Annotated in this window: 36 protein-coding genes (2 of these 36 running past the window's edge); all 36 read left to right on the forward strand. The window is 42.9% G+C overall.

Annotated elements, in window-relative coordinates; genetic code table 11:
- A protein-coding gene (locus tag L0M98_RS07330; RefSeq protein WP_227215378.1) for an ATP-binding protein crosses the window boundary here: on the forward strand, positions 1-1,669 show its 3' portion. 1,388 nt of this gene lie to the left of the window's left edge; 1,669 of the gene's 3,057 nt are visible here — the last part of the coding sequence; the start codon falls outside the window, past its left edge; the stop codon is at positions 1,667-1,669.
- A gap of 7 nt (positions 1,670-1,676) precedes the next feature.
- Positions 1,677-2,684 carry an endonuclease/exonuclease/phosphatase family protein gene (locus L0M98_RS07335; protein WP_227215377.1) on the forward strand — a complete coding sequence of 336 codons (1,008 nt, stop codon included), beginning with the start codon at positions 1,677-1,679 and terminating at the stop codon, positions 2,682-2,684.
- Positions 2,685-2,834: 150 nt separating this feature from the next.
- Complete coding sequence (locus L0M98_RS07340; RefSeq protein ID WP_227215376.1) at positions 2,835-3,761, forward strand: magnesium transporter CorA family protein; 927 nt, start codon at positions 2,835-2,837, stop codon at positions 3,759-3,761.
- Between the two features lie 146 nt (positions 3,762-3,907).
- Complete coding sequence (locus L0M98_RS07345) at positions 3,908-4,993, forward strand: efflux RND transporter periplasmic adaptor subunit (protein ID WP_227215375.1); 1,086 nt, start codon at positions 3,908-3,910, stop codon at positions 4,991-4,993.
- A 108-nt stretch (positions 4,994-5,101) separates the two neighbouring features.
- Complete coding sequence (locus tag L0M98_RS07350; RefSeq protein WP_099290168.1) at positions 5,102-8,152, forward strand: efflux RND transporter permease subunit; 3,051 nt, start codon at positions 5,102-5,104, stop codon at positions 8,150-8,152.
- A gap of 161 nt (positions 8,153-8,313) precedes the next feature.
- A complete protein-coding gene (locus tag L0M98_RS07355; protein ID WP_237961678.1) occupies positions 8,314-9,564 on the forward strand; it encodes a TolC family protein in 1,251 nt (416 codons plus the stop codon).
- 95 nt (positions 9,565-9,659) lie between these two features.
- Positions 9,660-10,190, forward strand: coding sequence for an RNA polymerase sigma-70 factor (locus L0M98_RS07360; protein ID WP_099290169.1), 531 nt, complete (start codon positions 9,660-9,662; stop codon positions 10,188-10,190).
- Positions 10,191-10,510: 320 nt separating this feature from the next.
- A complete protein-coding gene (locus L0M98_RS07365; protein ID WP_227215373.1) occupies positions 10,511-11,689 on the forward strand; it encodes a FecR family protein in 1,179 nt (392 codons plus the stop codon).
- A 100-nt stretch (positions 11,690-11,789) separates the two neighbouring features.
- Entirely contained in the window at positions 11,790-15,224 is a 3,435-nt protein-coding gene (locus L0M98_RS07370) for a SusC/RagA family TonB-linked outer membrane protein (protein WP_227215372.1), read from the forward strand.
- Between the two features lie 11 nt (positions 15,225-15,235).
- Positions 15,236-16,627: a RagB/SusD family nutrient uptake outer membrane protein gene (locus L0M98_RS07375; protein ID WP_227215371.1), complete on the forward strand. Its 1,392-nt coding sequence runs from the start codon at positions 15,236-15,238 to the stop codon at positions 16,625-16,627.
- A gap of 17 nt (positions 16,628-16,644) precedes the next feature.
- The gene (locus L0M98_RS07380) at positions 16,645-17,433 is read left to right on the forward strand and encodes a DUF4843 domain-containing protein (protein WP_227215370.1); all 789 of its coding nucleotides are present in this window, start codon (positions 16,645-16,647) and stop codon (positions 17,431-17,433) included.
- Positions 17,434-17,452: 19 nt separating this feature from the next.
- Positions 17,453-19,111, forward strand: a complete 1,659-nt coding sequence (locus L0M98_RS07385) for a PKD-like family lipoprotein (protein ID WP_227215369.1) — start codon at positions 17,453-17,455, stop codon at positions 19,109-19,111.
- Between the two features lie 99 nt (positions 19,112-19,210).
- Positions 19,211-20,377 carry a TlpA disulfide reductase family protein gene (locus L0M98_RS07390; RefSeq protein ID WP_227215368.1) on the forward strand — a complete coding sequence of 389 codons (1,167 nt, stop codon included), beginning with the start codon at positions 19,211-19,213 and terminating at the stop codon, positions 20,375-20,377.
- 160 nt (positions 20,378-20,537) lie between these two features.
- Positions 20,538-21,068, forward strand: coding sequence for an RNA polymerase sigma-70 factor (locus tag L0M98_RS07395; RefSeq protein WP_099290176.1), 531 nt, complete (start codon positions 20,538-20,540; stop codon positions 21,066-21,068).
- 360 nt (positions 21,069-21,428) lie between these two features.
- Positions 21,429-22,595 (forward strand): FecR family protein, encoded by a 1,167-nt coding sequence (locus L0M98_RS07400; RefSeq protein ID WP_227215367.1) that lies wholly within the window; start codon positions 21,429-21,431, stop codon positions 22,593-22,595.
- 86 nt (positions 22,596-22,681) lie between these two features.
- Positions 22,682-26,251, forward strand: a complete 3,570-nt coding sequence (locus L0M98_RS07405) for a SusC/RagA family TonB-linked outer membrane protein (protein WP_227215366.1) — start codon at positions 22,682-22,684, stop codon at positions 26,249-26,251.
- A gap of 11 nt (positions 26,252-26,262) precedes the next feature.
- Positions 26,263-27,711 carry a RagB/SusD family nutrient uptake outer membrane protein gene (locus L0M98_RS07410; protein WP_227215365.1) on the forward strand — a complete coding sequence of 483 codons (1,449 nt, stop codon included), beginning with the start codon at positions 26,263-26,265 and terminating at the stop codon, positions 27,709-27,711.
- A gap of 31 nt (positions 27,712-27,742) precedes the next feature.
- Positions 27,743-28,738, forward strand: a complete 996-nt coding sequence (locus tag L0M98_RS07415) for a hypothetical protein (RefSeq protein ID WP_227215364.1) — start codon at positions 27,743-27,745, stop codon at positions 28,736-28,738.
- A gap of 168 nt (positions 28,739-28,906) precedes the next feature.
- Positions 28,907-30,001 carry a thioredoxin family protein gene (locus L0M98_RS07420; RefSeq protein WP_227215363.1) on the forward strand — a complete coding sequence of 365 codons (1,095 nt, stop codon included), beginning with the start codon at positions 28,907-28,909 and terminating at the stop codon, positions 29,999-30,001.
- A gap of 355 nt (positions 30,002-30,356) precedes the next feature.
- Positions 30,357-30,890: an RNA polymerase sigma-70 factor gene (locus L0M98_RS07425; protein ID WP_255723096.1), complete on the forward strand. Its 534-nt coding sequence runs from the start codon at positions 30,357-30,359 to the stop codon at positions 30,888-30,890.
- 170 nt (positions 30,891-31,060) lie between these two features.
- Complete coding sequence (locus tag L0M98_RS07430) at positions 31,061-34,408, forward strand: golvesin C-terminal-like domain-containing protein (RefSeq protein WP_227215361.1); 3,348 nt, start codon at positions 31,061-31,063, stop codon at positions 34,406-34,408.
- A gap of 100 nt (positions 34,409-34,508) precedes the next feature.
- On the forward strand, positions 34,509-35,681 hold the full coding sequence (locus L0M98_RS07435) for a FecR family protein (protein WP_227215360.1): 1,173 nt from the start codon (positions 34,509-34,511) through the stop codon (positions 35,679-35,681).
- A 91-nt stretch (positions 35,682-35,772) separates the two neighbouring features.
- Entirely contained in the window at positions 35,773-39,177 is a 3,405-nt protein-coding gene (locus tag L0M98_RS07440) for a SusC/RagA family TonB-linked outer membrane protein (RefSeq protein ID WP_227215359.1), read from the forward strand.
- 11 nt (positions 39,178-39,188) lie between these two features.
- Positions 39,189-40,766, forward strand: a complete 1,578-nt coding sequence (locus L0M98_RS07445; protein WP_227215358.1) for a RagB/SusD family nutrient uptake outer membrane protein — start codon at positions 39,189-39,191, stop codon at positions 40,764-40,766.
- A gap of 19 nt (positions 40,767-40,785) precedes the next feature.
- Entirely contained in the window at positions 40,786-41,541 is a 756-nt protein-coding gene (locus L0M98_RS07450; RefSeq protein WP_227215357.1) for a DUF4843 domain-containing protein, read from the forward strand.
- A gap of 18 nt (positions 41,542-41,559) precedes the next feature.
- Complete coding sequence (locus tag L0M98_RS07455; protein ID WP_227215356.1) at positions 41,560-43,146, forward strand: PKD-like family lipoprotein; 1,587 nt, start codon at positions 41,560-41,562, stop codon at positions 43,144-43,146.
- 36 nt (positions 43,147-43,182) lie between these two features.
- Entirely contained in the window at positions 43,183-44,118 is a 936-nt protein-coding gene (locus L0M98_RS07460; RefSeq protein ID WP_227215355.1) for an ABC transporter ATP-binding protein, read from the forward strand.
- Position 44,119: 1 nt separating this feature from the next.
- Positions 44,120-46,432 (forward strand): Gldg family protein, encoded by a 2,313-nt coding sequence (locus tag L0M98_RS07465; RefSeq protein WP_227215354.1) that lies wholly within the window; start codon positions 44,120-44,122, stop codon positions 46,430-46,432.
- Between the two features lie 7 nt (positions 46,433-46,439).
- On the forward strand, positions 46,440-47,372 hold the full coding sequence (locus tag L0M98_RS07470) for an ABC transporter ATP-binding protein (RefSeq protein ID WP_227215353.1): 933 nt from the start codon (positions 46,440-46,442) through the stop codon (positions 47,370-47,372).
- 14 nt (positions 47,373-47,386) lie between these two features.
- On the forward strand, positions 47,387-49,687 hold the full coding sequence (locus L0M98_RS07475) for a Gldg family protein (RefSeq protein WP_227215352.1): 2,301 nt from the start codon (positions 47,387-47,389) through the stop codon (positions 49,685-49,687).
- A 123-nt stretch (positions 49,688-49,810) separates the two neighbouring features.
- Positions 49,811-50,389: an RNA polymerase sigma factor gene (locus tag L0M98_RS07480; RefSeq protein ID WP_222621209.1), complete on the forward strand. Its 579-nt coding sequence runs from the start codon at positions 49,811-49,813 to the stop codon at positions 50,387-50,389.
- Between the two features lie 49 nt (positions 50,390-50,438).
- A complete protein-coding gene (locus tag L0M98_RS07485; RefSeq protein WP_227215351.1) occupies positions 50,439-51,596 on the forward strand; it encodes a FecR family protein in 1,158 nt (385 codons plus the stop codon).
- Positions 51,597-51,739: 143 nt separating this feature from the next.
- Complete coding sequence (locus tag L0M98_RS07490; protein ID WP_227215350.1) at positions 51,740-55,108, forward strand: SusC/RagA family TonB-linked outer membrane protein; 3,369 nt, start codon at positions 51,740-51,742, stop codon at positions 55,106-55,108.
- Between the two features lie 17 nt (positions 55,109-55,125).
- On the forward strand, positions 55,126-56,592 hold the full coding sequence (locus L0M98_RS07495) for a RagB/SusD family nutrient uptake outer membrane protein (protein ID WP_227215349.1): 1,467 nt from the start codon (positions 55,126-55,128) through the stop codon (positions 56,590-56,592).
- Positions 56,593-56,602: 10 nt separating this feature from the next.
- Positions 56,603-57,289 carry a DUF4843 domain-containing protein gene (locus L0M98_RS07500; RefSeq protein ID WP_186977719.1) on the forward strand — a complete coding sequence of 229 codons (687 nt, stop codon included), beginning with the start codon at positions 56,603-56,605 and terminating at the stop codon, positions 57,287-57,289.
- Positions 57,290-57,306: 17 nt separating this feature from the next.
- Positions 57,307-57,671 carry the beginning of a PKD-like family lipoprotein gene (locus tag L0M98_RS07505; protein WP_227215348.1) on the forward strand. It continues 1,126 nt past the right edge of the window, so the window shows 365 of its 1,491 coding nt (coding positions 1-365); it begins with the start codon at positions 57,307-57,309; the stop codon falls past the right edge of the window.

The raw sequence follows: 57,671 nt of genomic DNA on the forward strand, positions 1-57,671 counted from the left end.
GATAGAGTATTATCACAAGGCTATCGAGAAATATTTCGAGGTGTTGCTTGTCGCTTCGGAACAAGTCGGGATGATCGATGTTTTTTGCGTGGATATTACCGATTTACGGAACACGAGAGCGCTGTTGGAGTCCGTGAATTATAAGTTGGCAATGGCTTTAGATGTTGCCAATATTATCCCGTGGCGTTGGAATTTGGAGGACGGGACTATGTTGTGTGATGTGAATCGTCCGATAGAGTTGCAACATTACCAAGGAAGTGAAGATACTTTGTCTGTACCTCAAGATCAATACTTCTCCAAGATTCACAAGGATGACAGGGAACGTGTACGTGCGGCTTATTCTGCCTTGATCGAGGGAAAGGTGGAAAAGATAAAAGAGGAGTACCGGGTTCTGGACAGGAATAATCACCATTATTCATTCGAGTGGGTGGAAGCGCAGGCTGCCGTGGAGAAAAAGGATAAGAACGGAAAGGCTTTATCATTGGTCGGTTCTTCTTTGGTTATCACGGGACGTAAGAAGATGGAACTGGATTTACGGGAGGCGAAGGAACATGCCGAAGAATCCAATCGTCTGAAGTCGGCTTTCCTCGCGAATATGAGCCACGAGATCAGAACGCCGTTGAATGCTATTGTCGGTTTTTCCAATATATTGGCTTCCGCGGAAGAGGAGCGTGAAAAGCAGGAGTACGTGAATATCATCGAGAATAATAACAAGTTGCTCTTGCAGTTGATTAATGATATTCTCGATCTCTCGAAAATCGAATCCGGTTCGATGGAGTTTGTTTATTCGGATTTTGATTTGAACGCTTTGTTGCATGAACTGGAGCAAACCTCCGCGTTGCGATTGACAACTTCCGCGGTGGAAATTGTTTTCGAGGAAGGATTGCCGGAATGTTGTATCCATATGGAGAAGAACCGATTGACTCAAGTTATAGCGAATTTGATTAATAACGCGACGAAATTCACGGAAAAGGGAAGTATTCGCTTCGGGTATCATTTGCTGGAAAAGAATACCTTGTATTTTTACGTGACGGATACCGGTTGCGGAATTAGTGCCGATAAGAAAGAGGCTATCTTTGAACGTTTTGTGAAATTAAATTCTTTCGCCCAAGGAACGGGGTTAGGATTGCCAATTTGTAAAACTATCGTGGAACGAATGGGTGGAAAAATAGGGGTAGAGTCGGAAATCGGTAATGGCTCTACATTTTGGTTTACAGTACCTTATAATCCCGTGAAATTGCATCACGAGGAGAACAAAAAAGACGAGTTTATCATACAGGAGGCGGTGGAAAAGGACAAATTGAAAATTCTGATTGCCGAGGACAACCCGAGTAATTACATGCTTTTCGAGTCTATTCTGAAGAAAGATTATAAGCTGCTACACGCGTGGAACGGGATAGAAGCGGTGAATTTGTTCGAGGAACATCGCCCGCATCTGGTGTTGATGGATATTAATATGCCGGAATTGAACGGATACGAGGCGGTTCAAAAGATACGTAAAATATCTTCAACCGTACCCGTTATTGCCGTTACGGCGTATGCTTATGCCTCGGATGAAGAGAAAATCATGGCGAGTGGTTTCGATGCTTATGCCGCCAAGCCGATTAACGCGAATGCGTTGAAAAGTAAAATTATTCATTTGCTGGAAAAAAGGATTATTTTATTGTAATATGTTGATGAGAAGGACTATCGGATGTTTCGTTCTTCTCTTTTGCCTGCTTCACGGAAGGGTGTCAGGACAGACGGATTCTTGTCGAGTGGTGTTTTATAATGTTGAGAATCTGTTTGATACTCGTAAAGATTCTTTGAGAGCGGACGGAGATTTTACCCCGAGGGGAAAAATGTATTGGACGAAAGAACGTTATTACCGGAAAATATTGAATGTGTCAAGGGCGCTGCTTGCGAGCGAAAGATTGCCGACGATTATCGGTCTCGCGGAAGTGGAGAATCGACAGGTTTTATTTGACCTGATTCGAAAAACCGGATTGGCTGACGGGAATTACGGGATTGTACACGAGGATTCGCCTGACGCGAGAGGGATTGATGCGGCTCTTTTGTATAATACAACGGTGTTTCGGGAATTGAGAAGTCAATTTTTCCCAGTGGAATTGAGGAAAGGGGAAACCACCCGGGATATCCTTTATTGCAAAGGGGTATTGAGGGAAGTCGATACGTTGCATTTTTTTGTCTGTCACTTTCCTTCCATGCGGGGCGGGGAGGCTAAAAGTGAATGGAAACGGGTGAAAGCGGCTTCTGTTGTAAGGGAGAAAGTTGATTCAATACAATCGTGTCAGCCGGAAGCGATGATCGTGATTATGGGGGATATGAACGGACGGGCAAATACTCGTGCACAACAGGCGTTGGGAACGAAAAATCCGGAGGGACAAGAAATAAACTCCCGCGATCTTTATAATACCGGTTATTATTTGTTGGGAAAGACTCGGGGAAGTTATCGTTTCAAGGGAGAGTGGCAGACGCTGGATCACGTGATTGTTTCCGGGACTTTGTTGGACGGAAAGCATGGTTTGCGTTCTTCCGGGCGAATGGAAATAGTGGCTTCCGATTTTTTGATGGAGGAAGAAAAGGGAAGTTTTGGAAAACGTCCGAAACCGACTTACAGGGGGCCAAAGTATATCGGTGGGTATAGCGATCATCTTCCCGTGTTTATTGATCTGAAAAAATAAAACCAGTTGTAAAGCAACTATCTTAAAAATAAAAGATTACTTTTGTGGCAAAATTCATAGAACAAGATATGGACGACTATCATCAACGGTATTAATCTGAGTAGGGGTTCCGAATAAAGCCTCTATTCATAAATTGAAGGAGGAATTATTATGAGAACTTTCCTAATGGGTAAAGTAGGGTTCGTTGAGAAAAAAATATGGGAACCCAATTGCTGGATTAATGTTGTTTCACCAACTCAAGAAGATATTCGATATTTAATCGACGAAAAGGGTGTTCCCGAGGCTTTTATTGATGACATCGAGGACGTTGACGAGCGTTCCCGTCTGGAAGTGGAAGAGGGATGGACGCTGATGATTATGCGTATTCCTTTCAAATCGGTAGATAACAGTATTCCTTTTATCACGGTGCCTCTGGGTATTATCGTGAAGGGGGATGTGTTCGTGACCGTGTGTTATCACCAGACGGCAATGATACCGGATTTTATCAATTATGTGATCCGGAAGAATCTGGAGATCGAGAATAACTGGGACTTGGTGTTCCGCCTTTTCCTGTCTTCTTCGGTTTGGTATTTGAAATACTTGAAGCAAATCAATGCGCAGATGCACATGGCGGAGGTGGAACTGGAGAAGTCCATTCGTAACGAGGAGTTGCAGCGATTGTTGAAGATCGAAAAGTCTTTGGTCTTTTTTATCACTTCGTTGCGAGGAAATGATAATTTGCTGATCAAGATGAAGACGTTGAAGGTACAGCGGCAATTTTTTGACGAGGATCTGGTGGAAGACGTGGAGATCGAGTTGCGGCAGGCACAGGATTCCGCTCGAATATACAGCGATATATTGAGCGGGACGATGGATGCTTACGCTTCGGTGATATCCAATAATTTGAATATAGTGATGAAACGATTGACTTCTATCTCTATTATCTTGATGTTGCCGACGTTGATAGCCAGTTTGTACGGGATGAACGTGCCCAATTCACTGGAGGAAAACCCGTATGGTTTTTTGATCGTGATCGTGATATCCATTCTTTTTTCCGTGTTCGGGTTCGTGGTGTTCAAGTGGAGGCATTGGTTCTGAAATTAAATTTAAAATCCTTGGTATTTTAACAAAGTCTTAACGGTTTGCCAATAAACTTTTGAAGATATTTGATGTCTTAACAATAGTGTCGTGAATGCCTGTGAAGTAAGCGAACACTAAGGTAATTGTATGTAATGTTTTTAATTATGAACAAAGGATTAAAAAGAGTTTTACAGATAGGTATACCGATTGTTGTTGTGGGTATTATATTGATTCCTCGTTTGGATTTTTTTTCAAGTGATAGTGCTGACGATAGCCCGAAAACGGCTGCATCACCCCGTGCCGCATCGAGGGGAGCGCTACCGGTAACCGGTATTGTGGCCTCTCTTGCAACTTCTTCAACCGGTATTCCGGTGACGGGATCGTTGGTGGCTAACGAGGAGGTGGAGTTGGTTTCGGAGACTGCCGGGAAAATTGTTGAGATCGCGTTTAAGGAGGGGGCTCGTGTAAAGAAGGGGGATTTGTTGGTGAAGGTGGACGATTCCGATTTGAAGGCTCAGTTGGAGCGGTTGGAGTTTCAAAAGAAATTGCAGGAAGCGAAGTTGGAGCGTTTGCGGGTGTTGTTGAAGCGGGAGTCGATAAGCGTGGAAGAATTTCAGCAGTTGGAAACGGAGTATAATATGAATCTGGCGGATATCGAACTTCTGAAGGTGAAGATTATCCGTACCGAGATTCGGGCTCCCTTTGACGGGCAAATGGGTTTTCGATACGTGAGCGTGGGGAGTTACCTGCAACCCAGCACGAAAGTATCTACAATCGTGGATAATTCTTTTCTGAAAGTAGAATTTGTGATACCCGAGAAATATATCGTGGGAGTTCCTATCGTGGGCAGGAAGATTGATTTTGAAGTGGCGGGATTGGAGCATGATATTAGCGCGGAAGTGTATGCCGTAGACCCGCAGATCAATGATAAGCATGCAGCTATATTGCGTGCCCGTTATCGAAACACGGATAACCTGATGGCGGGAATGTTCGTGAAGGGACAATGGAACACGGCGGAAGGATTGAAATTTATTTTGATTCCCACGGAAGCCGTGGTGCCCGAAATGAACGGTAAGCGTTTGTGGGTACTGAAAAACGGTAAAGCAACCAGTGTCGCCGTGCAGACGGAAAGCCGCGATAATAAATTTGTTGAGGTAACGGCAGGAATCCAAATCGGGGATACCGTGTTGACCGGCGGATTGATGCAGTTGCGTGAAGGGATGGCGGTGAATGTAAGCCTTAATAATTGAAAGTTGAAAATTGAAAATGAAAAGGCGCGGGGCTTATGGAGGTGAAATCCTAAGCGTCGGTCTTGTGCGGTAGGAATCTAAAATCTAAAATTTAAAATCTAAAATTAGATGAGTTTATCTTCGACATGTATAAAACGTCCCGTGTTGGCTACCGTGTTGAACCTGCTTTTGGTGATTGTCGGTTCAATCGGGTTGTTGTATTTGGGAGTACGCGATTACCCGAGTGTTGATCCCCCGGTGATTTCGGTTTCCACGTCTTTCGTGGGGGCGAATGCCGACGTGATCGAAACGCAGATTACCGAGCCGTTGGAGTCGGCGATTAACGGTATTCAAGGAATCCGTTCGCTAAGTAGTACCAGCCGTGACGGGCAGAGTCGAATTACGATAGAATTTGAGTTGGACGTGGATTTGGAAACTGCCGCTAATGACGTGCGTGATAAGGTTTCCGGTTCTTTGCGGCGTTTGCCGAAAGATATAGACCCGCCTACCGTTTACAAGGCGGATGCGGATGCCCAACCTATATTTGCTATTTCTTTGCGAAGTGGACAACGTTCTCTGATTGACTTGAGCGGTTATGCCGAACGTTATTACAAGGAACGGTTGCAGACGATTCCCGGGGTTAGTAGCGTGGATATTTGGGGAGAGAAGCGTTATTCGGTGCGCTTGCGGATGGACCCGGCGTTACTGGCAGCTTACGGGCTGACGCCGATGGACGTGCAGAGTGCCGTGGAAAAAGAAAATATCGAGTTGCCTTCCGGTCGTATCGAGGGGGATAACACGGAATTGACGATTAGGACGTTGGGGCGTTTGATGTCGATAGATGATTTCAATAATCTGGTGATAGCCCGTAATGGTGCACAGATTATCCGGTTTAGCGATATCGGTGTCGCGGAAGTTGATGCCGAGAATACCCGAAGTATAGCCAAGCGTAACGGGATTCCGATGGTGATGTGTGCCTTGATACCGCAGCCGGGTGCAAACTATATCGATATCGCAGATAGGGCATACGTGGTGATGAAGGATTTGGAGAAGGATTTGCCAGATGATATTGACGCGACAATCGCTTTCGATAACACGGTATTTATCCGTAGTTCTATCAACGAGGTGCAGGATACCATATTCGAGGCGTTTATCATGGTGGTATTGATTATATTCTTGTTCCTGAGGAGCTGGCGGACGACATTGATTCCCGTGCTGGCAATCCCGATATCATTGATAGCCTCTTTCTTTATCATGTATATTGCCGGTTTCACGATCAATATTCTGACCTTGCTTGCCGTCGTGCTGTCGATCGGGTTGGTGGTGGACGATGCTATCGTGGTGATGGAGAATATTTTTACGAAGATAGAGCAGGGAATGTCGCCTTTGCAAGCGGGATTCAAGGGGGCTAACGAGATTTTCTTTGCCGTAATCGCTACCACGGTGGTGCTGGTGGCGGTGTTCTTCCCAATTGTATTTTTGGAAGGGACGACAGGACGGTTGTTCCGTGAGTTTAGTATTGTTATTGCCGGGGCGGTTTGCGTGTCGTCATTCGTGGCGTTGACGTTTACCCCGATGATTTCCACTAAATTATTGACCCGGGATGCTGCCAAGAATTGGTTTTACCGGAAAACGGAACCTTTCTTCGTGGGGATGACCGATATGTACAGGCGTTGGTTGCAGATGTTCTTGAAAGTGCGTTATGTATCCATTATTATCCTTTGCGCTTCCGGGGTGGCTATTTATTTTCTTTGGTTGTTGATACCGTCAGAGATGGCTCCTTTGGAAGACCGTTCCAATATTCGCTTGAATTCGGTGGCGCCGGAGGGTGCGACATACGAATACATGAGCCGGTACGCGGATGAGATTTCAACTTTTGTTGAGGATTTTGTGCCGGAGCAGGAGAAAGTCATCGAGTTTATCGGGGGCGGACAGACGAATCGGGCGAGCTTGCAGTTGTGGTTGGTTGATGCGGATGACAGGAAACGTACACAACAGGAGATTGCCGATGAACTTGCTTTGAAGGTAAGACAATTTACAGGGGCTCGTACTTTGGTTTCACAACAACAGACGTTCGGAGGACGTCGCGGTGGATTGCCCGTGGAATACGTGATTCAGGCGAAGAATCTGGAAGATCTGAAAGAGATGCTGCCCGTGTTTATGGATGAGGTGAATAAAAGTCCGATGTTCTCGGCTTCCGATTTGAACTTGAAATTCACGAAACCGGAGTTGACCGTGAACATTGACCGCGATAAGGCGGCAGCCATGGGGGTTTCCGTGCAGGATATCGCTCAAACGTTGCAGTTGACGATGAGCGAGCAACGTGTCGGGTATTATATTATGGACGGGAAGCAGTACCAGATATTGAGCCAGTTGGAACGTAAAGACCGGAATAAACCGAGTGACCTGCAAGGTATATACGTGAGAAATGCCAATAAAGAGTTGGTGCATCTGGATAACTTGATTTCTATTAGCGAGAGTTCGATGCCGCCGCAGTTGTATCGTTACGATCGTTTCGTGTCGGCAACCGTATCGGCAGGATTGGCGAAAGGGGTAACGCTTTCACAAGGATTGGAGGAGATGGACCGGATTGCTGACCGGGTGCTGAATGACGATTTTAAGACTACTTTGTCCGGTACTTCGAAAGATTTCGTGGAAAGTTCTTCCAGTCTGATGTTTGCTTTCATGTTGGCATTGGTATTTATTTATCTGGTATTGGCGGCACAGTTCGAAAGTTTCCGGGATCCGTTGATTATCATGTTTACCGTGCCTTTGGCTTTGATCGGAGCAATGGTGACCTTGTGGTACTTCGGGCAGACGATGAATATTTTCAGCCAGATCGGTATTATCATGTTAGTCGGATTGGTATCTAAAAACGGTATTCTGATCGTGGAATTTGCGAATCAACGTAAGGCGGCAGGCTTATCCATGAGGGAAGCAATCGAGGATTCTGCCGTGGCACGTTTGCGCCCGATTCTGATGACCAGTTTATCCACGATATTAGGTATTTTGCCGATGGCAATGGCGACGGGAGCCGGGGCAGAAAGCCGTGTCGCAATGGGTATAGCCGTGGTGGGCGGTATGGTCTGTTCCACGTTATTGACTCTTTTTGTGATTCCGGCTATTTACACGTATTTGTCAGCAAAGAAAGTGCGGATCATAGAAGAAATTGAAAATTGAAAATGGATATATTCATGAGTTTTTTGAAAGGAATAAAACAAGTTGATATGATAAAATGTGGGTTACAATATAAGAGAATTGCATTGAAGGCAATATTTTTATTGCTCATTTTCAATTTTCAATTTTCAATTTTCAATTGTTTCGCCCAAGAGCGAAAGACTTTGCCGGAATGTATAGCGCAGGCGTTGGAGTCGAATTATTCTATTAAGATTATCCGGAATGAAGCCCGTATGGCAAAGAATGATTTGAATTACTCTACTTTTTTACCTACCGTGGATGCGAATGCAAAACAGACACAAATGCGTAATGATTCCAAAACGGAAAATAGTGCGGGAGAGGTGAATAAGATGTCCGATATAAAGACGGATAATTATTCTGCCGGGGTTGCACTGAACTGGCGTTTGTTCGACGGGTTGGAGATGTTTACCACGCACGAGAAGCAGAAAGAGTTGCTGGCGATGGGAGAACTTGCCGTTCAGCAGGCGGTGGAGAATCTGATCGTGAATGTAAGCGCTGCCTATTATAACGTGCTGGTGCAACAGCATAAGTTGAAAGCGGCTTTTCGTTCGTTGGAGGTTTCTAACGAACGCTACGAGGAAGCACAGACCCGCTACGAGGTGGGTAATCGTTCCGGTTTGGAAGCCCAACAGGCAAAGATAGATTTAAACGCGGACAGTTCTGTTTACGTGAAACAGAAAGAAGCGTTAAAAGGAGCCTACATCACGTTGAACAAGTTGATGAATACTGACTTGCAGTTGGTGGAATACGTGCGGGATACGATTTTATTGGGACCTCTTTTGTCTTTAGGTGTATTGGAACAAAGGACGTTACAAAGTAACACGACTTTGTTGCTGGCAAAAAAGGATCAGAAAATCTCGGCTTTGGATTTGAAAAATACCCGGGCTGTGTTGTTCCCCACGTTGGATTTTACTTCCGGGTATAACTATAATAAAACGGATACACCGTCTTCCGCGACCACGTTAAACAGGACGAACGGATTTTACTGGGGCTTCTCGCTGAACGTACCTATTTTTAGTCGTTTACAGAATCGTACGAAGATTAAAAACGCGAAGATCGAGTTGGAGAATACCGAGCTTTCATACCAAGAGGCAGAAAAAGAGATGCTCGGGGATTTGGCGTTGTTGTATAACACGTACGAGAATAACTTGTTAATGGTGAATTTCGAAAACGAGAGTGCTGATGTCGCGGCTGCAAATCTGGATGCGGCTTTGGAAAAATACAAGATCGGTTCTCTCTCGGGAATCGAGTTCCGGGAATTTCAACGTAGTTATATTGATGCCGTAGACCGGAAATTGTCGGCTATATATCAGGCAAAGGTTTCGGAATTGTCGTTATTGCTGGTGAGCGGGGAAATCCGTGATTCTATCGTGATGGAGAATGTCGAGGAATAGCGGTTGTTCGCGTGAAATATAAAAATGTTTGTTTGTCGTATCCGAAAAAAGTTTACTTTTGTGGTGACGTGTGATTGTTACTGAGACATACAAACATGGGGAATATTGATTTTAATGATAGCACTTTTGAAGATTTATTCAAATCTTATTTCCAAGATTTGATGCGATTTGTATGTAGCTACGTGAATGACGAGGAGGTGGCGAAAGATATCGTTCATGATGTATTTTTTGCCCTGTTGAGAAACAAGAAGCGTCTGGATGTTTCCTACTCCATGAAATCGTATTTATTTACTTTAGCCCGGAATTACGCGTTGAATTATCTGAAGCATTTACGGGTGGTGGCAATGAACGAGAGGGAGGTTTCGGATTTGTTGGAGAATGCAGGTGAAGAACTGGGAGTTTACGAGGAACGACTAAACCGGTTGAATGAAAAATTGGCGGAATTGCCGGAGAAGCAGCGGGAAGTATTGATGAAGTGTTTTGTCGAGGGACGGAAATATAAAGACGTGGCGGACGAGATGGAGATCAGTGTAAATTCCTTGAAAACTCATATATCCCGCGGATTGAAATTCTTGAGAAACGAGTTGCGGGAAGATGTGGTGTTGCTGATGTTCACTTTAAAATAATCATTGGAGAAGTATAAGAAATGAGTTGAGAACATCAAATGTTCAAAATCGAGAGTGCTTTAAGGAGCACTCTTTTTTGTGCCATTCCGAAAAAGTTGAAGAATTTTTGGAATTGATTCCGAAAAAGTTGTGATTTTTGGGGATTTGATTCCGAAAAAGTTGTATTTCTGAAAGAAGTGAATTGAGAAGTATTGGGTATTTTGATGAATAACAGATTGTTATAGTCGGTTGGTCGGAATGAAAGAAAAATATAAAATAATTGTAGCTGTTTGTCACCCATTTCACGGGTGTTGTTGTGTTATTGTAAAATTTAAATAATCATGAGATATTGTGATGAAGATATAGAGTTTGCCGGACAGATATTGACGAATCGGGAAGAATTGGATGATACTGCCGTTGAATTGTGGATGAAAGATAAGGAACACGTGCGGTTGCTGGATGAGTTGGCTACCGTGAGGGAGAGGTTGGCAGTTGAAGAGTTCGGGCATTTGGAAATGGAGGAGTTGACTCGTTTGAAACAATCCGTGGCTGACCGGAGAAGCCGGAGGATGACATTGCGTTGGTCCGTGGCGGCTTCAATCGTGTTGATTGCTGCTCTTTTCATCGGGCGGATGGTAGATGAATGGCGCAATTTGGATGAAGAGAGATTAATTGCACGAGTGGAAAGAGCGGTGCCGGGTGTAAAAGCCGAACTGATTTTAGGAACGGGTGAACGGGTGGTTCTGACGCGACAAGGTGCATTAATTGAAGGGATGCAGGAAACGGGTATTCTAAATGATTCTTTGAACGGGTTGAATTACGCTAACGCGAGAGTGCAGGAAAAAGATGAAAAGATTGAGCCTGTTTTTAATATCTTGCGGATTCCTGTGGGGGGATATTACCGGTTGACGTTAGCTGATGGTACGAAAGTCTGGTTAAATTCCAAGACGGAACTTCGTTACCCGGTTACTTTTAACGGGGAAGAGAGAAAGGTTTTCTTGACGGGAGAGGCTTATTTTGAAGTTACTCATGATGAAGGACATCCTTTTATCGTGTCGACTGACAATATGAACGTGAAAGTATACGGAACGGAGTTTAACGTGAATACTTATCAAAAGGGTGTGATACAAACAACACTGGTGAATGGTAAAGTGGGTATCCGGGTAAATTCGACGGGCAAGGAGGTGATACTGAAACCGAATCAAATGGCGGAATTTGAGGAACAGAGCGGAACGGTGCAGGTGAAGGATGTGGATCCGTATGCTTATATCGCGTGGAGAAACGGTGAGTTTGTTTTTGAGCGTGAAACGATTGAGGAGATTATGGAGCGGCTGAGTCGCTGGTATGACGTGAAGGTATTTTACACGAATGAAAGCGTGAAACAAAAACGATTTACGGGAGTGATCGACCGTTATGATGATATAGAGCAGGTACTTCGTTTGATAGAGGGACCTGCCACATTGCGTTTTGAAGTGAAGGGTAACACGGTTACGGTGCAAGCGGCTGGAAATATAAAATAAGAGTTAGAGATAAATAAAAACCGTAAGGTGCGTCAACAGCTTACGGTTTTGTAAAGGATGTTGTAGCATCCGTTAGTTCAAATCGTTAATTTACAAATGTATGAAAAAAAACAAGATTCGATTTGTTTTTTCTGATTTTTTTGAACGAAAAAGGTCAGAGCTTTCACGAGGGAATTGGGTAATCCTGCTGGTCGTGTTTCTGTGTTTGCCTTTTTTGGGAATGGCACAGCAGCAGAGAGTTACGATTAAAGTAAAACAAGTGGACGTTTCGGTTGTATTCCGGCAAATCAAGGAACAGACGAAATTGAATTTCGTTTACGATCCGGATCAATTGTCTTCGATGTCGAAGGTTACTTTAGACCTGCAAAACGTGACGGTGGATTCCGTTTTGATCAAACTATTCGCGGGTACTCCTTTTGAATACCGCTTCGAGATGGGATCTATATTGATAAAAAAGAAAGTGGAGAAAGCAAAGCTACAGGAGGTGACCGTTTCGGGAGTGGTAAAAGACACGCGAGGGGAGTTATTGCCGGGAGTGACGGTTGTGGTCAAGGGCACGAGTCTTGGTACAGCCACGGATATTGATGGTGCCTATAAACTGGCTTTCGCTAAAGGAGGGGATATTGTACTGGTATTTTCTTTTATCGGTATGGAGACGATGGAAGTGAAATTCACGGGACAGGAAACGATTAACGTGATGATGAAAGAAGCCGTGGAAACAATGGAAGAAGTGGTAGTAACCGGTATTTTTACTCGTAAGAAAGAAGGTTTTACGGGGTCTTCTACGAGAGTGACGGGCGAAGAACTGAAGCGCATGACTTCGGGAAACGTGTTGAAGGCCTTGGGAATGTTGGACCCGGGGTTTAAAATGAATACCAGTAATCTGGCAGGTTCGAACCCGAACGCTATTCCCGATTTTCAGATGCGCGGGCAGGCGAGTATCGGTAATTATGAAAGTAATGATGTCGTGGTGTTGCGCGGTGATGTAAATTCCCGCCCGAACCAGCCGTTGTTTGTTTTGGACGGGGTGATCGGGGTGGATGCCACGACGATTATGGACCTTGATCCGGAACAGGTGGAATCAATCACGCTATTGAAAGATGCGGCAGCGACGGTGATTTACGGTTCGGAAGCGGCTAACGGGGTGGTTGTGGTGGAAACCAAAGCCCCGGAACCCGGGAAATTACGGTTTACTTATAATGGTAATTACGAACTGCAATGGCCGGATTTGAGCGTGTACGATTTGATGAACGCGGAAGAAAAGTTACGGGCGGAGGAATTGTCCGGGTTCTACAGCAATAAAAATGATGTGGCGTTGCAGGCATATTACAATAGAATCCAGCAGGATGTGTTGAGAGGGGTGAATACTTATTGGTTATCAGAACCGGTACAGACAGCTTTCGCTCATCGTCACGGTTTGACGGCGGAAGGTGGAGATAAGTCTTTGCGTTATAAAATTTATCTGGGAGCCAAATGGTCGCCGGGTGTTATGAAAAAATCGGACCTGAACACGAAGACCGGAAAGATTGATTTGAATTACCGTTTTGGTAAATTATTGATTAATAATTCTTTGTCGGTAGATTATTCTGATGGGGCTCGTACCTCACCTTACGGGAGTTTTCAAGATTATGCAAAAATCAATCCTTATTACCGCAAGACGGACGATAACGGGAATATCAAGCAGGTGCTGGATGATCATCGGGTAGGGGACACGTATATAGCCGATTATAAAACCCCGACTTTGAATCCTCTCTGGAATGCACAATTTGATTCGAAAGACGATAGCCGTAGTTTCACGTTGCGGGAAGCGTTGAAGGTGGAATATTTACCGATAGATGCTTTGCGTTTGAGTCTGGACTTCACGTTGACGCGGAAAGACGGAACAGTGGAAACTTTCAAATCGGCACAGCATAATGATTTTTACGCGGTAACAGATCCCGCGGAGAAGGGGTCTTATTATTGGTCGAAGTCGGAGGGAAGTAGTTACCGGTTGAGTTTACAGGCTTCTTATAATAAGAATTTCGGGGAAGACCATTTGTTCTCGGCTTTCGCCCGTTACAGTATAAAGGAGAATACCAACAAAGTAACTTCTATCACCATGAAAGGTTTTCCCAATGATAAATTGAGTGAAGTGTACATGGGAACGGAATACCAGACGACGGGTGGTAGCGAGAGCGTGTCCCGGGGACTGGATTTTATGATGACATTGAATTATTCGTATAAACAACGGTATGCTGTCGATTATAGTATGAGTATCAATGCTTCTTCCGAGTTTGGTGAGAATAATCGTTACGCGCCGTTCTGGTCAGTGGGGGCACGTTGGAATGCCAATAAAGAGGAGTTTATCGGTAATCTGGGTATTTTTGACGAGTTGGTGTTGAGGGGTACCTACGGGATTACCGGTTCACAGGGGTTTACGCCTTACCAGTCGTTGCAGATGTATACTTACGCCAAGTTGTTGAAGACGTATAAAAGTTCGGACGTGATCGGTACGGAAATATACGGTTTGGGAAATCCAGATTTGAAATGGCAACAGACTCAAAACTATAATGCATCCGTGGATTTTACCATGTTTCACAATATTTTTAGTGCGAAGTTTGAATATTATGAGAAATACACGAAAAATACCCTGCTGGATTTTACCATGGCTCCTTCGGTCGGTTTTTCAACGATGAAAGAGAATTTGGGTAAGATCTCGAACAAAGGGTACGAGGTGACACTGCGTTTGATGCCTTACAGCAACCCGTCGAATCAGGCTTATTGGAATGTCGTTTTTACCGGATCGAGGAATAAGTCACGGATCGAGGAAATATCCAACGCCTTGAAGGTGATGAACGAGAAGCAAATGGCATTGGCTGACCAATACGAGAGTACGTCGAATTTGGATGAAAAGCGTGAGAAATACCCGTTACCCCGTTATGAAAACGGTTACTCGCAAACCACCATTTGGGTAGTACGCTCCTTGGGTATCGACCCGGCTTCCGGTAAGGAAGTATTTCTGACTCGTGACGGGAAACGAACAAGTGAATACTCGTCTTTCGATCAGGTACCCTACGGGGATAGTGAACCCAAATTCTCGGGGTCGGTTTCTACCACTTTTACTTACCGGGGTTTCAGTCTGACTCTGGCGGGGCAATACCATTGGGGTGGACAGACTTTCAACAAGACATTGATTAACAAGGTGGAAAATGCCAATCTTCGATTGAATGCCGATCGTCGTGCTTTGTACGATCGTTGGCAGGAACCGGGAGATCATACTTTCTTTAAAGCGATTAATAAATCGATTTACGCGACAGATACCAAAGAGAGTTCCCGTTTTGTGATGGATGATAATGAGTTCTATTTTTCCACGATAAATTTGTCCTACCGGGCAAATGCGCAGAAATTCGGTTGGCTGAGGCGTGTGGGCATCAGCTCTGCCACTATCGGTTTGTACATGGAGGATATTTGCCGTTTCTCGACGATTAAGATGGAGCGAGGGGTTGATTACCCGTTCTCCCGTCAAGTATCCATGTCCTTAAATTTAGTCTTTTAAATTTATAGCGTATGAAAAAATATATTATAGGAATTTGCCTTTGCACAATATTCTTTTCTTCCTGCTCGAATTGGTTGAACGTGGATCCCAAAACGACAGTGAAGGAAGAGGAAGTCTTCAGCCGTGAATTAGGATTCAAAGAGGCTCTGACCGGTGTTTACATTAAAATGGCTTCCACCGGATTGTACGGAAGAGATATGACTTACGGTTTTATAGATATTCTGGGTAGACGTTATACTCCCGGAAGTGATGATTATTTATATTACGTGTATCCGTCGGATAAGAATGAAAACCGGGTGGGGAGTATCTGGGGAGAGATGTACAATATTATTGCCAACTTGAATAATATATTGTATTACTGTGACAAGAATCGCCACGTGTTCACGACAGAGAATTATTACGAGATTATTAAAGGAGAGGCTTTGGGGTTACGGGCTTTCCTGCATTTTGACCTGCTGCGGATGTACGGACCGATTTACTCGGAACATCCGACCTTGAAACGGATAGCTTATCGTACGGAATTTAACAAGGATGTGCAGGCGATGGATCCGTCCAGTGCGGTTGTCGATAGTGTTATTGCCGATTTGAAAAGGGCGGAAGCGTTGTTGGCGGATACCGACCCGTTGTATTTTGACTTTCCCACGACTACCTTGGAAGAGAGTAATATGGCCGGTGACCGTTTTCTTGTCTATCGTCACAAGCGTATGAATCTGTTTGCCGTGAAAGCGATGCTTGCCCGCGTATACCTGTATGCCGGAGACAAAACGGAAGCCGGGAATTATGCCAAGCAGGTCATTAATAGCGAACAGTTCGAATTATTGAATAAAGACAATGACGTGTTGCGCTCAAAAGAAATTATCTTTTCTATCTATATCGATGATTTTGATCAACAGGTGGCGAAATGGATGACAACGACTTCTTACACGGTTAACGAGGAACATCTGAAATTGATATTTGACGTGACTCATGACGGAATGAATGATTTTCGCTTAAAGGAAGGTGTCAGCTTCGAGAGTACAAATTCGGGAATGAGAATGTTGAAGTACAATCAGGATAACAAGTGGCCTTCTACCGAGAACACGATTGTATTGATCCGGTTGGCGGAGATGTATTATATTCTGGCAGAATGTGCCGCGACTGCTGAAGAGGCAGCCGGGTATCTGGATGTCGTGAGAGGCGTGCGGGGAATTGACCCGGTAAGCGACCGTTCGGAATTGAATCGGTTGAACGAGATTGAAAAAGAGTACCGGAAGGAGTTTTATGGGGAGGGACAATTGTTTTTCTTCTATAAACGTCACGCGTACAAGAGCTTTCTGGACCAACCGATGACAAATATGACGGAAGATAATTATATGTTCAGTTGGCCGGATAATGAAGTGTTGTTTGGACAAACAGGAAAATAAATTTTAGATTCGAGTTTATGAAAAAGATAATATACAGTTTGTTGTTTGCCTTGTTGCTTTTAAGTAGTTGCAACGAATACGAGATGGTGCAATACGAGGAGGGAGGACAAATCAATTTCCTCGCGGATGCAGCATGGGCAACCGACTACACGGGGAAAGGTCCGGTATGGTCGGAAAGTGCTACTTTGTTGTATAAATTTAATTTCGGTATTAATGAACAGGGTGAAAATCTGATGTACGATACGGTCAGGTTGGCAGTGAAGATCATGGGAGATGTCGTTGCTCACTCGCGTCGGGTGGCGTTGGCTGTTAAACCTTCATCGACAGATACATTCGGAATTATTTTCCCGGAGGAAGAAGGGTATGTCGTAAAGGCTGATACGTTTGCAGCGACCTTCGCGATCGTGATCAAACGCCCTGCTTTGCAGGTTAGCGATACGGCTGTTTTGACTTTTGATTACGCTAATTCCGATTTTACCAGAGGGTTCGAGGAACGACAAGAGGTGAAGTTGATTATCGAGGATATCGTGACTGAAAAGTTGTGGCAATATGATGAAGCTTTGTGGAATAATTACGAGAAGTATTTGGGTGGTTTCGGTGAAGTGAAAGCCAGATACCTGATGACACAATACGGTTGTGTATCTTTCGAGAAGTGGGTTAGTAAAATAACGGCACTTGGTAAAGCAAACCGGTTTTATCTGGATTTGGAAGAGTACAAGGCGAAGTGCGCGGAGGACGATTCGATGCCGAAGTTCATCGACAAGGACACGGGAGAGTGGATCGCGTTTCCCGAGCAAGCAAGTTAGTACATAAAAATGAAAAGCTATGAAACAGTACATTTATATATTGATCATTTTACTTTTGGCTTCTTGTTACGACGACAAGGGTAATTACGACTATACCGACGTTAATACAGTGGAGTCCGGGTTGGCGGAAGTGTACTATCGTTTCACGGATGAAACGATAGTGACGATAGACCCGAAATTATCTCAATCTCTCGAGCAGAACAAAGAGAATCTGAAGTTTTTGTGGTTGCATTCCACGACAGGCACTAATTTTTACGTGGGTTCTTCGGTGCAATCAAAAGTGGATACGGTTTGCGAGACGGAAGAATTGCGATTCACGATAGATTTGGAAGACCCGGACTTGAAATACGAGCATTATTTCCGGCTTACGGTGTACGATACTTCAACAGGGATCGAGTACCAGTATAATACAAAATTGAAATTGGGTAAACCGTATGACGGGGCATGGATGATATTGCACAGTAAAGACGGGCAGACGGAGTTAGGTGCAGTGGAGTATGTCGGCGAGGAAATGATAGTAAAAGAAGATGTTTATTACGATGCGACGGGTAAACGCTTTCAAGGGAAGCCGTTATGTTTGGGACGTGTTAAACAGGGATGTAGTTATTATAATTCCAGTTCGATTAATATGTTTTCTGTCATCACGGATATTCCCGATGAAGCCGGCGTGTATAATCAACTGTACAAATTCGAGAAAAAAGACAGTCTGAGCCGTATGGTTTACGAGAATGCCCAAATTAACTTTGATTTCAGCAAGGTGGAAAATATTGACGGGCAGGGTACACGGCAAGGGTTGCTGCTTTCAAACGGACGTTTTTACCAGACCCCGGCAGCCATGAAGATATATGAACCGAAGATTGATGAAAAGCTCACCGGGGATGTATATATCTCACATGCAGCAAAAATCGGACAAATTACCTTGATGTATGATCAAGCGGGGCATCGTTTTGCCCAGTGGTATAATTTTGGTAGTGGGGGAAATCCGAATCCGGAAGTTTGGGCGGATAATGACAATCCGTCGGCTCGTACATTGGCTTCGATACCTGTTCGGAGTGATAATAACACGGATGCCGATCCGAATAGTCTTGATCCCGAACACAAAGTGCTGTTTATCGGTCCGGGGTATTTTTATAAGTCGTCGAATGACATATACATGTATGCCAATGCTTTGGCAATAGACGGCAAGGGCGGTTGTTTTGTTTACGAGTTCGACGCCTACGGTATCGGTTATAATAAAAAAGGTTCGCCTGCATTTCGGGCATACTACCGGTTGAATCAGCCCGAGGGGTTGGATGAAAATAGTTGTTTCGCATCGACATCGGATTATAGCGGTATTCTTTTCTATTCATCGGGTAATACTCTATATCGTTTTGATTTCCAGCAAACAGGAGGTAAGGCAACTCCGGTGTACACTCATCCGGGCAGTAAGAGAATCCGCCACATGGAATTTGCCCGTACAGAGCCGGAGAAAGCGGCTAATATAACAATCGGGTATGAAAATTACGGGTATGATTTATCCCGTAGCTTGGGAATTGCTTTTGAAATGGAAGACGGTACGTGTGACTTTGTTGTTCTGAACCTTTCGGCCAACGGGTATATTGGCTCGGATAACGGAGTGTTCCCGGCAAAACAAGTGCATGAAGGTTTTGGCGAAATAACGGATTTTGTTTTTCTTTAATCAGATTGTAAGTTAATAAAAATTCTCTTTACACGGGGGAGATATGTGGAAATTCCCCCCTTGTGTTCGGGGTACGCGAAATTTTAAATATAGGATAGAATGAAATTAATAGTAATTATAATCAGTTGGCTGACTATCGTGGGGTGTCAGGCAAAATCCGACGGTTTTATTATTAAAGGGGAACTTGAAGGAGCTCCCGAGAATGAATGGATATTTTTAACTGACGCGAAGCAACGGGTCTATTATGATAGTGTACAAATAAAGAAGGGACGTTTCGAATTCCGGGGGAAACTGGATTCCCCGGAGTTGCGGAATATCGTTTTTTACAAGGATCCCGCTCAACGTGTTTATGGTTGGGCTAATATCTTGCGTTTTCCCGTTTATTTGGATAATTCGGAAGTTCATATCGCCATTCCTTTTGCTGAAATGCCTTCGAAGCTGGACAAGAAAACGCCTGCATCTTTGCGTGTTGAAGGTTCTGTCACGCATGATTTATTTGCAACTTACATTCAACAGGTAGAGCCTTTAAACTTGAAGTACGAAGAGGTTTTCGTTCGATATTGTCAGGTGTATTATCGTAAGAAAGGCAGTGAAGAAGACATGGTTAAATGCGTGAAAGAGATGGATGCTATTCGCGACAGTATTTATTACCGCGGAGTGGATTTTATTCGGGAACACGGGGATTCTCCGGTAGCTCTATATGTTGTGGGGAATTTAGCCGTTGAGCGTTACGGACGGGCGGAGGCGCGAAAGATTTTAGAGTTTTTCCCATCCCGCGTGCGGGCAAGCGAAGCCGGAAAACAAGTGGAGGACGTGTTGGCAGGCAAGCCGTTGTATATAAATGATGCTATGCCGGATTTCACCGTGTTGGACGTTGATTTGCAAGAGAGGAAATTGTCGGAATACGTGAAAAAAGGGCGTTATACATTGGTTGAATTTTGGGCTTCATGGTGTGGTCCTTGCCGACATGATATTCCGCATTTGAAAGAGACTTACAAGCGTTTCCATGATAAAGGCTTTGATATCGTGAGTGTTTCCATTGATGACGATACGGCTAAATGGCAAAAGGCATTAAAGGAAGAAAGAATGGCTTGGACTCAGGTTTGCGGAGCTAAAGGACAGAAATTCGATAAAGAGTGTGTGCAAATGTTTGGAGTGAGTGGGGTTCCTAGCGGTTTCCTGATTGACCCGGACGGAAAAGTGGTTCACATGACGGCTCGCGGCGGGTGGCTGGATACGAAATTGATAGAATTATTTGGTAGATAACAATACTCATTTTTGATGTTTGGAGAGGAATTGTCTTGTGAAAAAGATAATTCCTCTTTTTTTGTAAACATATAATTTCTCAGACTCTTTTTTTAATTTAATAAAAAGTATATTTTTGTGAATGTGAAGTTGGGAGCGTCCATTACGAGAAAAATGTAAAATGAAGCAGGAACTTTTGGATAATCGTGGTTTTGAGGAGTTATTCGGGTTGCATTTCAACAACCTCGCGGGGTTCGTGTATAATTACGTGCGGGACGAGGAGGTGGCGAAAGATATCGTGCATGATGTTTTCCTGACGCTCTGGAAGAACCGGAAACACTTGAATCCGGTGTATCCGGTAAAGTCTTACCTGTTTACTCTGGCACAAAACAGCGCATTGAATTATTTACGTCATTTGCGGGTAATCGAGGTGAACGAACGAATGGTCGGGGAATTGTTGGAGTCGGCGGCGGAAGAGTTGGATGATTACGAGAAACGTCTGGAACGCTTGGAGGAGAAATTGGCATTGTTATCCGAGAAACAACGGGAGGCGTTGGTGAAATGTGTCGTGGACGGGAAGAAATATAAAGAGGTGGCGGAAGAGATGAACATCAGTTTGAACACTGTAAAAACGCATATTACCCGTGCGTTGAAATTCTTGCGGGACGAGTTGCAGGATGATTTGGTACTACTTTTTATATTGGGAAAATAAAGTATAATTCGGGGTTGACCTACCCCGTTGCTGGGGTATTACTCTATTTTTAGGTGGCTTTCGCTAGGGTTTTAGGCGACTTTTAGGCGGCATCGCCCACTCTTAGCCCGTAGTTCGCCCACACTTAGCCCACGTTTTAGTGAAAAATAAACAAGTTTAACACATCTGGTGTTTCTGTGGATTTGCCTTTCGCCGGGGCTATTCAAAAATCACGGGGATGTTACGTTATAGGATAACGGGAGCGTATCCTCTTTATGGGTATCGGTCGGGTTGATTCATGATAAAAAAAGGAAAAAACTTTATTTTTCTTGTCGCCCATTTTCGGGGGGTACGTGTATTAGCTGTGAAAAGCGAAAAGAAATGAAGCATAGAGAAGAAGATATAGAGTTTGCAAATCAGATACTTGCGCGCCGGAATAAGTTGGACGACGGGCAGGTGGAGAAGTGGATGGACGAGCCGGGACACGTGGAGTTGTTGAAGGAATTATCGGCACTTCACGGGCAATATGTTCACGTGGATTTCGAGAAGGAGCGGGCGAAAGAGTATGCCCGGTTCGAGAAAGCGATCGGGGGAAAAAGTCGGCGACGGATCATGACGTGGTCATCGGTTGCGGCTTCAATTATTCTGTTACTGGGGTGGTATGTGACTTGGATGGCGGGAGGTCTGCCGGGAGAGAGGAGTATAGGGTTGGCTGAGCAAGCCGGGAGTTTCAAGCCGGGAAGCAACGCGGTGGAGTTGATTCTGGATAACGGGGAGAAGGTCGTGCTTGACGGGAAAGGGAAACGTATCGGGAATGATGTCGTGTCCGGGATACGGGATGATTCCTTGCGGGGATTGACTTACGTGCAGGCACAAGTGAACGAGAGCGAAGAATTGGTGTACAACACGCTAAAGGTGCCGACGGGCGGTTTCTACCAACTGGAACTGGCGGACGGGACGAAAGTGTGGCTCAATTCCGAATCCGAATTACGGTTTCCCGTGCGTTTTGCCGTGAACGGGCGGAATGTATATTTGAAGGGAGAGGCGTATTTTCAAGTGAAGCGGGATACGATGAGTCCGTTTCGGGTTTGTTTGAACGAGTCGAGCGTGACGGTGCTGGGGACATCTTTTAATATAAAGGCTTACAAGGACGAAGAGAATATATACACTACATTGGTGGAAGGTTCCGTGCGTTTCTCGGAAGAGAGAGGCGGGGAACAAATTGTGTTGCAACCGGGAATGCAGAGTGTCTGGAACGTGGAATCCGGAAAAACGGAAGTGAAGGAAGTGGATGTGAACCAGTTTATCGCTTGGAGGGACGGACGCTTTGTATTCCCATCTACCACCTTGGAGGAGTTGATGCACCAATTGAAACGTTGGTATGATATCGAGGTGAAATATCAGGCTCCCGAGGTAAGGCGGTATGAATTCCGGGGAGCGATTAACCGGGATATGGATTTGCGCAAGGTGTTGTCGCTCGTGGAGAAGACGAGTAACGTGATATTTAATGTTCAAGGAAGAAAAATATATGTAGCAATTAAGAACTGAACCGGAGAAAAATGAGGATTGCCGTCAACAATCCTCATCTGATTCTCCCGAAGAAGAACCTCAATATTAATTTGAAATTCAAAGTTATGAAAAAAGTACGAAAGTTGTGCCATTCCGGCACGAACAGGGAATTTTTTAACTTATTCCGTGTGACTAAAGTAGTGTTTATGATCTTGTTGGTGGGGCTGGTACACGTGTCCGCCACCGTGGTGAGCCAGACGGTGCTCAACCTTAAATTAAAAGATGTTACGTTGGAAGAAGCCGTGCGGGGAGCGGAAAAGCAGTTGAAACAGGACTTCTTTTTCAATAAACAGGAGATCGACGTGAACAGGAAAGTATCCGTTGAGCTCGTGGACGGCTCGCTGGCTGATTTCGTGCGGTTGGTGTTCGGGAGGAATTATAGTTATGAGGTGGTGGATAACGTGATCGTGATTTCTTACAAACCGGTGAATCAGGAACAGGTGAAGTCCGTCACCATCACGGGGATGGTCATGGATAAGGATAGCGTGCCGCTGCCGGGTGTGACGGTTCTCGTGAAGGGGACGAGCACGGGTACGGCGACGGATATTAACGGGGAGTATAAATTATCGCTCCCGGAACAGGCTTCTATCGTGTTGGAATTTTCTTTTATCGGTATGAAGACGAGAGCCGTGACGTACACGGGGCAGAAAGTGATAAACGTGGTGTTGGAAGAGGACGTGAGCCAGATGGAGGAAGTGGTGGTAACGGGATACCAGAAGATAGAACGTCGTAAATTGACTTCTTCTATCACGACGGTGGATATGGATCGCTTGAAAATGGTAAACCAGCCGAGTATCGACAAGTTGCTGCAAGGGCAGGTGCCGGGTATGACGATCGTGAGCACGAGCGGTGCCCCGGGTGCTGTTCCGCAAATCCGGATACGGGGTACTTCCACGATTAGCGGGAACGTGCAGCCGTTGTGGGTGGTAGACGGTATCGTGCTGGAAGACCCGGTAGACGCGAACGTGGACGATTTGCTGAATAACCGGAACTTGATCGCTTCCGGTATCGGGGGTGTGAACGTGGATGATATCGAGTCGATCAACGTGTTGAAGGACGCGGCTGCCACGGCTATTTACGGTACGCGTGCGGCAAACGGTGTCATCGTGATTACCTCGAAGAAGGGAACGGCGGGGAAAACCCGTGTGACTTATAACGGTAGCGTGAGCGTGGGAATGCGTCCGAAGTTGAAAGACGCGTATATGTTGAACTCGAAGGAACGGGTGGATATTAACATGGAGATGTTGGAAAAAGGATTGCTGAAGGCAAATTCCAATAAAGCGGGCGAATACGGTACGGTTTCCGATTTCGAGCGTTATTTTATCGACGTGCATGATCACAAGATGACGTGGGAACAGTTCCAGCAGAAAGTGAATCGGTTGGAAACGGTGAACACGGATTGGTTCAAGTATCTTTTCCGTAACGCGATCACGCAACGGCATAGTATCAGTATTTCCGGCGGCTCGGAAACGACGACGTTCTATCTTTCCGGTAGTTACATGGACGAGCAGGCTACCGCGAAGGATGTCGGGATGGAAACGTACACGATGGCAGCCAAGGTGTTTACCAAGTTAAGGCATAATTTACGGGTAGGCGGAATGCTCGACGTGAATATGCGCAATAACAAGAGTTTCTTCGCGGTGGATTCACGGGAGAATCCTTACGAGTGGGCGATTTACACGACTCGTGCCCATAACGCTTACGACGAGAACGGGGATTTTAATTACATGTATTATAATGATTTGAAATTTAACTTTCTGGAGAATAGGGAACAAAGTTGGCGCAAGTCAAAGAGTTACGGGTTGAAAGGAACGGTGGATATCGAGTGGAAGATATTATCTGACTTGACATTCAGCAGTTTGTTCTCGTTCTCGAAACAGAATACCACGGACGTGGATATCGCCACGGAGGATAGTTATTTCGTGCGTTCCCGCCAGAAGACGATGCAGGATAACACGACGTACGAGTCCGTGTGGCATGACGGGGGATACCGCCGGAGCAGGGGAACGAATAACAGTTCGCTTACTTTCCGTAACCAGCTTACTTATATGCCGGTGATTAACGAGGATCATCGCTTCGACGTGATGGTGGGACAGGAGATACGGACCACGAAGTACGAGGAGGAAACCACGCAGATTTACGGTTATGCCCATGATAGGGGACACCAGCAAATTTTGCAATTGGATTTGATGGCGAAAATCGGGGAGCCTTATTGGGTGGAGAACTTGAACGAGTCGGCTGCCGTTTCGTGGTTCGGCGTGGCGGGGTACACGTTTATGAATCGCTACACGGTGAGTTTCAATGCCCGTACGGACGGCTCGAATCGTTTCGGGGTGAAGACCAACGATCTTTTCCAACCGCTGTGGTCTGTCGGTTTCAACTATCAGGTGAAGGAAGAGAATTTCTTGCGGGACGTGAAATGGTTGACTTACCTGACGCTGAAAGGTTCTTACGGCAGTCAGGGGAACGTGGCGGATGCTTATTCCGATCTGGTAGCGAAGGTAGGTACTATCGATGCCGTGAAGAAGGAGAATTATCTGGTGATCGAGGCACCGAAGAACCCGAATTTGAAGTGGGAAAAGAATTACTCGACGAACTTGGCTTTGGAGTTCGGGCTTTTCAACCGGAGGGTGTACGGTTCGTTGGAATACTATTACAAGAAGGCTGTGGATTTGTTGGGTAAGAAAGAGGTATCTCTCGTTTCCGGTTTCCCGTCGGTGTCGGTGAACTGGGCTTCGATGAAAAACACGGGGTGGGAGTTTGCCTTGAACACGGTGAATATTGATTTGCAGGATTTCCGGTGGACGTCCAATTTGAATTTCGGTTATAATAAAAACGAGATACTGGACGTGTATTCCACCCCGACGTATGGTTCTATGACTAATGCCCAGCGGACGGATTACGCGTCGGCGGCTATCGTGGGTAAGCCGATCAACGGATTGTGGTCATACCGCTATGCCGGGTTGAATGAAGACGGACGGGCGCAATTCTATGACGCTGAGGATGAAAAAGTGTTGAAGGGTATGAATGATGTCGAAGGCTTGGTGTATTCCGGGACGACGATGCCGAAGATACAAGGGGGATTCACGAATACTTTCGAGTACAGGAATCTGGCGTTGTCCGTGTTGCTCGTGGGCAATTTCGGGAACGTGATCCGCTTGAGGAATATGACCACGGGACAGGCTTTCGCTTACCCGGAAGCGACACAGAATATGTCGAGAGAATGGGCGAACAGATGGCGGAACCCGGGTGACGAGGCACACACGGATATCCCGCGGTTGGAAGCGAACGAGTTTGACGATGCCGTGTTCTATCCTTACCCGTCAAATGCCACGATGTACAATAATAGTGATCTGCGGACGGTAAAAGGTGATTTCGTGCGGTTGCAGAATGTTTCTTTGAGTTATGACCTGAAACTGGCAAAGTTGAAAGAGTGGGGGATACAGAATATCCGTTTCATGTTGCAGGGAAATAATTTGCACGTGTGGAAGAATTCAAAACTGAAAGGACAAGACCCGGAAGCGACGGGGGCTATCATGAAATATAGTTCGGCGAGTAACGCGAATGTTTCTTTCGGGAATACCTATTTGCCGTTGCCCCGTTCTTATTCGTTCTCAGTATCTGTACAATTTTAATGCTTTTGATTATGAAGAAGATATTTTATACATCCGTGTTTTTGCTGCTGACGTTGTTCTGCGGTTGTGATTTGCTCGATATAAAACCGGTGAACAGTATGTTGCCGAAGAGCGTGGAGGATTTCGAATCTGTCCTGCTGGGTGGCTATCCCCGGGAGAATTTCTTTATCAATACCGATTTGGCGACCGATAACGTGTACGCGAACCTGAGCGCCACGTCGGCTGTTACCAAGTCGTATGAACCATGGTTTGTCTGGGCGGCAACGCACCAGTATAACGAGGCGGAGGATACGTACTGGAAACAATTGTACTCGTCTGTATTTTACGCCAACACGGTGCTGGACGAGTTCGCCGGGAAGACTCCCACCACGGAAGAAAAGGCTTTGTTCGAAACGGTTCGGGGGGAGGCTTATGCCCTGCGTGCCTATTGCTATTTTTATCTGGTGAATCTTTACGCCGAGAATTACGCGGACGAGAACATGGATAAACCGGGTGTCCCGATGCCGCTGAGTGCCTCGGACGTGCACCAGAATACCCAGAATAACGTGCGCGTGTCCGTCGGGAAGGTGTGGGAACAGATCGAAAAGGATTTGGACGAGGCTTCCAAGGACTTGGTAGGCAAGGAAAGTAAAGGCAAGTATCGTTTTGATTATATCGCGTTGCAGGCTTTCAAGGCTCGTGTCTATTTGTTCACGGGTAAGTACAAGGAAGCGATCGAGGCGGCAAGTTACGTGATCGACGCGAAGTCTTTGTTCGACATGAACGAGATTCAGTCTTACTTGGACGGGTTGGATAAGATTTCAAACGCTTTCAGCTATACTTACGGGTTTATAGACACGGATTACCGGAACGAGGTGTTGTTCTTCGTGGGCGGCAAGGGAAACGGGAACCCGTATTATTATTACAAAACCCGTTTTAAACCGACGGAAGAGTTGTTGAATCTTTGCAAGCGTGATCCCGGTGTGGTGGATTACCGGAGGTATATTTTCGAATCGAATGCCGATCCGGGGAGTGCCGATTACGCGGAACAGGGACCGACGGTGTACCGGATGTTCGCGACTCAGCAGAGTGATTGTTATTATATCGGGTTGAAGTTGAGCGAGGCTTACGTGACTCGTGCGGAAGCTTACGCCCGGACGGGAGAGAAGGATTTGGCTATCGAGGATTTGAACCGTTTGCTGGTGACCCGTATCAAGAAAACGGATTACGTGGCACTGGATAAGGCTGATTTCACGGCAGAAACCGCCTTGCAGCGGGTTTTGGAAGAACGTCGGGTGGAATTGGCATTCGACGGGGGAATGCGCTGGTTTGATTTGAGGCGGCTCGGTAAGCCGGGTATCCGGCATGCTTACGAGAACGGGCAGGTACACACGTTGAATCAAGGGGATTTGCGTTACGTGTTACAGATACCGTTGTCTGAACAATTGAATAGCCCGAATATGCCGATAAACCCGAGATAGATGACGGATTATAAATTTGTAAATGTATATCATGATGAAATCTAAGACTATATATTTGATGTTGACCGCGCTCGTGTTGTTTTTGAGCGGTTGTAACAAGGAGAGTAAATTGTCCCCGACGGATGATTTGGGGATCGTCGAGATGTTTGGTCCGGACGAGAATGCCGATCCCCGGGTGAAATCGATGTATAACGATTACGGGGTTTGGGTGCGTACTTATTTCAGTAGTATCGACGAGTTGACGAATGCTATCCTTGCACAGGACGCACTTGTTGCCATGAGAGGGGCGCAGAATCTGGACGAGGAGAAAATCCCGGAAGTGTTGTATTACTCGGAAGCATTGTTGAGTAACGTGTCGAAAGAATACGCTAACTCGTATTTCCCGCTGGAGTTGTTTTACGTGAAGGAATACGGTTCGCTTTATTGGATTTACCCGGTGAAAGCGTTGGGGCGGAGCAGGCTGATTCTGATGTGGCCGAACACGTCGGAAGGGGCGATAGAGGTGACCGATCCCGTGAATCACTATTACCGGGATTCCGTGTTGGCGTCGGAGGTGTGGAGAAAAATAGGTACCATGATTGTTGCCCGGATGGAGGAGCCTCTGAAAGATTTCGTGGCGGCAGGCAAGGCGTATGATGACGGAGTGGCTTACGAGAAGCTGGGAGATGAGTTCGATAAGGATGAGGATACTTGGAAAGAGGAGAATCCGGACGCGAATGATGATGACGAAGATGAGGTGAACAGTCGCCCTTACGTGATCAAGTATAAAAAAGCCGTGGCTGAATTGTGTCGAAACGGGGGATATATTACAGGAGGCTCTTCCCGCTCGTTCGAGGGGGATTTTGCGGAATGGCTTCGCTTGTTGGTTATGGAATCTTACGAGAATATTAAGAAGGAGTATCTGGATAACAGTAAATCCCGTGCTTTGAAATACGAGGTGATTACCAAATATTTCAAGGAATACAATTGGGATATTCAGGCTGCCGGTAATAGGTATCGTGAGGGATTTGACGGGTATAAGGAGTAGAATGGGGGACTAAGGTCCATAAGGTCTATAAAGTCTGTAAGGTCCATAAGGTCATGGGTATCCTTCAGACAAGTCTATCGGCAGCTTTGCTATTATAAAAAAGCACCCCGCAGGGGAGACCAAAGACTTTATGGACCTTATAGACTTTACGGACTAAAAAAATACATCATGAAAAGAACATTTTTAATATTGATAATATCTCTGTCGTCCGGATGGCTTTGGGCGCAGGAGGGGGTGAAGTTTGAAGAGTTGACATTTCAGGAAGCCTTGGAGAAAGCGAAAGCGGAGAATCGTTGGATTTTTCTGGATGCCTATACATCTTGGTGCGGTCCTTGCAAAATGATGGCAGAGAAAGTGTTTACACGAGCGGAGGCAGGGGACTTCTTCAATATCCATTTTGTCAACGTGAAGTATGACATGGAAAAAGGAGAAGGACCCGCTTTAGCAAAGAAACTGGGAATTGGAGCTTACCCTACATTCGTGTTGATAAAACCGGACGGGACTGTACACGATAAATTGGTTGGCGGTTCGGATGTTGCCGGAATTATCAACCGGGTGGAAAATTCCATGAAAAGCGAGAAGACCGTGGGGACTTTAACTATGCGTTATGAGCGGGGAGAACGGGATAAACAATTTCTATTGGAGTATGTGGAGGCTTTGTTGAAGGTAAGCGATATCCGGCAAGTGAGGGAAGTTGCCGCATTGTTGACAGAGCAATTGACTGACACGGAAAAGGTTGAACCGGCATGTTGGAGTTTGTTTGATAATAATGATTTGGCTCCTTTCGGTTCTGCTAATTATCATTTTTTACTGGAAAACAGAAAACAGTTCTATCAGCACGTGGGGCGAGAAAAGGTAGATACCCGCTTGGCAAATCTATACGCGGGAGTGCTTTCCTCTATTGTTTGGGGACGGGATACTAAAACGACCCCGGACGCTGTTAAAGTGATGGAACGTGTTATCCATGAGTTGCGAACAGACCGGAAGAAACAGTTATTAGCCTACGTGGCTATGGCGAATGCCTATAAAAAGAAGGATACGGGTAAGTTGTTGAAATTATGTCGTAAAGAATTTCCCCGCTTCTCGGATGCTGATGTGATGATGATGGTTATGCCTGTGTCTGTTTATTTCCGGTCACAGGAAGATAAAGAGGCGTTGAAGGAATTCGTGGAGATTGGAAAAGCGTTTATTCCGAATTTGAATATTCAGGCTAATTTTGATTACGTGTCGTATTATTTCACGGAGTTGGAGAAGCAGTTGTAAGATTATTTGTTTGTTTTCGGTTTATAAGACCGCCCTGTTTACGGGGCGGTTTGTTCGTTTTAAATAAACGGTTCAAAAAAAAAATGAGATGAGGTGTTGTGTGAACGGAATTTCTAGCTATTTTTGATAGCAAGAAATGAACGTTTGTTAAGATATAAAATCATAAAGATTATCCAAAATATCGAATATGGATAAGTTGTTGTGTTACAAATTAATGTATAAAAAAGACTTAGACCTTAGTAAATAATGAAATTCGTTTTTTGGCACATCATCAAACGTTCATTTAATGGAATTTAGATGTGAATATAAATAATTGGAGTTGACTGATTTATCTAATCCGGATGATGTACATGGGTTGCGAAAGCGAGATCCTCGTGTTTATGAGATAATATTTAAGAAATATTATCCGAAACTTCTCGTGTTTGTGAATCGACATGTTGGAGATCAGGATGTTGCGCAAGATATAGTACAGGATATTTTTTTCAAATTGTTTGAGAGCAGTCGTTCTTTACCGGATAACTTTAATTTGAAATCGTGGCTTTATAAAGTTGCTCGAAATGCCGCACTGGATTATTTACGTCATTTGCAGGTGATAGATCGTCATAAATTTCTGATGGCTGACGCTATGATCGTGGCTGAGGATGTGGACGAGAGTGTTGATGAGGAAATATATGATCGGGTAAATCAAGCTGTTGAAAGTTTACCGGAACAATGTCGCTTGATTATAAAATTGAATGTAATTGAGGGCAAAAAATATTTGGAAATCTCGGAAGAGTTAGGAATATCAATCAATACGATTCGTACACAAGTTTCCCGGGGATACAAGAAATTAAGGGATATATTGTCCAATGAAAGGGATACATTAATTCTTGTCATTTATATACAGTGAAGAATATTCTTTGGTAGTAAATTAGTTGTAATTTTCAAAAAAAATAAAATTCTTGTCACACAAAACAAGAGGCAAGCCGTTATAGGAGTGCGTTTGAACATTGAATTGTGAGAAACAAGGAGGGGAGTATAGAAGACAAGTTTGTACTTTTTTATAAACAACTCAAAAGCATGAACAAAAGTAACATTTGGATTGAGGCATTGTACGAATTTAAACGTGCACGCAGGAGTATCTTGTTTCGATTATTTCTGGTTTTGGCAATTTGTGGGCTTATCCTTTACCAGTTCACATCTTTAGGAAGCTGTGATTCCGGTTCGGTAAAGCATGCGTTGCAATTTGCTCCGGATTGGACTTCTCTGGCCTTATCCTCGGCAATACCTTTTAAAAGTGCTTATTACTTTAATGTTATCCAGTTACTTTTTATCGTGTGTTTTGTGGTGAACGATTGGAGAATGCTAAACATGGGTACCAGAGATGCGTTGTACGTTCGTTCACAGGGGAACAGCGAGATGGTTACGGGGTATGCTTTGGGGCTATTGCTTGTTTTTACCCTGCTCAATTGGTTTTTATTCCTGACTTCAATTTTTTTTAATCTTGTCTTGTATCCCGGGTCTTTTAATTTGTTTTATTATTTATTCTATTGGATCACTCTTACGTTACCCGCCTCTGTTTATTTTATTGGTTTTTCTTGTCTTGTAATCCGGGTTACTCGTAACCCGGGGATAAGTTTAATTGTGTCGTTTTTGTTACTGGGCGGGATAACTTTTTTAGGGGCTGGATTTTTGCATGGGGTGTTGGATCCTTGCGCCCGTTATCTCCCGAATATGTTTTCAGATTTCACGGGACACGTGGCCCCGGGAAATTATTTGTTGCAAAGAGGAAGTATTTTGTTGACGGGAGGTAGTTTCGCGGTGTTCTCGATTATTCCTTACCCGAGAATCTTTAATTATGTGTGGACTCGGAAAGTCTGTTTAAGCATTGCTTGCATTTTACTCGTGTTTGCTGCGGGAGGAGCGTTTATTTATCTTGGTCGGTACGGGAAAAAAGAGGAGTTAAGAGAAGTTTACAGGGGAGTGTACGAGAAATATGAACGAGATTCCAAGATTCGGGTGGCAAGCAATGACTTGCACGTGAAGGAACTTGCAGACGGAGGGATTTCCGTGAATAGCCGGATGACCGTTGAGAATAGGACTTCGGGCGAGATGCCTTTGATTATGTACTTGAATCCGGGTTTGAAAGTTACTTCTATCAAGGTGGAGGGGCAGCCTGTTTCTTTCCGGAGGGAGCATCAGGCTGTGCTTGTGGACGAAAAACTGGTTCCCGGCGATTCGTTGGAAGTTTTGATTGATTACGAGGGGAATATTGAAAATGCCTTTTGTTATTTGGACGTATCTTCCGACAAGTATTATTCCCCGGACGTGAATGCCAGCGGGATCTTTCGTCACGGTAATACTTCAGCCTTTTGCGAGAGAGGGTACAAATTGTTGCCCCCGAAGTGTTTGTGGTATCCCGTGGGACTTCCCCCGTACGGAGCCTCGGGAGGAATGGATTTGAATTTTACCCGGTATTCGTTAAGGGTGGAGCATGATCCCGCGTTAATCGCGATAGCCCAAGGAGAAACAATTGAAGAGGGAAAAGGGGTAACTTCGTTCCGTTTTACTCATGACATGCCTGGCATTAGCCTTTGTATTGGTAATTACAAAAAGCGGACAATAACGATCGCACTGGGTCTTAAGTTTGATACGACCCGATTGACACTCTATTATCATCCGGGACACGAGTATCTTCTCGAACGATATGATTTTCCTGATGAAGAGATTATGATGAAATTGAAAGATATGAAGAGTATATTGGAACAAGAGGAGTGCTTGAGTTTTGATGAAAAATTCACGAAGGAAGATTGGGCGATGGTGTACAAGTTGAAAGACAGTTCCAGAGATTTGAATGAGGCTTTTGAAATCGTTCTCGCGAGGAAAGGTTTTGACCGAATCAGTCATTACCCGTACCGGTGGTTTACCCTTTTGGAAGTACCATGTAGCTATCATGTTTTCCCCGATTTGATGCAATTAACCGGGGAAAGAGAACAGGCCGGTCTTGTGTTTCTTCCGGAAAAATTACATTCCGTGAGAAATTACCGGTATGAGGTTCCAAAGGGGGAAGAGGAGAAAAAAGGAGTAATGAGGATGTTCAAGTACGAGACGTTTGACCCGATTTTCGGGAAAGGAAGTTGTAATATAAGACCTGCATTCCGCGGAAAAACGACTTTTATTTCCTCTGCCGAGATACCACTAATCAATGAAGCTATGAATTACGCGTTGTTTCGTTGTCAACGGAGTATTGTTTATTTTGAAGAGAATAATTTTGACGTGATAGAATACTTGAAACATGGAAGTTTGAAGGATGCGTTGCATGATAGGTCGTTATCCCCGGAAGAGTTGCGAAATATAATTCAAAAGAAAAGCGAAGAATTGTGTATGTCTATCATGTTAAATGTCAAAAGTGACTCATTCCTCAAATTTCATCATGACATTTTGAAGAAAAATAGTTTTAAAGAGGTGGCTTGGGAAGAGTATTGTCAACAATTTTATCAATCTTTCGGTTTGCGTCTGGATTCTCTCGCTGAGCGCTGGTATGGCTCCAATCGGTTGCCTTTGTTTGACATCCGGGATGCACGAGCAATCGAGTACGGAGAGAGGGATGACGACGTGATGTTTAGTTTTAAAGTGTTTAACCGAGGTGATGTGCCGGGGCTTATTGCTACAACTGATTTGCGGGTATGGACAATCCCACCGCACGAAGGGAGGATGATCACGGCAAGGGGGCGAGGAAAGAATTTTAATTTTTATCGTATAGAAGCACCTTTGGCACAAAATCTTCCGGATAGTTGGAAGTTGTCGTTAGAGAAGGATGTTCGAGGATGGGTGGATACTGCGACTCGTGTGGTTCGTGTCGATTCTTCCGTTTTCTTTCAAAATAGAAATGCGGATGAGATTATCGTTGATAATGAGGATTCCGGCTTCAGGGTGGTGAAGTCAAAAGATTTTAATCTCTTGTCTTTGCTGCGAAAAGATGAAGAACGTCCTGAATATGATGCCAAATATTCTCGTCAAACTACATGGACTCCCGTGATAAATGGCGGTTTTTATGGTTATCCCATTCGAAGCGCGTATGTGAAGCAGGCGGGGACAGGCAAGCAAAAAGTGGAATGGAGTACCGAATTGCCTCGAGAGGGTAAATATGAAGTATTTTTTCATCATGCAAAACCAACGTATATCGATATGGATGGAAAACAAGAGTTTTATTACTCCATTTTCGACGGAAACGGGGAGCATGAGGTGGTGGCGTTCGTGAATGGAGATGACGTGGGATGGATCTCTTTAGGTGTGTTTGATTTTACGAAAGAGGCGAGAGTGACCTTAAGTGACAGGGATAGAAAAGAGCAAATAAAAATGAACGATAGAGTTATTTCTCAAGAGTTAACCGCCGATGCAGTGAAATGGGTTTGGCTAAAAGAATAATTTACACGAGTGAAAAATGATTTTTTCCCGAAAAAAATAAAATTCTTGTCACACAAAACAAGGGGCAAGCCGTTATAGGGGTGTATTTGAACATTGAATTATGGGAAACAGACAAATATCAACCCGGTTAATATATCGAAAGATAGAAGGACTTCTCTCTCCGGCAGAGGAGGAGGTTTTTGACACGTGGTTGAATGAAGACGTGAAACATCGTCGTTATTACGAGAAGATACGGGACGAGTTGCTACGGGATGAAAAACGGGAGTTGTCGAAGACCGAGTTACAGGAAGCATGGTCGATATTTGAAAACCGGATGCAGAAGCAGAGAAAAGTAGAGAAGAAGCGTTTTTTTATCTGGAGTGCGGGAATTGCGGCGGCTGTGGCTGTCGTGTTGGGTTGTTGTTTGTTTTTGTACACGTATAAACGCTCGGATCTCAAAATACAATCTGTCGTTCAAAAGATTGTACCCGGGCAGAATAATGCGGTATTGGAGTTGGCGGATGGGTCAGTGTATTATCTGGGAGAGAAACATTATTCACTTCAAGAGAAAACCGGAAATCGGATTATTGCGGATAGTACAAGATTGAGTTACGTGTCGCCACAAGAAGAACAAGGCACAAGAGAAATCGTGTATAATAAATTGAGTGTACCGAGAGGGGGAGAATACCAGATAGAACTGGAGGACGGGACTAGGGTGTGGCTTAACTCTGCTTCCCGGCTGAATTACCCGGTTGCTTTTGCCGGAGAGTGCAGAGAAGTGTACTTGGAGGGTGAGGCTTATTTCGAGGTAAAGCGGGATACGGCAAGACCGTTTGTCGTTCATGCCGGAGAACAGGATATCACTGTTCTGGGAACAAGTTTTGGCGTTACTTGTTACGCGGGTGAGGTGAGCGACTATACGACTTTGGTTTCGGGAAAAGTGAAAGTCAATTTTAGAAAAACGGATAAAAGCTATGTTTTACAACCGGGGATGCAAGTTGCTTTTAATAAGGAAAGCGGTGTGGTGACGGAACGGAATGTGGATGTGGCGGAATACGTTGCTTGGAAAGATGGTGTGTACGTGTTCAAGCAAAAGCGTTTGGAAGATATTCTTACCACGTTGGCACGTTGGTATGATTTTCAAGTTTTCTACCGGAGTGAAGACGTGAAGAATGTTATGTTCTCGGGAGAAATAAAACGATTCGGTGATTTCAGCTATTTGTTGAGTTTGATAGAACGCACGAGTGATGTGAAATTTGTAATAGATAAAAAAGTAGTACAAGTTATGAGATAGAAAAATGAAACAGGAGAATACGGCAATATTCCCCTGTCACACGATAAGCCGGCAAGCTTATTCGATTGTTTAATTTTTACAACACAAATCTATGAAAAAAAGAGGTAAAATGTACACGCCTTTCAAAAAAAGGTGGTGTAAAAAAATGATTTTATTAATGAAACAGCTTTGTATCTTTTTGCTGGTGTTTAATTTCGGATTGAATGCCGCCGTTCATTCACAAAATCAACGGGTCACGGTTGATTTGAGGAATGCGGGAATCGAGGAGTTGATTACCGTTATCAAAAGTCAGTGCGACATGGGATTCTTGTATGATTATAACAAGATCAAAACGGTGAATAATATCACTGTAAAAATGCGGAATGCCTTGTTGTCCGAAGTCCTTGTAAACGCTTTGAGAGGTACCGGATTTATCGCGGAGATCGAGAATGACATGATTATTATCAAGGAGGCTCCCAAGGATGAGAAAAAGGAAGCCAAGACGATCATGGGAAAGGTCACGGATCATAAAAAAGAAGCACTTCCGGGAGTCACAGTGTTGATCAAAGGTACTTCAGTAGGTGTGGTGACGGATACGGCTGGAGTGTATAAAATCACGTTGCCGGATCAGAAAGACATCACGCTGGTATTCTCGTTTATAGGTATGATTTCCAAGGAAGTGAAGGTGACGAATCAGAAGGAGATTAACGTGATGATGGAAGAGGACGTGGAGGCTTTGGATGAAGTGGTCGTGACGGGGTACAACAATATCAGGAAATCGAGTTTCACGGGAAACGCGACTGCGGTGACAAGGAGTGAGTTAATGAAAACGAATAATAAGAATATTATCAGTGCGCTTCAGGTGTTTGATCCTTCTTTTCGCATCCGGGAAAATTCGATGTGGGGTTCTGACCCGAACGCATTGCCTGAGTTTAATATTCGGGGTGAATCGAGTATCGGTATGAAGAAAGGGTTGGATGTAGAACAAATGAAACAAGAACAACATACCGATTTGAAGGATAACCCGAATCTCCCGATATTTATTATGGATGGTTTTGAAGTAGACGTGCAGAAAGTGTATGATATGGATATGAACCGGGTGGAGGGGATTACTATATTGAAAGATGCTGCGGCCACGGCAATGTATGGATCCCGTGCCGCGAATGGTGTTGTGGTTATCACGACAATCGCACCCAAACCGGGACAATTGATGGTGAGTTATAATGGAACATTCTCTTTAGATCTTCCGGATCTTTCTGATTATAATGTATGTAATGCCGCAGAGAAACTTGAATTGGAACGTTTGTGTGGGGTGTATAGTCCAGATAATGAGTCTCTTGCTGTGGATTACGAGATGAAATATAATGAGTTGTTGCAACAAGTGTTAAGAGGGTATGACACGGATTGGATGGCTCAACCTCTGCGGAATGTGTTTAATCATAAACACAGTGTATATGTCGAAGGGGGTGTTGAAAGTATTCGTTATGGGGTTGATTTGAAATATGAAACGAATGGGGGAGTGATGAAGGGGTCATATCGGGATCGCATGGGGGCAGGATTAACCTTGGATTATCGCTATAATAAATTGCAAATACGTAATTATGTTTCTTATAATTCAACCCGTTCTCAAAATTCTCCTTATGGAAATTTTAGTACCTACGTTGATATGTTGCCTTATTGGCGAATTCATGATGATGAGGGTAAACTGATACAATCGTACAGACCTCTATTAGGTCGTGATATTGCTAATCCGTTATACAGTGCTACATTAGATAGTTATAGTGGAAAGACCAGATATAACGAGTTGATAGACAATTTTAATATTAATTGGTATTTAGCGGAAGGATTGCAGTTTAAAGGACAGTTTAGTATCACGAAAACGGATACCAAAACAGAAACGTTTAAGGACCCTCGGGACCCGTATTTCGACACGCAAAGAGTATTTAATACTATTGACGAATTGGGACGACTGGATCGAGCTTTGACAGAAAGTTACAGTTGGACGGCAAAAGGTCTTTTTCTGTACAATCGTCAGTTTAAAAAACATTTTATTAATGCAACTGCCGGAATTGAAGCGGTGGAATCCCACTCTTCAACGAATAGTATGACTTTTGAGGGCTTTCCTATGGGAACGGTACATTCTTCCGAATTTGCCGCTCAGCAAAAGGACAAAACAAAACATGATGAAACGAACTCTCGTTTGTTCGGTTTATTGGCTAGTGTGAACTATTCTTATAATGATATTTATCTTTTTGACGGATCATGGCGTTTGGATGGTTCTTCTCAATTTGGTGCGGATAAGCGTTTTGCTCCTTTTTGGTCTGTGGGTGCCGGTATCAATATTCATAACTATGATTTCTTGAAAAACATGGGAATGATTACCTTGTTAAGGATTCGCGGATCATACGGAAGTACCGGTAAGGTGAATTTTCCTTCTTATACGGCAGTAACTACTTATTCAATGGATAGTGACGCGTGGTATTACACGGGACCTGCTTCTTATCTTTATTATTTAGGAAATGAGAAATTGAAGTGGGAAACGACTAACACTCTTGATGCCGGGATTGAATTCGGTTTATGGAATGGATTGTTGGACGTGAAGGTAAATTATTACCATAAGGAAACGGAAGATATGATTGATGAAACTTCAATACGCCAATCATCGGGTTTTTCAACTTATTATTCGAATGCGGGGACTGTTGTGAACAAAGGTGTGGAAGTTGATTTAAGAGCCACACTATATAGGGATAAAGACTGGATGGTAACAGTTATCGGTAGTGTTGCATCCAATCGTAATGAAATAACTAAATTAGGTAAAGCGGCGGAGGCTTACAATAAGGCTTTGGATGAGAATTATAATGACCGGGCAGAAAGTGGTTATTATATCGGTTTACGGAGTGCTCCATTAAAAAGATACATGGTGGGGGCTTCTACAACAGCAATTTATGCCGTTCGTTCTGCCGGAATAGATCCGTCTAACGGTAAGGAAAAGTTTATTAAAAAGAACGGGACCAGTACCTATACATGGGATGCCAATGATCAGGTTGTTGTTGGCGACGAGACTCCGGATGCTCAAGGGGCTTTCGGGTTAAATGTATCTTATAAAGGATTTTTCTTGAATGCCTCTTTCCTTTTCCAATGGGGTGGACAGACTTATAATGAGACTTTGATTAATCGGGTTGAAAATGCCGATATTACAAATAAAAATGTGGATAAACGGGTATTGGCTGAACGTTGGAGACAACCGGGAAACAGGGTGCCTTATTATGATATGAAAGCGAATCCTTATATTCGTCCGACTTCCCGTTTCGTGCAAGATTATAATTATTTGTCTTTTAATAGTCTGTCTATGGGATATGACTTCCCCACTAATTTGATTAGCAGGTGGCATTTGGCTTCTTTGGGAATACGTTTTAACGCGAATGATCTGGGACGTTGGTCAAGTGTGAAAGAGGAACGGGGAATCAGTTATCCTTATGCCAGAAATTATAGTTTAACCTTGAATGTCGGATTCTAAAAAATAAAGAGATGAAAACACGTATAAAATTATTATTGTTTGCGACAGCTTTTATCCTGTCTTCTTGTGAAAGTTGGTTGGATTTGAAGCCTGTGACGCAAGCCACGGAAGAGCAAATCTTTAGTACGGCGGAAGGTTATCGTTCTACATTGAACGGATTGTACAAGAATATGGGAAAGTCATCGCTGTATGGAAAGAATCTGTCATTCGCGATGTTGGACGGTTTTTCTCAGCAATATGATTTTAGTCCTGAAAATAATAGGGCGGAAGAATTTCAAGCTTGTGGAGAGATGAATTACGGGCAGGTACAACTGGCAGCAAGTATCGAAAAAACTTGGATGGCTGCTTATAATGTTGTTGCCAATGCAAATAACCTGATTCAGAATTTAGTGGAAAATACAACTCCTGAATTATTTGAATTCGGGGCAATGGAGCGCAATATGATATTAGGAGAGGCTTACGCGTGTCGGGCGTTGATGCATTTTGATATGTTACGATTGTTTGCTCCCGCTCCGATAAGCGATGACGGGGCAAATTATGTTCCTTATGTAGAGCAATATCCTAATATTCAACCAGCAGGAATATCAGTAAAAGAGTGTATCAATAAGGTTATAACCGATTTGGAGCAAGCGAGAGAACTTGTGTTTGATTTTGATACGTCAGCACTTGCGATGAATGCCGTGTGTACGGGGGATGCCCGGTTTTATAATAAATTCCCGTCTTACACGGAATTAGGGAGTAAGCCTAGTGCGTTGACGGATTTTTTCAAGGGACGCGGCTATCGATTAAACTATTATTCGATAACGGCTTTGTTGGCTCGCGCATACCAATACGCGGAGAGATATGATGATGCTTTTGAAGCAGCAGATGCGGTGTTGAAATTTAAATATGAAGCCAGCCAGTGGGATAAATTTACATTTTATGAATTCAAGACCACGGGTATAACGAACGGGACAGATAATAGGGTTTCGACATTTGAGGGTAAGTCCAACCTGCGTCTGGTCGACAATCTGATATTTGCAGTGTATAACGCGAAAGCTTATGACGAATTGAGCCTAAGTACGTATTTCTTGAAAGAATCTACAGGTTTCGTCGGACAATATTTTGTTGTGCGGACAGATAATATTTTTAAATCTTCAAAAGGTAGTGATGAATCCACCAACGACATTCGTTACTCGAAAATGATTTTCTTGGCACAAGACATATATCCCGTTTCCGGTAAATGGTTCTATCATGAAGATGAAGCGATGCGTAAAAAGAATGTGACGATACTTCCTGTTATCCGGGGCACAGAAATGCAATATATCATGGCGGAGAGCTATGCTCGAAAAGGAAATTGGACAGAGGCTGCTAATATTTTGAACGAGATTCGCAGGGCTAGAGGATGTTGGGATGATATCTCTTTTGATAAATGGGAAGATTTTGTGAAAGAGTTGGTTATTGACGCTCGTCGGGAATGGATTTCTGAAGGACAATTGTTCTATCTCTATAAACGATTGAATGCGGATGTCGATTTCGGAAAAGGCGTAAAACGTCCTTTCAAACGGCAGGAAGCTGTTGTTCCTATGCCGGCAAGCCAATCTATGTAAAATTTAAAAACAAAATGAGATGAAAAAACAATATGTGATATTTATGTTACTGTTGGCTGTCGTGTTCGGGGCGTGTGACAGGAGAGAGATTGAAATATTTACTGATAAGAATGAAATTTATTTCGAGAAGTTCTATATCGATGAAGTGTATCCCGGCTTGGCGCAGGCTGATTCCACTGTAGCTTCTTTTTTCTTTTATCCCGATGGAACCAAGGATATTGAAGCAGCCTTGACCGTATTATTATCCGGGGATACGTTGAAAGAGAATCGAGAATTTCAATTGAAAGTGGTAGAGGAGGAAACTACGGCTAACCCGGAGGAATATACAATAGATCCGGCGTATGTTTTTCACACCAATACAGTGAACAAAGACTCTAATGATGTGCGTGATGTAATCAAGATAAAATTTCACCGGAGTGACCGGATTGAGTCCATGCCGAACGGAGTTACTTTGGTTGTTGAAATTATACCCAACGAGTATTTGAAATTGGGACAGATTGAACGGACTCGGGCTAAACTGATCTTGACAACAGCAACAGACAGACCAACATGGTGGAATAAAGAGGTCGTAAATAATTTGTTAGGAGTTTATTCTGATAAGAAGTATAAATTGTTTTTGAATGAGATTGATAAAAAAGCGGAGATGAGTGAGGAGTTAATCGCCGAGCGTCCCGATAGAGCTATTCAATTGACGCTGGAATTTAAAAATTGGCTATTGAATCAAGATTCGGAGATTTTGGATGAAGATGGAGAACCCATGAAAGTTGCTTTATAATTTTTAATTAGATGTCCTATGAGAACCAAATATATATACATAACATTATTTGTTGCATTGTTTATGGCAGGGTGTTTTGAAGATGAGGGAAATTACACTTATTTGCCTGAATCATCTCCAACTTTTCTTTTTAAATACCCCAATAACATGTATTGTTACGAGGGAGAAACTACAATTATGAAAGGGGAATTCCGTTTTGATACGCCGGATTCGTTGGAGAGAATGGCTGATTTGAGTTTTGAATGGAAAGTGAATGGCGTGGTGTTATGTACGGAAAAAGATTTTAATGTTCCCACGGATGAAGCGATGGAAATGCTCGGGCTTACGGAATTTCCGTCATCACATTTGACCGGGAGTTATAGTATAACGGAAAATTCGACGGGATTAAAGTATATGACTCTTGTGTTATATAATTTTATTCCTAGATATGGTAAAGGAAATTGGATGATTCTTTCTAAAGACGGAGGAAATTCAAAACTTTCTTACCAGCGGATGACGAAAAAGAATAACGGAAATAAAGTAGATACGACTTTTGAAAATACGATAGGGATTTATCGGATGATGAATGGAGAGCCGATACCCGGGAGTCCACGGAAATTATTAGATCATCACGCTCCTGCGCTATCTGCTTATTCCGGTGCCACGTTGATTCTTACGGATAAAGTCGCTTATGAGGTCAGTAATGAAAGTCTCAAGAAAGCAAGTGATTTGAAAGATGAGTTTCTGGATGGAACTCCGGTGAATTTTAGTATTGTTGATGCCTATTATACGAAGCAGCTGACTTTTTTGGTGGCAGAAGACGGTCGTCTTTTCCGTCGGTTATTTTCCGATAATTATTTAGGCGGGAAGTTTTTGACGGAACCGTATGAGGTGGATGCTAAGGGATATGAGATAGATTTTATTGCTAATGGTCAGACGGCAACGTGGACTTCCCATCGTTTAGTTTATGACAGAAAGAATCATAGAGTATTGTCAATTAATCAGTGGTATACTCCTTTGGGAGCGGTTTTCCCGATAACACCTGCCGGTACCGGACATAGCGTTCCTGTTTGGGATTTGGGTGAGGATGTAGAAGTCTTGGCTATCAGTGAAAAAGGAGAAGAATATTTAAGTCCTTATACTGCAAACTTGTTCAGGATGCTTTATAATAAAGCCGGTAAAACTTATATTGCTGATTTTGTTCTGGATAACAATCCTCCAACATATTTTGCCAATGCACTGAATAATTCTTATATGAAAGAGGTGGAATGCCCGGTACAATTGACAAAAGCGAATAAAATTTTAATAACATCTGCCAATAGTCCGGGGAGTTACGGAAAGTTTATTTTTTACACTAAGGATAATGAATTGCGCTATATTGATTGTGGAAGTAATAATCAAGAAGGTGTGTTTATGACTTTTGACGATAAAGTGACAGCGATACATTATGACTTATCTTCTTCTAGGCATAAAGAATTTGGTGTCGGATTGGCTAACGGAGATTTTATGAGAGTGGATATTCGAGATAAAAATAAACCTTTTATAATTAAAAAATCGGTGTTTAACGTAGGAGGAGAAATTGTAGATGTTTCTCAAACTTCGACACGAGAGTATAATGCAGAATAGGAAACGTATTTGTATGTAAATCACTAATTGTATCGTATGGAAAATTCTATTGTAAGAGTGGAACATTTGTCCCACAGGTACTCTGTGCAGTGGGCTATCAAAGATATAAACTTTGAAATAGCTGAAAATGGGGTAGTTGGCTTGTTGGGTTCGAATGGAGCGGGGAAATCTACTACCATGAATATCATTTGCGGGGTATTGAATCAGACTGAAGGGAATGTGTTTATAAACGGAATTAATTTGAGGGAGGATTCGGTTGAAGCCAAAAAGTATATCGGTTTTTTACCTCAGCAGCCGCCGTTGTACACGGACTTGACCGTGGGAGAATATTTAAAGCATTCGGCTTTTTTGCGGTTAATGCCTGCCGAGGAGGTACCCGGGGCTGTTGAGCGAGCTTTGGAACGTTGTGCCATTACCCATTTTCGGGATCGTTTGATAAAGAATTTATCGGGCGGTTACCAGCAGCGGGTGGGGATCGCGCAAGCTATTGTGCACAATCCCAAGTTCGTGGTATTGGATGAGCCCACGAACGGGTTAGACCCGAATCAGATCGTGGATATCCGGAATTTAATCCGGGAGATTGCGGAGGATCATGCTGTTTTGTTATCCACGCATATCCTGTCGGAGGTGCAGGCTATTTGTGACGAGATCAAGATGATAGAGCACGGGCGATTGGTATTTTCCGGCAGCATGGAAGATTTTGACAATTATATCGCTCCCGAGAGTTTTGTCATCAAACTCGGACGCTCTCCCGGTAAAGTTGTCTTGTCTTCTTTGTGTGAGAATAAAGGTATCGAGGAATTGGAACCGGGATGTTTCCGGATTTATTTTAAAGAAGATAGCGGGATCACGGAAAAATATATAGAAGCAAGTGAAGCGAATGGTTGGGAATTAAGAGATTTGGTGGTAGAACGTTGTTCTTTGGATGAAATATTCGCGCAATTGTCAGGAAAAACAAAAAATATGGAGTAAGATGAAATGGAATAATAATATAAAGACTGCTATTCGCGTAGCGAAGATCGAGTTGAATTCGATGTTCTATTCCCCGGTGGCTTGGCTTGTTTTAGTGATATTCGGTTTTCAGATCGGGATGGCTTTTGCCCGGGTGTTTGGCGAGCAAATCCGATATCAGGATATGGGATATGATTTGTGGCAGGTTACTTCTGCCGTGTTCGTGGGGATGAAGGGTATATTACCTCCTATTCAAAGATATATTTATTTGTATATCCCGTTAATTACCATGGGATTGATGAGTCGGGAATACCAGAGTGGGTCGATCAAACTTTTGTATTCTTCCCCGGTAAAGAATGCTTCCATTATCATGGGGAAATTTTTGTCGATGATGATATATGGTTTGGCATTAATGGCAGTGTTGGGTGTATTTGTGTTGTTTGCCGCGATTACCGTCGTGAACTTTGATTACCCGATGATACTTACCGGAATGCTGGGGTTGTATTTATTAATACTGGCTTATTCCGCGATAGGATTGTTTATGTCGTCAATTACCAAATATCAGGTGGTTGCGGCTATTGGAACATTGGCGATACTTGCAATTTTGAATTTTATAGGCGGTGTCGGACAGGAGTATGATTTCGTGCGTAATATCACGTATTGGTTATCTATCACCGGGCGTTCGGATTCATTTATCGAGGGGTTGATGGCAAGTGACGACGTGCTTTATTTCTTGATTGTCATCGGTTTCTTTCTCTCGTTGTCCATACTGAAATTGAACACGGAAAAGAGTATTATGTCTTTCAAGACAAAGGTGATGAAATACAGCGCTATTGTTGTGGTGGCAATAGCCTTGGGGTACGTTTCCTCGCTTTCTTCGATGAAATATTATTATGATGCGACGTACACGAAGTCAAACACGCTTTCCAAGGAAAGTCAGGAAGTGCTTAAAAATTTGGAAGGAGATTTGAAGATTACGACTTATGTCAATTTGTTGGACGAGAGTTTTTATTATGGTTTACCCCGTAACAGGAACAAGGATTTTGAACGGTTTGAAAAGTATTTCCGATTTAAGCCAGATATAAAAATGAAATACGTCTATTACTATGATAAGGCTAATAACCCGAGTCTGGAATGGAGGTACCCGAATAAGACGGATGACGAACGGGTTGATCTGTTATGCAAAGCGAACCGTTTGGATATAAAGATGTTTATGACGCCGGATGAGATCAAGGAAGTGATTGACTTAAAACCGGAATTGAACAGGTTTCTACGCATCGTGGAACGGGAGAACGGGCAAAAGGCTTATTTAAGAATGTTCAATGATAATAATAAACATCCGGATGAGGCGGAGATTTCAGCTGCTTTGAAACGTTTTATTTCACCTTCACCGATGGTTGCTTTCTCCACGGGGTACGGTTCGCGGGAAATGGATAATTACGGGGGAAGAGGATTTTACCTGTTTGCCAAGGATAAGTGGTTCCGTCAATCGTTGTTGAACAATGGTTTCGACACGAAAACAATAGATTTGGATAAAGATGAAATTGACGATTCGATCCAAGTGTTGGTTATATCCGACCTGCGGGAACCATTGTCTGACGTGGCAATGAATAACGTTCAGAAATATATTGACAGAGGAGGGAACTTGTTTATTTTAGGTGAATATAACCGGGAAGTGAATATGAATAAATTGGTTGCGTCTTTAGGTGTTAAATTTGAAGAAGGCGTGGTGGTGAATAAAAATGAATACACTTCTCCGACAGTACTTGTCGGTTTCTTTACCCCGGAAGCGGCGAAGAAATATCCGACATACGAGAAATTGCAGAAATATGATTACGTGGTAGCCTTACCCACGACACAGGCGATTGATTATTCCGGCGTTAAAGATTTTGAGGTGACTCCGGTATTGGTTTCAGATCAGGATGCTTGGATCGAGAAAGAAACAACGGATTTTGTTGACGGGGAGTTTGAGTATAACCCGGAAGCGGGAGAGAAAAAAGGAGTACATGCCGTGTTGGTCACGTTAAGCCGAAAGGTCGGTGATAAAGAACAGCGGATCGTGATTTCAGGGGATGCCGACGTGGTGGCTAACGAAGCGTTGACCTCTCAGTTCACGGGAATTAGTGCATCCAATTACAGTATTATCAATGGTTCATTCCGTTGGTTGTCGAATGAACAATTCCCTGTTGACACGAGAAGAGCGGATTATATAGATACCAGCCTGCGTCTTCCGAAAGGATGCCGTTCGTGGGTAAATTGGGGTAGCATGTGTGTTTTCCCTTTGCTTATCTGTATGTTAGGAATCGTGGTAATATTTCGTAGGAAACGGAAATAAATAAGTTATGGCAAATAAAATAGTTGAAGTGAAAGGTCTTTCACACCGTTATAGTGTGGATTGGGCTATCAGAGATATAAATTTCGAGATTGAAACGAAAGGAGTGTTTGGCTTGTTGGGCTCCAATGGAGCCGGTAAGTCCACGACCATGAATATCATATGCAATGTATTGACTCAGACGGAAGGAGATGTTTTTATCAACGGGGTAAATCTTCGGAAAGATCCGATTCAGGCGAAGAAGTTTATCGGGTTCTTACCCCAGAAAGCCCCTTTGCACATGGATATGACTGTTGATGAATACTTGTACCATTGTGCTGATATTCGTTTGATGCCGAAGGCGGATATTCCGGCTGCAGTGGAACGGGCTAAAGAAAAATGTGGCATCACTCATTTCAGCAAAAGGGTGATTGGTAATCTTTCCGGGGGATACCAGCAACGCGTGGGGATAGCGCAAGCTATTATCCATGATCCGATGTTCGTGATTCTGGATGAACCCACGAACGGGTTGGATCCGAACCAGATCATGGAAATTCGTCATTTGATTCGGGGAATAGCGGAAGAACGGGCTGTATTGATTTCGACACATATACTTCCGGAAGTACAGGCAACATGTGATTATATCATGATGATTGAACATGGAAATACGGTATTTAAAGGAACGATAGAAGATTTTAATAACTACATGGAACCCAGTGTGCTATTGGTGATTATGCACAATGCCCCCAAAGAAGATGCCGATTTTTTAAGTATAGAAGGCATGGAGCGGGTGGAGCGATTGACACGAACCCGTATCCGTTTACACTTCACGGATGGGGATACCGCTATTGTCGGGAGAGTTGTAAATAAAGCGATTAGCAATAACTGGCATCTGCGAGAGATATCTTTGGAAAAAGAGTCTTTGGATAAAGTATTCGCTAAATTATCTGGAAAATCATTCTAAAAGAATTTATATTGATGAGGACAATAACAAGAATAATGAAGACAGAACTGAGAGTTCTGTTCTTTTCCCCGATAGCTTGGATGGTACTGATTGTTTTTGCTTTTCAAGCAGGATTGGCTTATTGTGATGAATATGCTAATCAGTTGCGTGATCTGGCGATGGGATACAGACCTTATTATTTGACGAGGTCTTTATTGGCAGGGTATGGTGGGGTATTTACACAAATGTTGAATTATCTCTACTTGTATATCCCACTTTTAACGATGGGATTAATGAGCCGGGAGTTGAGCAGCGGTTCTATCAAACTGCTTTATTCATCTCCGGTTTCAAACTTGCAGATTGTATTGGGAAAATATCTCTCGATTGTAGTTTACGGTTTGATTTTGGTATGTATATTGTTGATTCCCTTGTTCTTCACGGTATTCACGATAAAGGACCCGGATATTCCGTTAATGTTCACGGCTTTGTTAGGTGTGTTTCTTACGGTATGCGCTTATGGGGCTATCGGTTTATTTATGTCCACGATCACGAAATATCAAGTTGTAGCGGCAATCGGGACTTTGGCGGTACTAGCCGTGCTGAATTTTATCGGCGGAGTCGGGCAAAATATTGACTTCGTGCGGGATTTGACTTATTGGTTGTCCATTTCCGGTCGCTCGAAGATATTTTTGGAAGGTATGATTTGTAGCCGGGATATTTTTTATTTCGTGTTGGTTATTTTCATGTTTTTGGCATTCACTTTCATTAAATTACAAGGGGAACGGTTGAAGAGGACAGTGTGGCGGACGTCCGGTAGTTACTTGTTTGTTTTCGCTATGGTGTTATTGGCAGGATATGGTTCTTCACGTCCTCAAATGATGGTTTATTACGATGCAACAGCGACGAAATTGAATACCCTTACAGAGAATAGTCAGGAGATAGTGAAACAACTGGACGGGGGGCTGACCTTGACGACATACGTGAATTTATTGGATGATACTTGGTACAACGGTGCTCCGGATTCTAAAAATTACGATATGGAGCGTTTCGAGAACTACGTGCGCTTCAAACCCGAGATGAAAATCAATTACGTGTATTATTACGGGAAGGGTACAAACCAGCACTATGACAAGGTGTACAAAGATTTGTCCGTGGAAGAACGAATGAAAAAAGTATGCGAGGGGTACGATTATAACCCGGAAATGTTCATTTCTGCGGAGGAAGTACAGAAAATGGATGACATCTCGGAAGAAAACGGACGTTTTGTTCGGGTTTTCAAACGGGATAACGGTCAAAAAGCATTTTTGCGTATCTATAATGATATGTATGTCCATCCCTTCGAGAGTGAGATCACGGCGGCATTAAAAACGTTGGTCGGCAAATCACCTCTGGTAGCGTTTGTCAAGGGACATGGGGAACGTGAATGTAACGATTACGGGGATCGGGGATATGCCGCTTTTGCCAAGAATCCGACGTTCCGGAGTGCACTGATTAACCAAGGTTATCAAGTTCGGGAATTGACGCTTGGGGAGTCCGTTCCGGATAACGTGGATGTATTGGTTCTTGCCGATATGAAATCAGCTTTTACCCCGGAAGAACAAGCGAATTATGATGTTTATGTGGAGCGGGGTGGTAATTTGATTGTGTTAGGGGAACCGAAACGCCAGATATTCATGAACCCCGTGGTGGAGAAGTTGGGATTGCGTTTTTCTGATGGAATTCTGGTAGCTCCGTCCAAAGAATATTTAGATGATATTATTGCCGTGAATGTCATGGAGGGAGCGTTAAAAGCTTCGCCCTATTTTATGGATATGATAAGACGGGGATATACCGTAATAACCCCTTCGGCGTGTGCCGTTCAAGTGGTGGATGGGAACAAAGGTTTTGAAATTTCGGAAGTATTGGCAACTTCTCCCCGGGGCTCTTGGCTTGAGTATGAAACAACGGATTTTGTGAATGAAACTTCCCAATTGAATCCGGAAAAAGGAGAAATCGAGCAATCCAACTCGGTCATGCTATATTTGACACGGGATATACCGGATAAACCGCAGCAACGGATATTCGTGCTTGGTGATGCCGATTGTTTGTCCACGAAAGAATTATCAACCCAACGGGCTGGATTGAACGGTGCGAATTTTAGCATGATCACGGAAATGTTCCGCAGCCTCTCTTATGGAGAATATCCGATAGAAACTGCTCGGGTGCGTCCACCGGATGATAATGTCAACATCCCGCAGGATTCAATGTTCTGGCTTCAGCTATTCTTTATCTGGTTGATTCCGCTTTCCATTCTGGCGTGGTGCATCATGTTCTTGATCGGGAGAAAGAGAAAATAATTTTCGAAGACCGTAGATGTGTTTTGTGAAGGAGGTGTCCGTTAATTTCGGATGCCTCCTTCTTTTGTCAAAGTGTTTTCAAAATTATGGGAAGGTTTTGGTATTTCAAATTAAGTCGTATATTTGTACAAGTTACGTGAAGGTGTACAAATGAATACGGATGATAATTTATTGATCAAACAAATTGCCCGAGGGGATGAGGGAGCATTTAAAGCTTTGTATGAAGAGTTTTTTCATGTATTGCTGGCAGTTGCTTGTAAATACGTGGAACGGGAAGTGGCGGAAGATATCGTGCAGGATGTGTTTTTTAAATTGTGGAGTACTCCTCAAAAATTTCTGCACACGACAGATTTACGTTTTTATTTGTATCGTTCGGTTCAGAACGGGTGTTTGAATTATATCCGGAACAAGAAAGTTGAGGAGGGGTATAGAAATAAAGCAGAGATGGTCACGGAAGATTTCTTTTATAATGTTTTGTTGGAAGAAGAAATTTTTATTCGGTTGAGAAAAGCTGTCGATGAACTTCCGGAGAAATATCGCGTGGTAATAAACCTGAATTTAGATGGATTGAGTGACAAAGAAATTGCCGAAAGGTTGGGTATCACGCTAGATGCTGTCAAACAGCAGAAAAAGAGAGGAAAAGAGCGATTGAGAGAGCATCTGGATCATCCTTTCTTGATATTGTTTTTGATTTTTCTTTAATTTTTTGTCACTTTTCTTGTTGTTCCGTGTCATTTAATAAAAAAATAAAATGACGGAACGATTTCAATATATTAATCACATTGCAGATTTAATTGCTTTAGAGCTAACAGGGAAAATTAGTGGAGAAGAGCAACAAGAATTGGACTGTTGGAAAAAAGAGTCTCCGGAGCATATGGAGTTATACAAGAAATATCATTCGGAGATTTTTGTGGCTCATAAATTTGAATTTGTAAAGGAACATGATCTTAGAGAAGCCTATCAAGTTTTCGTGGAGAGAACATATAGAGCCGTACGACGTAGACGGAGAATCATGTTTTATCGCTACGTCGGAGTTATTCTTTTGTTATTTACGCTTGGAAGTATCGTTTTTTTGACTCGGGAGAAAGAAGAAGTTCCTGTATTTTTAGCACAAAAGATAATGCCTGGGACTTGTAAAGCTGTCCTAACCCAACCGGACGGTTTGAAAGTGGATATTTCAAATACATCTTATTTGGATTATATTACAAATAAGCCTTTGCCTGTAGTTTCCATGGAGAAGGAGGAACTCGATACACTTCCCTTGCGTTATTATACCATTACTATACCACGGGGCGGAGAGTATTCGTTGACACTAAGTGATGGTAGTATTTTGACAATGAATTCGGAGTCAGAAATTCGTATTCCGGAGAATTTTGATAAAAGACAACGGGATGTTTACATGAGTGGGGAGATTTATTTCGAAATAGCTCGGGATACGGCAGTCCCTTTTATTGTTCATACTGATCGCGGAAATATTAAAGTTTTGGGGACTTCTTTTAATGTTAGGGATTATCAGGACGAAACTTTTCTGGAAACAACTCTTGTAAGTGGAAAAATTGCATTTAATCAATCCGAAAAGGAGGTTTATTTGAAGCCTAATGAACAGTTGCGTTTAAATAAAGAGAACGGAGAAACTACAGTGGAAATGGTTGATGTTCGTTTATATTGTTCGTGGAAAGAGGGGCGTTTTGTTTTCGAGAAGGAACGTTTGGAAAATATAATGAATACAATATCCCGATGGTATAACATTAATGTTTCTTATGAAGATCAAGCCGTGAAGGATATTTTATTTACCGGAAATATCAAACGGTATGGTGACTTGGAACAAGTGATTGAAATGTTGAAATTAATAAACAAAATTGATATCGAAGTAAAAGGAAATGATGTTTTTATAAAGGATTGCCAATAAAAAAAACAGGTAATACTCTCAATATCACCTGTTTAATTCTCCCGGAGAATGTCCGGAAAAATAGTATTTATTTGAATTACAAATGTATGAAAAAAAAGTTCAATTACAAAGACCATAGATGTGGTCTTCGAAAATGTTCTATTATGATGAGGTTTACAATCTTATTTATCTTGTTGTCAGTTCTCCAGATCAGAGCTGAAGTGAAATCACAGGAAACATTGTTTAATCTGAAGATGGATAATGTTTCATTGATAGAAGTACTAAAGGCAGTTGAATCTCAAGGTAATTATACTTGTTTGTATAGTTACAGCGAGGTAGCTGATGTATTACATCTGAGTATAGATGTAAAGAATGCAAGTGTCCAAGATGTTTTGAAACAAGTGTTGAAAGGAACGAATTTGCAGTTCAAAATTGTAGATCAAACAATTGTTATTCAGAATGTGAAATCTAAATCTGAATCGACGAAAACCGAACAGAAAAAAATTAAAGGGCGTGTGCTGGATAAAGAGCGGCTTCCACTTCCCGGGGTGACTGTTTTGATTAAAGGAACACTTGTGGGGTGTGCTACTGATACGGCGGGGCGTTTTACTTTGGTGTTACCTGAAAATAAAGATTTGACACTAGAATTCCGTTTTGTCGGCATGGAGCCAAAAGAGGTGAAATTGAAAGATATCACAGATCAGAATATTCTGGAAGGGAAAACTGATTTGTTGGTGGTGCTTATGGAACAAGCAGAGAGCCTCGATGATGTTGTCGTGACGGGATACGCTAATGTTAGAAAAGAATCATACACGGGTACGGCAGTCAGAATAGAGGGGAAAGATATATTGAAGGTTGGGAATCGTAACGTGATATCGGCTTTACAAGTATTTGATCCTTCATTTCGGATTATGGAAAATAATTTGATGGGGTCGGATCCCAATACCATACCGGAGTTTTATATTCGGGGACAATCGGGTGTCGGTATTCGAGAATTGGATGTCTCGGATGTTTCTGAAGCAAAGTTAAAAAATAACCCCAACTTACCTATTTTTATTTTGGATGGTTTTGACGTGAGTGCTGAAAAAATCTATGATATGGACCCAACCCGTATTCATAGTATCACGATATTGAAAGATGCGGCAGCAACAGCTATTTATGGTTCCCGGGCTTCGAATGGTGTCATTGTTGTTGAAACGAAAGCCCCGAAAGCCGGGAAGTTAAATGTGAGTTATAATCTAGTTGGTAGTATCACAACCCCGGATTTATCCAGCTATGATTATTTTGATGCAAAGGAAAAATTGGATGCGGAGGTTGCTGCCGGATATTACGAGGTGAATGACCAGCAATCACTTCGAGAGGTTTACGCCCACTATATTGATAAGATGAATGCTATCAATAAAGGAGTCGATACTTATTGGCTGAGTCAGCCGTTGAGAACCGGTTTTAATCACAAGCACAGCTTGTACGTGGATGGTGGTAATGATGCTGTACGTTATGGGATAGAACTTCGGTACGATAACGAGAACGGGGTGATGAAGAAATCATACCGGAATCGGGTGGGAGCCGGTTTTTATATTGACTATCGTTTGAAAAATATGCAGATACGTAATCATGTTTCCTATGATCGGGTAAATGCGAAGAATTCTCCATTTGGTAGTTTTGCCGATTTCGTGAAACAGTTACCCTATAACGAGATGAAAGATGAAACGGGACACTACTTGCCGACTTTGACAATGTATGGTAGTGGTAATCCTCCCGTGAATCCGATGTTCGAGGGGAAGGAAACAAAGAATTTCGACAAGAATTATTATGAGGAATTCACGAATAATTTTATGTTGGATTGGTATATTACAGATGCTTTCCGATTGAAAGCCCAATTGGCGTTGACCAAAAGAGTAGAAGGTTCAAAGACGTTTATAGATCCGAAATCAGGTACTTTCGCAAACGTGAGGGATGATCTTGGTGAGTTGAAAGGTTCTTTAGCTGTTTCTGACGGTAAGGATTTTCACTGGACCACGAATTTGTTGTTAATGTATAACCAAACTTTCGGCAATCATTATTTAACAGGGACATTGGGCTTAAATACAACCGAAACGACGTATTACAGTACTTCAAGTGCTTACAAGGGATTCCCTTCCGGAAGTTTGAATTCCATCATGTATGCCCAGCAGCAAGATGGAAAAACACAGGAAACGGATAATCATACTCGTTTATTTGGAGCATTTCTGACGATGAACTACTCGTATAAAGATATTTACTTGTGTGATGTATCTTGTCGTTTGGACGGTTCCTCTGAATTTGGTGCGGATAAAAAGTGGGCTCCATTTTGGTCTGCGGGAGTTGGTTTGAATGTACATCGTTATAAATTTTTAAATGATAACGAATGGATTTCTCAGTTAAAGCTTACGGCTTCTTTCGGACAAACCGGTAAGGTAAATTTCCAACCCTATGCGGCCAAAGATATTTATGAAATCTATGATAAGAATTGGTACATCACGGGAATGGGCGTACAATTAATGGCTTTAGGGAACACCACACTGGGATGGGAAGTGAAAAATGCCACGAATGTAGGAGTGGAAATCACGTTGAAAGAAGGTTTGCTTTATTTGAAAACAACTTACTATCACGAGAAAACCACGGATATGATCACGGAGATCGATATTCCGTCATCATTCGGTTTCAATAAATATTTTGATAATTTGGGAGAAATCAAAAATACAGGTTTTGAATTCCAGTTACGTTCGGATATATTGAATAAAAAAGATATGTTGTTTTCAGTATTTGCCAATCTTTCCCACAATAAAAATGAGATATTGAAAATATCCAATTCATTGAGTAATTATAACGATAAAGTAAATGAACATTACGAAGGTTATAATCAATGGAATTCCAGTGACGAGAAATATGCGAAACCATTTATGAAATATGAAGAAGGTGGTTCGTTAACCTCCATTTTCGGAATGAAGTCTTTGGGGATTGATCCGTCTAGCGGGCAGGAAGTATTTGAGAGAAAGGACGGAACAATTACCTATGATTGGGAAGCAAACGAGCAACAGATAATAGGAAACACTGAGCCCGATGCTAAAGGTTCATTTGGTTTTAACTTCATGTGGAAATCATTATCTGTTTACGCTTCTTTCATGTATGAATTCGGGGGAGAACGCTACAATGATACTTACCCTACTCATATTGAAAGTGTGGATTTATGGAGACATAATGCGGATAAACGAGTTTATTCCGATCGTTGGATGCATATCGGCGACCGTACTCCATTGAAGAATATTGCAGACCGTTCGGCAGTATCTCGTCCAACTTCCCGTTTTGTTCAAAAATATAATACCCTTGATTTTAATTCATTGAGTGTTTCATGGTCATTTGAAGGCAATTGGATTAAGAAGTTAAAAATAAACACTTTGAAGTTACAATTTAATACGACAGGATTGGCTCATTTTTCAACGGTAAAACAAGAAAGAGGGACATCCTATCCTTATGCCAGAGTATATGATTTGACATTGAATGTTAGCTTTTAATCGTAAAAGTGTTGATTATGAAAAGAAATATTGTTTTATTATTATTATTCGTGTTGACAGCTTCATGTAATGATTGGCTGGAAATTACACCGAAGAGTCAAATAAGTAAGGAAAAATTGTATTCTGACGAAATTGGCTTCCAGAATGCATTGAATGGTATATATCAAGGAGCCTCTGTTTCAGATTTGTATGGTAAAAATCTGACTTGGGGTATGTTAACAGCTATTTCTCAGACTTATAATCCGGAATCACTACAAGAGGCGGAATCTTATTTTTCTGAATACACGTATGACAACGAATACACGAAACCTATTGTTACCGCGGTTTGGGAGGGGCTATACAAATTAATTGCTAATTGTAATTTACTATTGAATGAGATAAGTGATGCTTCTCCCTCGTTATTTACTTTGGATACAGTATCTAAAAATGTGATTACCGGGGAAGCGTTAGCGTTGAGAGCATTCTTCCATTTTGATATTATTCGTCTTTACGCTCCGGCTCCGGTGACGGAGGATGAAACTCCCTTAATTCCGTATCAGGCAGAATGGCCTTCGGAGATTAAAACGAATCTCGGCGTGACGGCTGCGTTGGAGGAGGTCATCAAGGATTTGTTATTGGCAAAAGACTATCTTGCTTTATGCGATACTTCGTTTAACAAGTCGGCCATGTCTAGTTTTGATGCTCGTTTTAACGGTAATTTCTGGCCCGCTCAAGGTGGTACTTTTATGAATTACCGGGGAATGCGGATGAATTATTGTGCAGTTTTGGGAATGTTGGCCCGCGTGTACCTTTATAAGGGAGATAAGGAACGTGCTTATCAATACGCATGGGAATTTTATAATAAGTTCGTGTTTGGTAAAAAATGGTTTAAATATAATGCTCCCTATGACTTTACAGATGATTTGACATATCGATGTAAGAAGCATTTGTCTGATTGTTTGTTTGCTTTCTATAATTTTGACTTGCTGGATAATTATGCTGATTATACGGTATATTGGGGCGACCCGATGATGATTCAAGGTGTGGATGAAATTTTTGAAAATGACGGAGATGATTATCGTAAAAATTATCTATTGGAGAAGAAGGAGGACTGGGAGACGACCTATACCTCTCTAAAATACAGAAGAGTGAATTCATTCTCGATAGATTCCGGGGAAGGACGTGTATTACCCAACTTGCGAATGAGCGAAATATATTATATTTTGATCGAGTGCTTGTATGAAAAAGATCAAGCAAAAGCTTTTGAATTATTACAGGAATTGAGAAGGGCTAGAGGGTGCAAGCGTATAGTGAGCTCTGCTTTGGGAATTAGTGATTTACAGGATATTTTGATTAATGACGCTCGCCGGGAATTTATAGGGGAGGGGCAGTTGTTCTTCATGTATAAACGATTGAACAAATCTATTTTGAGTGTCGGTGCGGCAGTTAATCCCAGCAATAAGGTATTTGTATTGGGAATCCCGGATAGTCAGAAAATCTATTAATTAAGAAATTATGAAAAGATATTTATATTTAGCATTGTGTTTGTTGGGGATGATCGGATGTTCAACAGACAATATTGATTTGTATCAATCAGATGGATATATTTCTTTTGTGAATAAAGAGGCGGATACACTTATGATTTCGTTTTTCCTTTTGGGAAATTTGCAGGAATACGACTTACCTGTTGCGGTTCGGTTTACAGGAGATCCTCTGCTGGAGAAAGAGGCTATTTCTCTTTCTGTGAATAAAGAAGGGACAACAGCTGACACTAAATTTTATGATTTGCCTCAACCCGAGTTTCAGGCGATGAGCCATTTGGATACTTTCTACGTGAAACTTAAAAATTTCCCGGAATTGCAGCAGAAGACGGTTACCCTATGTTTGGAACTGGCTGAAAACGAAAATTTTAAACTGGGAGATCGTTATTATCGCCGGATGCATTTGAAGATAAATGATAATGTTGCAAAACCTTCGTGGTGGACTCCTGATGTCGAGACTTATTATTTAGGGGGGTATTCCGATAAGAAATTTCGGGAATTGATGACAGCGGCACAACCCGATTTGAGTAAGGTGGACGAAGGGTTAATTCGTACTTGGGCTTTGAAATTGAAATATCATTTGGAAGAACGGGCATCTTCTCCGTTAGGACCTGTCACGGAGGTTGACGGTTCATTAATGAGTGTTCCTGTCAGAGGTTAATCTAAAATGAGAAAACGATGAGAATAAATAAATTACTTTATGGAATATTAATTGCCGTTTTCGGTTTTTCATCTTGTTATGATGACAAAGGCAATTACGATTACAAGGAATTGGGCGTTAACGATATCACAATATCATTTAAATCTTATACGGTAACACCGTTTTACGGTGAGCCTGCAATATTTGTTCCGATAATTAAATATGCCAATAAGGAGGTTGATACGACAATTTATAAATTTGAGTATTGTTTTGAGAAGTATGGTGTTGTGTGTACGGAGCGGAACATGAATTATGTGTTTCAAGGTGAAACGGGTAGTGTGTCTGGAATTGTGATAGCAACGGACACAACCACGGGTAAGAAATGGTATCAGTCGGTTTCTGT

Origin of the sequence: Butyricimonas sp. DFI.6.44, from assembly GCF_022132345.1 — a bacterium.
In the GTDB taxonomy this organism is placed as follows: domain Bacteria; phylum Bacteroidota; class Bacteroidia; order Bacteroidales; family Marinifilaceae; genus Butyricimonas; species Butyricimonas muris.

Bases quoted from the DNA above. Each gene is read 5' to 3' on its own strand.
- L0M98_RS07335 (WP_227215377.1), top strand. From the start codon at position 1,677: ATGAGAAGGACTATCGGATGTTTCGTTCTTCTCTTTTGCCTGCTTCAC.
- L0M98_RS07340 (WP_227215376.1), top strand. From the start codon at position 2,835: ATGAGAACTTTCCTAATGGGTAAAGTAGGGTTCGTTGAGAAAAAAATA.
- L0M98_RS07345 (WP_227215375.1), top strand. From the start codon at position 3,908: ATGAACAAAGGATTAAAAAGAGTTTTACAGATAGGTATACCGATTGTT.
- L0M98_RS07350 (WP_099290168.1), top strand. From the start codon at position 5,102: ATGAGTTTATCTTCGACATGTATAAAACGTCCCGTGTTGGCTACCGTG.
- L0M98_RS07360 (WP_099290169.1), top strand. From the start codon at position 9,660: ATGGGGAATATTGATTTTAATGATAGCACTTTTGAAGATTTATTCAAA.
- L0M98_RS07365 (WP_227215373.1), top strand. From the start codon at position 10,511: ATGAGATATTGTGATGAAGATATAGAGTTTGCCGGACAGATATTGACG.
- L0M98_RS07370 (WP_227215372.1), top strand. From the start codon at position 11,790: ATGAAAAAAAACAAGATTCGATTTGTTTTTTCTGATTTTTTTGAACGA.
- L0M98_RS07375 (WP_227215371.1), top strand. From the start codon at position 15,236: ATGAAAAAATATATTATAGGAATTTGCCTTTGCACAATATTCTTTTCT.
- L0M98_RS07380 (WP_227215370.1), top strand. From the start codon at position 16,645: ATGAAAAAGATAATATACAGTTTGTTGTTTGCCTTGTTGCTTTTAAGT.
- L0M98_RS07385 (WP_227215369.1), top strand. From the start codon at position 17,453: ATGAAACAGTACATTTATATATTGATCATTTTACTTTTGGCTTCTTGT.
- L0M98_RS07390 (WP_227215368.1), top strand. From the start codon at position 19,211: ATGAAATTAATAGTAATTATAATCAGTTGGCTGACTATCGTGGGGTGT.
- L0M98_RS07395 (WP_099290176.1), top strand. From the start codon at position 20,538: ATGAAGCAGGAACTTTTGGATAATCGTGGTTTTGAGGAGTTATTCGGG.
- L0M98_RS07400 (WP_227215367.1), top strand. From the start codon at position 21,429: ATGAAGCATAGAGAAGAAGATATAGAGTTTGCAAATCAGATACTTGCG.
- L0M98_RS07405 (WP_227215366.1), top strand. From the start codon at position 22,682: ATGAAAAAAGTACGAAAGTTGTGCCATTCCGGCACGAACAGGGAATTT.
- L0M98_RS07410 (WP_227215365.1), top strand. From the start codon at position 26,263: ATGAAGAAGATATTTTATACATCCGTGTTTTTGCTGCTGACGTTGTTC.
- L0M98_RS07415 (WP_227215364.1), top strand. From the start codon at position 27,743: ATGATGAAATCTAAGACTATATATTTGATGTTGACCGCGCTCGTGTTG.
- L0M98_RS07420 (WP_227215363.1), top strand. From the start codon at position 28,907: ATGAAAAGAACATTTTTAATATTGATAATATCTCTGTCGTCCGGATGG.
- L0M98_RS07430 (WP_227215361.1), top strand. From the start codon at position 31,061: ATGAACAAAAGTAACATTTGGATTGAGGCATTGTACGAATTTAAACGT.
- L0M98_RS07435 (WP_227215360.1), top strand. From the start codon at position 34,509: ATGGGAAACAGACAAATATCAACCCGGTTAATATATCGAAAGATAGAA.
- L0M98_RS07440 (WP_227215359.1), top strand. From the start codon at position 35,773: ATGAAAAAAAGAGGTAAAATGTACACGCCTTTCAAAAAAAGGTGGTGT.
- L0M98_RS07445 (WP_227215358.1), top strand. From the start codon at position 39,189: ATGAAAACACGTATAAAATTATTATTGTTTGCGACAGCTTTTATCCTG.
- L0M98_RS07450 (WP_227215357.1), top strand. From the start codon at position 40,786: ATGAAAAAACAATATGTGATATTTATGTTACTGTTGGCTGTCGTGTTC.
- L0M98_RS07455 (WP_227215356.1), top strand. From the start codon at position 41,560: ATGAGAACCAAATATATATACATAACATTATTTGTTGCATTGTTTATG.
- L0M98_RS07460 (WP_227215355.1), top strand. From the start codon at position 43,183: ATGGAAAATTCTATTGTAAGAGTGGAACATTTGTCCCACAGGTACTCT.
- L0M98_RS07465 (WP_227215354.1), top strand. From the start codon at position 44,120: ATGAAATGGAATAATAATATAAAGACTGCTATTCGCGTAGCGAAGATC.
- L0M98_RS07470 (WP_227215353.1), top strand. From the start codon at position 46,440: ATGGCAAATAAAATAGTTGAAGTGAAAGGTCTTTCACACCGTTATAGT.
- L0M98_RS07475 (WP_227215352.1), top strand. From the start codon at position 47,387: ATGAGGACAATAACAAGAATAATGAAGACAGAACTGAGAGTTCTGTTC.
- L0M98_RS07485 (WP_227215351.1), top strand. From the start codon at position 50,439: ATGACGGAACGATTTCAATATATTAATCACATTGCAGATTTAATTGCT.
- L0M98_RS07490 (WP_227215350.1), top strand. From the start codon at position 51,740: ATGATGAGGTTTACAATCTTATTTATCTTGTTGTCAGTTCTCCAGATC.
- L0M98_RS07495 (WP_227215349.1), top strand. From the start codon at position 55,126: ATGAAAAGAAATATTGTTTTATTATTATTATTCGTGTTGACAGCTTCA.
- L0M98_RS07500 (WP_186977719.1), top strand. From the start codon at position 56,603: ATGAAAAGATATTTATATTTAGCATTGTGTTTGTTGGGGATGATCGGA.